Below are 56,051 nucleotides of genomic sequence, written 5' to 3'. Positions count from 1 at the left end.
GATCCGCGTGCGCTTCTGCGGACCGGCCACGACGCGGTCGATCGCCTCGTCCAGGATGCCGTTGTCGATCAGCTTCTTGTCCGAGCGGGCGGTCAGCAGAGCGGCCTCGTTGAGGACGTTCGACAGGTCCGCACCGGTGAAGCCGGGGGTGCGCTTGGCGACGGCCGACAGGTCGACGTCGGGCGCGATCGGCTTGCCCTTCTGGTGGACCTTCAGGATGTCCAGACGGCCCTGGAGGTCGGGGCGCTCCACCGCGATCTGGCGGTCGAAGCGGCCCGGGCGCAGCAGCGCCGGGTCCAGGATGTCGGGGCGGTTGGTCGCGGCGATCAGGATCACGCCGCCCTTGACGTCGAAGCCGTCCATCTCGACCAGCAGCTGGTTGAGGGTCTGCTCGCGCTCGTCGTGGCCGCCGCCGAGACCCGCACCGCGGTGCCGGCCGACGGCGTCGATCTCGTCGACGAAGACGATCGCCGGGGCGTTCGCCTTGGCCTGCTCGAAGAGGTCGCGGACGCGGCTGGCGCCGACACCGACGAACATCTCGACGAAGTCGGAGCCCGAGATGGAGTAGAACGGCACCCCGGCCTCGCCGGCGACGGCGCGCGCCAGCAGGGTCTTGCCGGTGCCGGGCGGGCCGTAGAGCAGCACGCCCTTGGGGATCTTGGCGCCGACGGCCTGGAACTTCGCCGGCTCCTGGAGGAACTCCTTGATCTCGTGGAGCTCCTCGACGGCCTCGTCGGCACCCGCGACGTCCGCGAAGGTCGTCTTCGGGGTGTCCTTGGTGAGCAGCTTGGCCTTGGACTTGCCGAACTGCATGACCCGGGAGCCGCCGCCCTGCATCTGGTTCATCAGGAACAGGAAGACCAGGACGATGATGACGATCGGGAGCATCGACAGCAGCAGGCTGACGAAGGTGCTCTGCTTCTCCGGGCTGACGGTGTAGCCCTCGGAGAGCGTGCTCGAGTCGTTGTCGTTGATCTGGGCCTGCAGCTTGTCGGCGATCGAGACACCCTGGTCGCCGATGTACGAGGCCTGGAACTTGCTGCCGGACGGCGGCTTGCCCGTCCCGGCGTTGGACAGCGTGGCGCCGTCCTTCAGCTGGATCTTGATCGTGTTCGAGTCACCGGTGGTGATCTGCGCGGACTTGACCTGCTTGGCGTCGATCGCTGCGACGACCTGACCGGTGTCCACCGTCTTGTAGCCGTTCGAGTCCGAAACGACCTGCATCAATACGATGACGGCGAGGACGGCCAGCACGATCCACATGATCGGCGCACGGAAGTATCGCTTGACGTCCATCCATGCGGGGCGTTGCCGCCCCGTCCCTCCTGCCACTCAACGGCGCCGGGGGGCTGTGGGCCGCGGCGCATCCGGTCGGTGCTCATGTGAAGAGCGGTTTTATTGGACCGTACCGCAGTCGCGCCCGCCGGTGGCGGGAGCGCAGCGACACAGCTTCGTTCTTTGTCCGCCCGGTCCAACGGGCGGGAACCACCTGCTGTTCCCACCCGTAGCCCGAACGGGGTTCTCAGCCCCCGTAGACGTGCGGGGCGAGGGTCCCGATGAAGGGCAGGTTACGCAGCTTCTCCGCGTAGTCCAGGCCGTAGCCGACCACGAACTCGTTCGGGATGTCGAAACCGACGTACTTCACGTCGATCTCGACCTTGGCCGCGTCCGGCTTGCGCAGCAGCGTGCAGACCTCGAGCGAGGCCGGGCCGCGCGAGCCCAGGTTGCCCAGCAGCCAGGACAGCGTCAGACCGGAGTCGATGATGTCCTCGACGATCAGGACGTCCCGGCCGGCGATGTCGGTGTCCAGGTCCTTCAGGATGCGCACCACGCCGGAGGACTTGGTGCCCATGCCGTAGGACGACACCGCCATCCAGTCCATGGTGACCTGCGAGTGCAGGGCGCGGGCGAGGTCGGCCATGACCATCACGGCCCCCTTGAGGACGCCGACGATCAGCAGGTCCTTGCCTGCGTAGTCCCGGTCGATGCGCTCGGCCAGCTCCAGGAGCTTGGCGTCGATCTCGTCCTTGCTGATGAGCACCTTCGCGAGGTCAGCGCCCATGTCGTTCTGGTCCACCGGGGATACGTCCTCAAACGTTCGGGGTCTGTGTGGCCGGCGGCCGGCCACCCCGGGGCATGCCAGCCCGTCAGTCGCCCTGCCGCCGAAAGACCAGCGTGCCACACCTGCGGGTGGCCTCGACGCCCCCGGGTAGGTGCAACGGCCCCTGGCCGCGCCATCCGGTGACCAGCAGGTCGATCGTCTCGAGGTGCCGCGCGAACAGGTCGCCGGCCGGGCAGCCCGCCCGGAGCGCGGCCCGGCGCAGCACCCGGCGGCGGACGGCGGGCGGCAGTTCGGCGAGTTTCACGGCGTCCAGGGTGCCTTCGCCGGTCCGGAGGTCGCGTTCGGCCAGGGAGGCCCACTGGTCGAGGGCGTCCGCGTCGTCGCGGAACAGCCGCGCCGTCCGGGCCAGCGCCTCGACCACGCCGCCGCCCAGGTGCTTCTCCAGCACCGGCAGCACCTCGTGGCGGACCCGGGAGCGGGTGTAGGCGGGGTCACAGTTGTGCGGGTCGTCCCAGACCGGGATCGCCTGGGCGGAGCAGGCCTGCCGGGTCGCCGCCCGGTCGAGCTCCAGCAGCGGGCGGCGGTAGCGGCCCTTCTGCGCGGGCATGCCGGCCAGCGAGCGCGCGCCGGAGCCGCGGGCCAGGCCCAGCAGCACCGTCTCGGCCTGGTCGTCGCGGGTGTGGCCGAGCAGGACGGCGATCGCGCCGAGCCGCTCGGCGGCCTCATCCAGGGCCGCGTAGCGGGCGTCCCGGGCGGCCGCCTCCGGGCCGCCGGCCCGGCCGACGTCGACCGGGATCGCCTCGACCGGGTCGAGGCCGAGCGATCGCAGCCGTTCGGCGACCTGGGCGGCCCGGTCGGCGGAGCCGGCCTGCAGACCGTGGTCGACGGTGACGGCGCCGACCCGCAGGCCGATCTTGGGGGCCTCGAAGGCGGCGGCGATGGCCAGCGCCATCGAGTCCGCGCCGCCGCTGACGGCGACCAGCACCAGCGGCGAGCCGGGGGCGGCCGGGGTCCGGGGCAGTCCGGAGGGGTGGCGGGCGGCGTTGCCGATCAGGGTGGTGCCGACGGCGGCGCCCACCAGCGGCGCGCCGGCGGGGCGCCCGCGGGGCTCGCGCACGGGCGCGGTGAAGGTGGTGCCGGCCTCGGCGGCGAGGTCGGTGAGCGTGCGGCGGACGGCCAGGCGTATCGCGGCGACGGCGGGGTGTGGTCCCACGGCGGACGGCTCCTCGGCGGAGGGGACAGGACGACGGTTCGCGCGGCCGGGCCGCGCCCCCGTGTGAGCACCCTGTTACCGGGCGCTCACAGATGGTGGCAGAAAGTGGCGGCCCGCTACGCCACCCGCGCCACCGGTACGACCACCGTCCCACGTTCGGGTGAATGGAGAAACGTATCTTCTCCCTCCCGTTGCCCGATTGGACCACTCGTACGAGCGGGTTTGACCGCCCCGCGCCCACCCTGCGCCACCCCGCGCCCGGCTAGCGGCGGGGTCCGTCGCCGCCGCGGCCGGCCGCCGTCAGCGCGCGACCCGGGCGACCCAGGCGGCCGGGTCGTGGATCTCCTCCTTGGTCGGGAGCGTGTTCGGGGACGTCCAGACCCGGTTGAAGCCCTCCATGCCGACCTGCTCCACCACCCCGCGCACGAACACCGCGCCGTCCTGGTACTGCCGCAGCTTGGCGTCCATCCCGAGCAGCCGGCGCAGCACCAGGTCCAGCCGGTTCGCCCCGCGGTCGCGGCGCTGCTGGAACTTCTCCCGGATCTCCGCCACCGTCGGCACCACCGCCGGGCCGACCCCGTCCATCACCACGTCGGCGTGGCCCTCCAGCAGCGACATCACCGCCGTCAGCCGGCCCAGGATCTCGCGCTGCGCGGGCGACTGGACGATCTCCATCAACCCGGCGGACGGCGCGCCCTCCCGGCCCCCGGCCCCCTGCGGGCCGCCGCCGCCCAGCGAGCCCGCCGCGTCCCGCAGCCGGTCCAGCAGCGCACCCGGGTCGACGTCCGTCTCGGCCAGGAAGGACTGCACCTCGGACTGGATGTGGTCGCGCAGCCACGGCACCGCGGTGAACTGGGTCCGGTGCGTCTCCTCGTGCAGGCACACCCAGAGCCGGAAGTCGGACGGGTCGACGTCCAGCTCCCGCTCCACGTGGACGATGTTCGGCGCCACCAGCAGCAGCCGGCCCGGCCCGGGGCCCTCCGGCCCCAGCCGCGGCTTGTCGAACAGCGCGGCGGGGCTGTCCGGCGCCTCCAGGGACGGCTCCGCCGGGGCGAAGGTCTCGTACTGGCCGAGCACCTTGGTGGAGAGGAACGCCAGCAGCGCGCCCACCTCGATCCCGGTGGCCTTCTCGCCCACCGTGCCGAACACGCCCGCCGTCGGACTGCTCGCCCGGCGCGCCTGGAGCTTGTCCACCAGCGGCTGGACCACCGTCCGGAAGCCCGCGACGTTCGCCCGCACCCAGCCCGGGCGGTCCACCACCAGCACCGGTGTCGCGGCGGCCGCCGCGAGGCTGCTCGACCGCATCCCGGTGAAGGCCCGGACGTGCTCCTCGGCCTCCAGCGCGTGCCGGCGCAGCTCGGCGACCACCGCCGCGGCCTCGGCCCGGCTCACCTCCGGCCCAGGCCGCACCAACCTGGTCGCGGTTGCGACCGCGAGATTCCAGTCGACCATGCCAGCACCGCCACTCGCGCTCGTCATGCCCTCACCGTACGTGCTCGCACCCGTCAACGGCAGCCACCCGCCGAACCCGGACCCGGCCCGGGGCCGGTCAGTGGCAGCCGCAGGCGGAGAGTCGGGCGGCGATGCGGTCCATGGCGGCACGGGCGGTGTCGACGGGGGCGGTGGTGCGGGTCATCACGGCGAAGGCCAGCAGGCGGCCGTCGGCGTCCACCACCGTGCCGGCCAGGGTGTTGACGCCGCTGAGGGTGCCGGTCTTGGCTCGGATCAGACCGGCCGCGTCGGCGGAGCCCGAGCCGGAGCCGTAGCGCTTGCCGAGGGTGCCCGTGAAGCCCGCGATCGGCAGGCCGGTGAGGACCGGGCGCAGGGCCGGGTGCTGCTCGGAGGCCGCCAGCGCGAGCAGCCGGACCAGGACGGCCGGCGGGACGGTGTTGCCGGGGTGCAGGCCGCTGCCGTCGTTGAGCGCGACGCCCGTCATCGGCACGCCGAGCCTGGCGAGCTCCTGGGTGACGGCGGTGGCGGCGCCCTCGAAACCGGCGGGCTGGTGCGCGGCGACGGCGACCTGACGGGCCATCGCCTCGGCGAGCTGGTTGTCGGAGGTGGTGAGCAGCCGCTCGACCAGCCGGGCGACGGTCGGCGAGTCCACCCGGCCGAGGACGGCCGCACCGGGGGCGGCCGGGGCGGCGGCGGCCCTGGCCTTGCCCTCCACGGCCACGCCCTGGGCCCTGAGCAGCGCGGCGAAGGCCTCGGCCGCCTGCCCGGCGGGGTCGGCGACCCGGGCCGGCGCCTCCTCACGGCTCCTGGGGTCGACCTTGCCCTCGTCGAGCATCAACGGGACGACCAGGGCGATGTTCTGTCCGTCGTGGTTCTTGTGCTGCGGGCTGCCCGTGTACATCGACAGGTCGTAGTCCAGGTGCACGCTCGTGGTGCCGGCGGCCTTCAGGGCGGCGGCGGTCTGCCGGGCGAGGGCGTCGAGCGAGGCCGGCGCGGTGTCGGCGTCGGCGGCCTGGCCGCCGATCTGCACCTGGTCGGCGGGCAGCGCGGTGAGCGTCGGGTCCCCGCCGCCGACCAGGGTGACGGTGCCGGCGTCGGCGCCCCTGACCACCCTGGTGCTCAGCCGGGTGTCACCGGGGATCAGCGACAGCGCCGCGATCGAGGTGGCCAGCTTGGTGGTGGAGGCGGGAGTGGCGGGGACGTTCTCGCCGGAGCCGTAGAGGAGCCGGCCGTCGGCGGCGTCGGCCACCGCGAAGGTGACGGTGCCGAGGTTCCGGTCGGCGAGGGTGCCGGCGAGGGCCTGCTGGAGGCCCTGGGAGGTGGGGACGGCGGCGTCCGCACCGGCCTCCACGGAGGCCAGGACGGCGCCCTGGGCGGGAGCCGGGCGCGCGGCCGGGGCGGTGGCGCCGCCCGGGCTCGCGGTGGCGCTCGTGGCGCCGGGGGTGCCGGGCGTGCCCGGGGCTCCGGGGGCGCCGGTGGTGCCCGCGGGACCCCGCGCCCCCTGAGTGGCCGTCGTGGCGGGCGGATCGGCCGGACGGGTGGTCGGACCGTCACCCGGCCTGGACGTGGCGGGCCCCTTGGCGTGGTCGCCCTTGCGGCCGCCGTCCCGGTCGTCGTCCTCCCCCCGGTCGGAGCTGTGGCCGCTCGCCGACGGCGAGGGCTGCGCGTGCGCCCCACCCGAGGTCAGCACCGTTGCGACGACCAACAGCGCCGCCCCGAACAGCCCCGCGGCCCTCCCCCTGCGGCGGTGCACCGCCCCGCCCCCTGCTCCCACCGACCGGCCCCTTTCCTGAGCACTCACTCCCGTAGGAGACACTTGGATTCTGTCAGTCCCTACCTTGGAGGAACCGTTGGAGTTCGACGTCCTTATCGAAATCCCGAAGGGCTCTCGTAACAAGTACGAGGTCGACCACGAGACCGGCCGTCTGCGGCTCGACCGGATGCTCTTCACCTCGACCCGCTACCCGGCCGACTACGGCTACGTCGAGGGCACGCTCGGCGAGGACGGCGACCCGCTGGACGCCCTGGTCATCCTGGACGAGCCGACCTTCCCGGGTTGCCTCATCAAGTGCCGCGCCATCGGCATGTTCCAGATGACCGACGAGGCCGGCGGCGACGACAAGCTGCTGTGCGTCCCGGCGACCGACCCGCGCTGGGAGCACCTGCGGGACATCCACCACGTGTCGGAGTTCGACCGCCTGGAGATCCAGCACTTCTTCGAGGTCTACAAGGACCTGGAGCCCGGCAAGTCCGTCGAGGGTGCCAACTGGGTCGGCCGCGCCGAGGCCGAGGCCGAGGTCACCGCTTCGATCAAGCGCCTGGCGGAGCAGGGCGGCCACTGAGCCGTCGTTCCGATCTCGTTCGATCAGGGCGTTCGAGGTAGGTCGGGGCAGTCGGAGGCCGGGGTCCGCGGATTCGTCCGCAGGGCCCCGGCCTTCGCCGTGTCCGGGTGCGCCCGGTCTTGCCGACACCCTGTCGGCATGATGGCGGATTAGGTTAGGCTAACCAAAATAGTCGGGGCCTGATCCGATCCCTGGAGGCCGCATGCCCACGCCCGAGCCCGTCCCGTTCTCGACCGTGCTCCGCACCGCCAGCAGCGAGGAGCACGAGGCCGCGGAGCAGTCCTCGTTCATGAGCCGACTGCTCGGCGGGCAGCTCGGCGTCGAGGCCTACGCCGACCTCACCGGACAGCTCTGGTACGTCTACCGGGCCCTGGAGAGCCGCGCCGGACAGCTCGCCGAACACCCGCTGACCGGCCCCTTCATCGACCGGGCCCTGCTGCGCACCGCCGCCGTCGAACGCGACCTGGAGCACCTGCGCGGCCCCCGCTGGCGGGACGGGCTGGAGCCGCTGCCCGCCACCGCGGCGTACGCGGCGCGGGTCGCGGAACTGGCCGAGGACTGGCCCGCCGGCTACCTCGCCCACCACTACACCCGCTACCTGGGGGACCTGTCCGGCGGTCAGATCATCCGCGGCATCGCCGAGCGGACCTGGGGCTTCGAGCGCAAGGGCGACGGCGTGCGGTTCTACGTCTTCGAGGAGGTCGACAACCCGGCCGCCTTCAAGCGCGACTACCGGGCCCGGCTGGACGCGGCCGGCGCGGCGATGGACGAGGTCGAGCGCCGCCGGGTGGTCGAGGAGTGCAAGCGCGCCTTCGTGCTCAACGGCGCGGTCTTCCGGGACCTGGACACCCGCTACCCGCTGAGCGCCTGACCGCGCCACCGGCGCGACCGGCGCCACCGACGCCACCGACGGAACGGCCCCGGCGAGCAGCTGCTCGCCGGGGCCGTCGCGCGTCCCGGGGGTGCGTCAGGACCGCGCGCCGCGGCGGCCGCGCACCAGGGCGGTGGCACTGCCGCCGACCAGCAGCAGACCGGCCGCGGTGGCCAGCAGCGGGACGACCGGGGTGTCCGCGCCGGTGGCGGCCAGCGCGGCGCCCGAGCCGCCGGAGGTCAGCGAGGCGCCGCCGGCCGGCCCCTGGGCCCCGGCCACCGGGACGGCACCCGCGCCCCCGCCGGAGCCCGCCACCGCCGGGCGGGCGCCCGGCAGCTGGGCGTCCCGGTCGAAGGACAGCGTGACGGACACCGGGTCCAGCGCCGTCCCCGCCGGGTAGTTGGTGAACGCCGGCACGCCCTCGGCGGTCAGCACGGCCGGGACGGCGGTGAGCGTCACCACGCCGTTCACCGGCTTCAGGGCCGCCGCGGGGACGTCCAGCCTGGCGATCCGCGCGCCGCTCAGCGCGGTGGACCGGCCGTCGGGGGACTTGCCGTTCACGTCGGCGGTCAGGAACGCACCGCCCTGGTCGATCGTCAGGCCGAGCTTGGAGAGCGTCGTGTCGAGCGCCCAGCCGTCCTTGCCGGGGTGGCCGAGGAAGCGCACCGAACCGGTGAAGGCGGCGGACAGCGTGTGGTCGGCGGTGTTGTAGCCGCCGGTCGCGCCGCCGAAGCGGTAGTCGGCCGCGCCGCCGCCGAACTCGACCTTCCCGGCGGCCGTCGGGGAGGCGAGGTAGGTGCGGAAGCTCTCCTTCACCGTCCAGTCGAGGGTGCCGGTCAGCACCGGCAGCCGGCCGGGGGCGGCGCTCGGGGCGGGCGTGCCGGTCGCCGAGGGGGTGCCGGTCGCCGAGGGCGAGGCCGTCGCGGACGAGCTCGCGGACGGGGACGCGCTCGGCGATCCCGTCGCGGAGGGCGAGCCGGTGGCCGACGGCGTGCCCGACGGGGTCCCCGACGGCGTGGCGGTGCCGGAGGGCGTGACCGTGGCGGACGGCGTGCCGGTGGGCGTCGGCGCGGCGGACGGCGTCGGCGTCGGCGTCGGCGCGCCCTGCTTCAGCAGCAGTGACAGCGGGTCCATGTCCGTCCCGGCCGGGTAGAAGCCCGCGAAGGCCTGGGCGCCCTGGTCGGTCAGTTTGGCCGCGGTCGGCACGCCGGTGGTGGTGTCCCGGCCCACGGTGAAGGTCACCAGCGGCACGTCGTCCCGGCGGGTGACCTCGGTGGCGCCCATCGACTCCTTGGAGGCGGTGTCGGCGGTGAGCGTGCCGGTCGTCCCGGCGGTGGTGACCTTCAGGTCGCTCAAGGCCACGTCCAGGGCGCCGTGGTGGGCGGTGAAGCGGACCCCGCCGGTGAAGGAGGAGCGCAGCGCGTGGGTGGCGAGGTCGTACGAGGCGCCCGCCAGGCCGAAGTGGAAGGTGCCGTCGGCGTTGGTGGTGGCACCGCCGGTCAGCTCGACGGCACCGCCCTGGGAGGCCGGGCCGCCGATGTAGCTGCGGAAGCTCGCCTTCACGCCCCAGTCCAGCGCGCCGGTGTCGTACGTGACGCCGGCAGGGCCGCCCGCGCCGAAGGCCAGTGCGGGGGCGCCGAGGGCGGTCAGGCCGAGGCCGGCGGTGGCGGCCGCGAGGGCGGCCAGCCTGGTGCGGTTGCGGGACATGGCGGGTACTCCGATCGGGAGGAACGGGGGGAGGCGGAGGGAGCGGGGGGACGCTCCCCGGGGGGATCAGGCCGCGTCGTCGGAGCCGGGCGCGGAACCCGGCGCGGCACCCGGGGCCGGGGCCTGGTCCGGCGCGGCACCCGGCGCGGCCGCCGCGCGTCGGCGCCGGACGAGCAGGCCGCCGGTGGCGGCCAGCGCGGCCACCAGCAGGGCGCCGCCGGCCACGGCCGCCACCGGGACGCCGTCCGAGGAGCCCCCGGCGGACGCCGCCACGGGTGCCGCGGCGGGGCCGGCGGAGCTCCCGGCGGGTCCGGGTGCGGTGGGCGGGGCGCTGCCCAGGTCGGGCAGCGGGGGCAGGGCGGCGGCCGGGTCGAGCGCGACGGCGAAGCTCAGCGGGTCCATCGCGGTGCCGGCCGGGTAGAGGCCGCCGAACGCCTTGGCGCCGTCCTCGGTGAGTTCGAGCGGCACTTCGACGGCCCTGAGCAGGCCGCCCTCGGTCCGGAGGCCGGCCGGGTCGAAGGTCGCCAGCTCGACGCCGGTGAGCTGCCGGGTGGTGCCGTCCGGGGTCCGCCCGGAGACGTCCGCTACCAGTCGGCCCCGGCCGCCCGTCACGGTGACGCCCGGTGCGGCGAGGGTGAGGTCCAGGCCGAAGCCGTCGCCGGCGCGCAGGCCGGTGAAGCGGACGGTACCGGTGAAGGCGGCGGTGAGCTCGCCCTTCGCGGGGTCGTAGCCGCCCTTGGCCGGGCGCCAGCGGAAGAAGGCCCCGCCGTCGGCCGCGCCCGCGCCGAGCTCCCAACGGCCCTGGGCCACGGCGCCGGTGACGTAGTCGCGGAAGGTGCGGCGCACCCCCCAGTCGAGGGCGCCGTCGGTGAACTCGGTCCGGGCCGGCGGCGCGGTGGGCGGGGCCGGGGTCGGCACGGCGGAGCCCGGAGCCGCGGAGTCCGGAGCCGGCTCGGCACCCGCCCCGGCCGACGTCGCCGACGACGTCGCCGACGACGTCGCCGACGACGTCGCCGACGGGGCCGCCGCCGGGGTCGAGGGCGGCGCGGAACCCGGCTGTGCGGCCCGGAGGTTGACCGAGAGGTTGAGCGGGTCGAGGGCCGTCCCGGCCGGGTAGAAGCCACCGAAGGCCTTCGCCCCGGCGTCCGTCAGGGTGGCCGGTACGTTGCCGAGGGTCAGGGTGCCGGCCGCGCCGCGCAGGTCGACGCCGGCCAGCGAGAGGTCGGCCAGCCGGGCCTGGCTCGCGGCGGACACCTGCCCGGTCTCCCGGGACTTGCTGCTGACGTCGGCGTAGAGCCCGGCGGCACCGCCCTGGACGGCCCGGACGGTGAGCCGCCCGATGCTGAGGTCCAGCGCGTTGACGCCGCCCTCCTGGTGCCCGGTGAACCGGACGCCGCCGGAGAAGGCGGCGGTCAGCGCACCGCTCGCCGGGTCGTACGAGCCGGTCGCGGAGTGGAACCGGAAGCCGCTGCCGCCGACCGTGGCGGCGCCCCCGGTGAGCGCCCAACTCCCCTTGGCGACGGGGCCGGTGACGTACGCCAGGAAGGACTGCCTGATCCCCCAGTCCAACCGCCCGCCGGCGACGCCGCCCTCCGCCGCCACCGCCCGCCCGGGCGACGGGCCCACCGCCAGCAGGGCGGCGAGGGCGGCCACCAGGGTGGCGGCCAGACGGCGGAGCCGGCTGGACAGGGGCACGGCGGATCACTCCTCGGCGGGGTGCGGGGCACGACGGGGAAAGGGCGCGGCAGAACGCCGACCCCCTTGCGAAACTCAGGTAAGGCTAACCTAATATATGAGTCAAGAGTCCCGCCGCCACCCCGCCCCGCCAGGCCGGGAACGGCGACAACTCCCTTCGAAGGGAAGCGCGTTGAGCAGCAGTACGATCCGATCCCGGGTGACCCGCGGGCCCGCCCTCTTCCTGCTCACCCTCGGCCTGCTGCTCCCCCTCACCGCCTGCGGCCCGGCCGGGGCACCCGGCGGAGCCACCCCGGCCGGCGCCGCCCGCACCGCCGACGCCGTCGAGCCGCTGCCCGGCGAACCCACCCCGCAGCTGCCCGCCACCACCGCCTCCGCCGACGGCCGACAGGTCACCGTCAGCAGCGCCGAACGGATCATCCCGCTCGACGGAAGCCTCGCCGAGCTGGTGTTCAGCCTCGGCCTCGGCCCCAAGGTGGTGGCCCGCGACGTCTCCACCACCTTCCGGCAGGCCGCCGCCCTGCCGGTGATCACCCAGGCCCACGAGGTCTCCGCCGAAGGCGTGCTCTCCCTGCACCCCAGCGTCGTGCTCGCCGACCGCTCCACCGGCCCGGCCGAGGCCATCGCGCAGATCCGCGCAGCCGGCGTCCCGCTGCTCGTGCTGGACGACGCCAAGCAGCTCGCCGACGTCGGCCCGCGCATCGACACCGTCGCCGCCGCCCTCGGAGTCCCCGACGCCGGACGGCAGTTGAAGGAGCGCACCGACCGGGCGACGGCCGAGGCCCGGGCCGCCGTCCCGGCCGCCGGCCGGCACCCCAAGGTCGCCTTCCTCTACCTGCGCGGCAGCGCCTCCGTCTACCTGCTCGGCGGGCCCGCCTCCGGCGCCGGCTCGCTGATCGAGGCGGTCGGCGGCACGGACGCCGGCACCGCGGCCGGCCTCACCGGCGACTTCACCCCGCTCACCAGCGAGGCCCTGGTCAAGGCCGCGCCCGACGCGATCCTGGTGATGAGCAAGGGCCTGGAGTCGGTCGGCGGCGTCGACGGCCTGCTCAAGCTCCCCGGCGTCGCCCAGACCCCGGCCGGACTCGACCGCCGGATCGTCTCGATCGAGGACGGCCAACTGCTCAGCTACGGCCCGCGCACCCCCCGGGTGCTGCGCGAGATCACCGCCCAGCTCTACCCGGGCGACGCCAAGTGACCACCGACGTACGGGAGACGGGCCTCCCGACACCCCGCACGCGCAACCGCGCGCCGCTGCTCGTGACCGCGCTCGCCGCCGCCCTGGTGCTCTGCGCCCTGCTCGCGGCCGGCGTCGGCGCCTACCGCATCCCGCTCGGCGACATCCTCGCCTCCGGCGCCCACCGGCTCGGGCTCGGCGGCCACGCGCTGGACCGGGTGCCCGAGTCGGTGCTGTGGAACGTCCGGCTGCCCCGGGTGGTGCTCGCCCTGCTGGTCGGCGCCTCGCTCGGCTGCGCCGGAGCGCTGATGCAGGGCGTGTTCGGCAACCCGCTCGCCGAACCCGCGGTGATCGGCGTCTCCTCGGGCGGCGCGGTCGGCGCGGTCGCCTGCATCGTGCTCGGCCTCGACGCCTTCGGGGCGTGGACGGCCAGTGCGGCGGCCTTCGCCGCCGGCCTGGTGACGGTCTTCGGGGTGTACCTGCTCGCCCGGTCCGGCGGGCGCACCGAGGTCGTCACGCTGATCCTCACCGGGGTCGCCGTCAACGCCTTCTGCGGCGCGCTGATCGGGCTCCTGCTGTTCACCGCCGACTCCGCCGCGATCAGCCAGGTCACCTTCTGGCAGCTCGGCTCGCTCTCCCAGGCCACCTGGGGCAAGGTCCTCGCCGTCCTGCCCTTCGCCGCGGCCGGGCTCGCCGTCGCGCCGCTGTACGCCCGCCGGCTGGACCTGCTGGCCCTCGGCGAGCGCCCGGCCCGCCACCTCGGGGTGGACGTCGAGCGGATGCGGCTGGTGCTGATCACCGTGGTCGCGCTGCTCACCGCCGCGGCCGTCGCGGTCAGCGGCATCATCGGCTTCGTCGGGCTGGTCGTCCCGCACCTGCTGCGGATGCTGGCCGGGCCGGGACACCGCTTCCTGCTGCCCGCCTCGGCCCTCGGCGGCGCCCTGGTGCTGGTGGCCGCCGACCTGGCCGCCCGGACCCTCGCCGCACCGGCCGAACTGCCGCTCGGCGTGCTCACCGCGCTGATCGGCAGCCCGTTCTTCTTCTGGCTGCTGCGCCGGACCAGGACCAGGCAGGGAGGCTGGGCGTGAGACTGCGCACCCACCGGAGGACGCCCGCACGACCGCCGCTCGGCACGGCACTGCTGACCGCCGAGGCCGTCCGGCTGCAGGCCGGCGGCCGCGACCTGCTGGCCGGCGCCGCGGTCCGGGTCGCGGCGGGCGAGGTGGTCGCCCTGCTCGGGCCGAACGGCGCCGGCAAGTCCACCCTGCTGTCCGTGCTGGCCGGGGACGTCCGGCCGGACGGCGGCGAGGTCCGGCTGCTCGACCGCCCGCTCGCCGACTACGGCGCCGCCGAACTCGCCCTGCACCGGGCGCTGCTGCCGCAGTCCGCCGAGCTGTCCTTCCCGTTCCCGGCCGGCGAGGTGGTCCGGATGGGCCGCGCCCCGTGGGCCGGCACGACGGCCGCCGCCGAGGACGGGGCGGTGGTCGCCGAGGCGATGGCGGCCACCGAGTCGACCGCCTTCGCCGGGCGCCCGTTCACCGCCCTCTCCGGCGGCGAGCGGGCCCGGGTGGCACTGGCCCGGGTGCTGGCCCAGCGCGCGCCGCTGCTCCTCCTGGACGAGCCGACCGCCGCCCTCGACCTGCGCCACCAGGAGCTGGTGCTGCGGATCGCCCGGGAGCGCGCCGCCGCCGGGGACGGCGTGGTCGTGGTGCTCCACGACCTGTCCCTGGCGGCGGCCCACGCGGACCGGGTGGTGCTGCTGGCGAACGGGGCGACGGTCGCGGACGGACCGGTCGCCGAGGTGCTGCGCGCACCGCTGCTCAGCGAGGTGTACGGCCATCCGGTCGAGGTGCTGGCGCACCCGCGCACCGGCGTGCCGCTGGTGCTCCCCGAGCGCTGACCGCGGTCAGTCCTCCAGCCGGAAGCCGAGCTTCAGACCGACCTGGAAGTGCTTCACCCGGCCGTCCTCCAGGTGCCCCCGGACCTGCGTCACCTCGAACCAGTCGAGGTTGCGCAGCGTCCGGGACGCCCGCTCCACCCCGTTGCGGATCGCGGCGTCGACGCTCTCGGTCGAGGACCCGACGATCTCGGTCACCCGGTACACGTGGTCAGTCATGACGGACTCCCTCAGCTGTGCGACGGCCCCCGGTCCACCGTGCACCGCACCCGGTCCGCCCGCACGCCGACGGCCGCCACCGGCGTCCGGCGGGCGTCCGGGCGGGCGTCCTGCACCACCGGCCGACCGGGGCGGCGACGGGCGTGCCCCGGCGTCGCCCCGCAGACGCGGGTTTGAAGACAGACCCTAGAACGCCGCCCGCACCTCGCCGACCGGAACGCCGCCGCCCAGCAGCGGGGCCGCGCCGATCCGCTCGACGGCCTCGTCCGCGCCGGTCACCCCGAGACGGCGCAGCGCGGCCGCCAGCACCGGGCCGCGGGCCCGCTCGCCACCGTCGTCGATCTTGAAGGCGAGTGCCCGTCCGTCCGGCAGCGCCACCACCTGGACGGCCTCGGCGCCCATCTTGGAGAGCGCCCCGGGGACGGCCCGCATCAGCCAGGTGTCGGCCCGGCGGGTGCCGGCCACGTACTCGGGGTGGGCGCGCATCGCGTCGGCCACCCGGCGCTGTGCGGTGCCCTCGGCGGCCAGCAGCAGTCCGCGGTAGGCGCGGGCCAGGCCGGTCAGCGTGACGGCCAGCAGCGGGGCGCCGCAGCCGTCCACGCCGGCGTGCGCGGCGGTCTCGCCGGTGCCCTCCTCCAGGGCCTCGCGGGCCAGCCGCTGGATCGGGTGCCCGGGGTCGAGGTAGCCCTCGGTGTCCCAGCCGTTGGCGACGCAGGCGGCCAGCCAGCCGGCGTGCTTGCCGGAGCAGTCCATCAGGATCGGGGCGCGCAGGCCGCCGGATCCGAGAAGCAGTTCCGCCTCGGTCTCGTCCAGCGGCAGGTCGGCCGGGGTGCGCAGGGCGGACTCGTCCAGGCCCGCGGAGCCGAGGATGCTCCGGACCCCGTCCAGGTGAAACGATTCTGCAGAGTGGCTGGAGGCCGCCAGCGCCAGCAGCGCCCCCTCCAGCTCCAGCCCGGCCCGCAGCGTGGCCACGGCCTGGAACGGCTTGGCCGTCGACCGGGGGAAGACCGGCGCACCGGGGTCGCCGAGCGCGAACTCGACCGAGCCGTCGGCGGCGAGCAGCACCAGCGAGCCGTGGTGCCGGCCCTCGGTGAAGCCCGAGCGTATGACCTCGGCGAGCACGGGAGGGGTGGCGGACTGGGACATGGCGGAGGCCTTCCGGGGGCGGGGGTGGACCGGGTCGGGCCGGGCCCACCCGCCCCTGGCGCCTCACCCGGTCAGAGCGGCCCTCCTGCGAGCAGGTCGTCGACCCGTGCTTCCCCATCACGGTACCTGCGGGTGATCTCGGCATTGCAACCGTCGGCCGTCCGCAGCAGGCGGTTGCGGCGCCCGGACACCTCGCGCTCGTGCGCGCGCAGCCGCTCCAGCGCGGCCAGCAGGTCCTCGGCCGGGTGCGCGGCCAGGTCGGCCAGCTGGACGTCCCCCATCAGCGCGTCCGCCTCCAGCTGCGACTCGTGGGTGCGCGGCGGCCGGAGCGTGACGTGCCGGGCCGAGCGCCGCACGGTGGAGGGCGCGTCGGTCAGGATGGCCGGGAGGCGGTCCAGCAGGTCGCCGGGGAGGCCTCCGGCGCCCTCGGGACCCGCCGCGCGGACCGCACCGGGCCGGCGGTCGAGCTCGGCGCGCAGGATGTCCATCCGGCCGTGCAGCAGCCGCCGCAGGTAGGAGAGGTCGGCCTCCTGCTCCATCGTCTCCCGGCGCAGCACCCTCAGCTGGTCCAGGCCCAGCCGTTCCAGCTGCGGCTCCGGCACCACCCCCGGCACCCCTGGGCCCGCGCCGTCCCCGACCACCTCGACCACCTCGACCACCCGCCCGGACCGGTCCCACGCAGCGCTGCTCGCGTCCATCCACCATCACCTGCCGTCGTCCGATCCCGCCCGCTCGCGGCACCCCGTCCCTGCCGCCCGCCCGGCCCGTCCCTCGACGGGCTCGCGCGTCCCGTCCGTTGGCACGCCCGGCCACCCCCCGGGGGTTCCGGGTCCCGGCCGGAACCACCCGCCGGGGCGACACCGCCAGAACGCCTGACCCATCGGCTCGGCCACCCGGCCGAACCCGGCCCGGTGCGGCGGACCATGTGGCGCGCCGGGCCCTCCGTACGGTCCCCCAGCGTGCCACCCCGCCCGGCACGGGCGCACCGCCCGTGCACCCGAACGGCCCCCTGGCGAACGGGGGTGGCTGATACGACCGGGACTTTCCGCAGGAAGCGCGGCGCCCGACCCCGCGCAGGCGTGCACCACCCAGCGCGCGCCACCCTCATGCACGCCCCTTCGCGGCGCCCGGCCCGGCGCCCTTCGCGGCGGCCCGGGAGCGACCGGGAGCGCCCGGGGGCGGTCCGGACGGCTCCGGGCGCTCCGGCACAATGGCGGCATGCGAGCAGTGGTGCAGCGAGTGACCGAGGCCCGGGTGACGGTGGCCGGAGAGACCGTCGGCGCGATCGAGGGGCCCGGACTCTGCGTCCTGGTCGGCGCGACCCACGACGACACCCCGGCCAAGGCCGCCCAGCTGGCCCGCAAGCTGTGGACGCTGCGGCTGCTCCCCGCGAACGAGGAGGGCGTCGAACAGAGCTGCTCCGACCTCGGCGCCCCGCTGCTGGTGATCAGCCAGTTCACCCTCTACGGTGACGCCCGCAAGGGCCGCCGGCCCACCTGGAACGCCGCCGCCCCCGGCCCCGTCGCCGAGCCGCTGGTGGACGAGGTGGTCGCCCGGCTGCGCGAGCTCGGCGCCAAGGTCGAGACCGGCCGGTTCGGCGCCGACATGCAGGTGGCGCTGGTGAACGACGGCCCGTTCACCGTCCTCGTCGAGGTCTGACCCGCCGCCCGGCAGCCGGCGGCCCAAAGCGGCTACTGCGGCTACTGCGGGACGATCACGTCCTGCGTCGCCGGCACCGTCCCGGCCAGCAGCACCGCGTCCACCGGCACGTTCCGCTTGACGACCGCCAGCGCGATCGGCCCCAGCTCGTGGTGCCGCGCCGAGGAGGTGACGACGCCCAGCGCGCGCCCGTCCGGCTCGGTGGCCAGCCGCACCTCCGCCCCGTGCGGGGGCAGCGTCTCCTCGGTGCCGTCCAGGTGCAGGAAGACCAGCCGGCGCGGCGGGCGCCCCAGGTTGTGCACCCGGGCGACCGTCTCCTGCCCGCGGTAGCAGCCCTTCTGCAGGTGGACGGCGGTGCGCAGCCAGTCCACCTCGTGCGGGATGGTCCGGTGGTCGGTCTCGAAGCCCAGCCGCGGGCGGTGGCCCTCGATCCGCAGCGCCTCGTACGCCCAGACCCCCGCCGCCGGGCCGTACCCCGCGGTCAGCTTCTCCAGCTCGGCGCGCGGCACGAACAGGTCACGGCCGTAGGGGAGTTCGCGCACCGCGGCGGCGCCCTCGGCGGAGGCCACGGAGCCCTCCGGCAGGTGCACCACGGCGTACTCGGCGGTCGCGTCGGCGACCTCCACCCGGTAGAAGAACCGCATGCTCTCCAGGTAGCCCCGCAGCGCCGCCCCGGTCCCCGGCTCGACGTGCACCCAGGTGGTGGCGCCGTCGTCGACCAGGTAGAGCGCGTGCTCGACGTGCCCGTTCGGGGAGAGCACCAACGCCTCGGTGGCCTGCTGCGGGGCCAGCTCGCTGACGTGCTGGGTGAGCAGCAGGTGCAGCCAGGAGAGCCGGTCGTCGCCGGTGACGGTGAGCACGTCCCGGTGCGAGAGGTCCACGAAGCCGGTGCCCTGCGCGAGGTTGCGCTGCTCGCGGAAGATGTCGCCGTAGTGGGCGGCGACGCCCTCGTCGGGTCCCTCGGCGGGAACGGCTCCGGGCAGGCTCAGCAGCGGGCTCTTCATACCGGCCAGCTTAGGGCCTGCCCATGCGGTCCCGGCCGGGCCCTCGGTCCCGGTCCCGCCCGTCCGCCGGTCCTAGGACCGGCCCGGGGAGCCGCCCTCGGCGAGCTTGGCGGTGCAGTCGGCGCAGCGGCCGAAGATGGCGAAGTGCTTGAGGTCGGTGTCGAAGCCGTGCTGCTCGCGCAGGCTCCGGATCAGCGGCTCGGCGATCTCGGTGCCGGTCTCGGTGACCCGGTCGCAGTCCCGGCAGACCAGGTGCAGGTGGTGGTGGCGGCCGGCCAGGTGGTAGGTCGGTGCGCCGTGCCCGAGGTGGGCGTGCGAGACCAGGCCGAGCTCCTCCAGCAGCTCCAGCGTCCGGTAGACGGTGGAGATGTTGATGCCGCTGGCGGTCCGCCGGACGTGGCCGAGGATGTCGTCGGGGGTGGCGTGGTCGAGGACGTCGACGGCCTCGAGCACGAGCTGCCGCTGCGGCGTCAGCCGGTAGCCGCGTTCGCGCAGGTCGGCCTTCCAGTCGCCGGAGAGCTGCCAGTCGGTGGTGCCGGTGTCCGCCACGGTGCTGTCCCTGCCAAGTCGGGGGTCCTGAGGCAAGTGTAGGGACCGGCCGCGGGGCCGGTCCCTACTCCTGCGAAGCCGTTCCCGGGCGGACCAGAGGTCCGCCCGGCCGCGCCGCGCCTACTTGAAGAAGGCGATGCCGTCGTCCGGCAGGTCGTTGATGTCCTTGATCAGCTGGGCCGGGCTGAGCACCTTCTTCAGCTGGGCGGACATGTACGGGCGCAGCGGCACGTTCGGGGCGGCCTTCTCGCCGACCCAGAGCAGCTCCTCGTTGACGAAGCCGTACAGCCGCTTGCCGCCCGAGTACTCCGGCGAGCCCTCGATGCGGGCCACCGCGTCGGTGGAGACGTCGATCTGCGGCTTGCCGTCGGCCAGCTCGCCGTACCAGATCTCGACGGTGCCGTCGTCCCGGACGGAGGAGATCTCGATCCCGCGGGCACCGCTGGTGCCGTCGGGGTTGCTGGTGATGCGCCAGAACGCGTGCTCGTTCTCCAGCGGGCGGACCTTCTCGCCCTCGTTGTTCAGCACCCAGGTGCGGGAGCGGAACTCGAGGAAGGCCCGGCCGTCGTGCCGGATCACGATCTCCTGGCCGAAGTTGCACTTCTCCGTGCCCGGGAAGTCATAGACGCCCGCGCCCTCCCAGGTGCCGAGGAGGAAGGCGAGCGGGACGACGTCCTTGTGGAGGTCAGAGGGGATCTCGATCATGTTCCTGGTCGCTGTCGTCGGTGTGGGACTGCCTCAACCGTACGGCAGGGGTCAGCGCTGGCCCTGGTAGAGCTTCATCACCGAGAAGATGGCGAACCAGGTGATCAGCACGGCCATGAGGGCCAGCAGACCGTCGAAGAACATTTCCAGACCGGACACGGGGGGCTCCCAGGCGGCGACAGTGTGGTGGATTTTGCTGCCGCTCACTCTATCCGCCGGTCATCGGCGGGTCGCGGTGAGCCCCACCACGTCGCCGTTTCGCGCCCCCGCGCTCCGGCGCCGCCCAAGGTTTGTCCAAGGGATCCCGGGATGACGGCGAGCGGGGGCCGCCGGACCTCTAAGGTGGCGCCATGTCGAAGAAACTCGTCATCAAGGTCACCGCCGGGGCGGATGCGCCGGAGCGGTGCTCGCAGGCGTTCACGGTGGCGGCGGTGGCCGTCGCCAGCGGGATCGAGGTCTCGCTCTGGCTGACCGGGGAGTCCTCCTGGTTCGCCCTCCCGGGGCGGGCGAAGGAGTTCGAGCTGCCGCACGCGGCGCCGCTGCCGGACCTGCTGGACTCGATCCTGGCGGCCGGTTCGGTGACGCTGTGCACCCAGTGCGCGGTGCGGCGCGGGATCGAGCAGAAGGACACCCTCGACGGCGTCCGGATCGCGGGCGCGCAGGTCTTCGTCAGCGAGATCATGGCCGACGGCGTCCAGGCGCTCGTCTACTGACGGCGTCCGCCGCCCGCCGGACGGGCGCTAGCCGCGTTCCTCGTGGTCGGGGCGGTCCCGGTCGTGGCCGGGGTCGTCCCACTTCGGGTCGTCCCAGCGCGGGTCGTTCCACCAGTCGTCGTCCGGGTCGCGCTTGTTGGCGAACACCGCGGCGGCCGGCGGGATGACCATAGCGACCACGCACATGCCGATCGCGGCCCCCACCGAGAAGAACCGCACCACGCCCCAGGCCAGCACGAAGAGGCCCAGGCACACGCCCATCATGGCGAAGTAGAACCGCCGCCGCCGTCTCGCCTGCACGTCTCCACGGTACGACCGGGGGGCCCGCCGCGGCAGGCCCCCCGCTGTGTCGTCCGTCCGCGTCAGACCGCGATCGCGACCTCGACGGCGGTGCCCTGGGAGGCCACCACCTGGCGGTCCACGGTCTGGCCCGGCACCAGCGCGCGCAGGGTCCACTTGCCCGGGCGGGCGAAGAACCGGAACTGTCCGGTCGCCGAGGTGGGCACCTCGGCCGTGAATTCGCCGCCCTCGTCCAGCAGCCGGACGTAGCCGTTGACCGGCTCACCGTCGCGGGTCACCGAACCCTGGATGATCGTCTCGTTCGCCACGTCAACTCCTGCCAGGTCCGGGCCGCCGGCCTTCGCACCGCACATGTCTGTGTTCCCTTCTGACTTACGGTCGAGCCGGAGGCTCAGTTGCTGCCGAGCTCGATCGGCACGCCGACCAGGCTGCCGTACTCGGTCCACGAACCGTCGTAGTTCTTGACGTTCTCCTGGCCGAGCAGCTCGTGCAGCACGAACCAGGTGAGCGCGGAGCGCTCACCGATGCGGCAGTAGGCGATGGTGTCCTTCGCCAGGTCGATGCCCTCGGCCTCGTACAAGGCCTTGAGCTCGTCGTCGCTCTTGAAGGTGCCGTCGTCGTTGGCGTTCTTGGCCCACGGGATGTTGCGGGCGCTCGGCACGTGGCCGGGGCGCTGCGACTGCTCCTGCGGGAGGTGGGCCGGGGCGAGCAGCTTGCCGGAGAACTCGTCGGGCGAGCGGACGTCGACCAGGTTCAGGGTGCCGATGGCGGCGATCACGTCGTCACGGAAGGCGCGGATCGAGGAGTCGACGGCCTGGGCCCGGTACTCGGTGGCCGGGCGGGCCGGCACCTCGGAGACCAGGTCGCGGGAGTCCAGCTCCCACTTCTTGCGGCCGCCGTCCAGCAGGCGGACGTCGCCGTGGCCGTACAGCTTGAAGTACCAGTAGGCGTAGGAGGCGAACCAGTTGTTGTTGCCGCCGTAGAGCACGACGGTGTCGTCGTTGGCGATGCCCTTGGCGCTGAGCAGCGCCTCGAAGCCGGCCTGGTCGATGAAGTCGCGGCGGACCGGGTCCTGGAGGTCCTGCTTCCAGTCGATCCGGACGGCGTTGCGGATGTGGTTCTTGTCGTACGCGGAGGTGTCCTCGTCGACCTCGACGATGACGACCTTCGGGTCGTCCAGGCGGGCCTGGACCCAGTCGGCGTCGACCAGGACGTCGCTGCGGCTCATGGTGGTGTTCTCCATCCGAGGGCGGTTTGCGGAAGGTGCTGCTCAGGAGTGCTGCGGGGTGCCGGGACGACTACGGTCCGAATTCCTGTCCGAATGATGGGACGGGGAGGGCAGTCCGGGGCGACCGGGCGGGGAGGGGCACGGCGTGGCGGCGACGGCCGGCCGGAGCGGCCGGGCTGGGTCACCGGAAGAATCGGCGGCGGGCATCAATTGCCCTGCCAAGACGCCGAGTTAGCGCATTCGACACAGACAGGCGGCCACGCGGCACAGGTCGACCGCCCGCCGCTTCGTGAGATCCGTCTGTCGCTTCATGTCGACGATGCTAGGGACACCGGAGGCCCGCTGTCATTAGCGTACCGAATAGTGAGACCAAATGGCCTGAATGCTGAGATTTGACCTCCGCGCGGCCTACAGCGCACCGCCCGGGGCCGGGCCGGGCCCGCCACGACGGCACACAACGGGCGGAAACGACACCGCTCCGCGACCCGCGCTGGACGGCGCGTCTCGCGGAGCGGAACGGTACGGAAGGGAACGGTACGGCAGGGAACGGAACGAGGCGCAACGGTCCGGCGGCCCACGATCCGGTGCGAGGCCGGGCCGGGCCGAGCCGGGCGGTCAGCCCAGCAGCTGCACGTCCTTGCCCTCGAAGCTCAGCCGGAGCCCTTCCGGCAGCGGCGTCGCGCCGTCCTGGCCCGCCAGCTTCAGCCCGGCCGGGAGCGAGTCCAGGGTGAAGCTCATCGGCTCCAGCTTCTGGTTGGTGACCCCGGCGAACATCCCGGCCAGCGGACTGAGCTGGAACCCGTCCGCGGTGACGGTGTTCCCCGTGTTGTGCACCGAGCCCTCCCCGACCTCGACGGGCCCCAGCGAGGCCTTGATCTTGCCGGGCCCGGCGTACGCCAGGGTCAGCCGGGAGCCGCCGCCGATCGGCAGCTTCGCCCCGTGCATCAGCTGGGAGGCCGGCGGCAGCAGCTGCGCGAGGTCCGCGTAGGTGATCAGTCCGCTGCCGGTGCCGCTGTCCACGGTGGCGCTCTTCATGCTGTCGCCCACCTTCACGCCGGACAGCTTGGCCGTGAACGCGTGCAGCGCCACCCGGCGGCCGCCGTCCCCGACGGTCAGGCCGTCGGAGGAGATCCGGACGTCGTCCAGCTTCATCGACAGCGCCTGGGTGAGGAACGGGACGCCCTCGATCGAGACGTCCGGCCGCTGGCTCATCCGGCCGCTGCTCACCAGCTGGTCGGCGGCCTCGTCCTCGGCCACCCCGACCGCGATCCGGTCGGCGGCGACCAGCAGGCCCGAGACCACCACCAGGCCGATCGTCGCCTTCAGCCATCCGCGCATCGCTCTCCCCCGTCGTCGCCGGTCGCCGTGGTCGTTCGGTCGTCGTCCGCCGTCCTCCGGCGGCACCGTCCGGCGCCGCCTTCCCTGGCCGTCGTCCGGCGGCCCGTGCGGCCGTCCCTGCCGGGGCGGTCCCGCACGACCGTACGACGTCCCGCCCCGGAGCATGGTTCCGGGGCGGGACGGGAGGGCCCACGGGCGGGCGGGCCCAGGAGCCTGACGCCCGCGCGGGCGGGTGTCAGCCGGCCAGCAGGTCGGTGGCCATCCAGATCAGCGGCGAGGCCACCGCCAGCGGCAGCGCCACCCCCGCCGTCATGTGCACGAACCGGGACGGGAAGTCGTACGCCGCGACCCGGCGGCCGACCAGCGCACCCAGCCCGGCCAGCACCCCCAGCGCCGGCGGCGCGCCCACCAGCAGCCCCAGCAGCACGGCCGCCACCAGGCCCAGCACCGGGCCCAGCTGCTTCGGACCGGGCAGCGGCGCCGCGGCGAGCACGGTGGCCAGTGCGACCGCGCCCACCCCGGCCGGCACCCAGTCGGCCAGCAGCAGCGTGGTGCACAGGGCCGTCACCACGGTGGCCGAGCCGAGCACCGTCAGCGCGTAGAACCGCTCCTTCGGGTCCGAGGGGCGGAACGTCTGCAGCACCAGGACCAGCAGGAAGAACCCGCCGAGCGTCCCGACCACCGCCGCGACGCCGTTGTCGGCGTCCGCCAGCAGCACGGCCGCGTCCGCGGTGAACCCGGCCAGCGCGGCCAGCGCGATGCCCTGGCGGGCCGGCCACATGCCGTTCAGCCTGAACCAGCCGGCCGCCGTCAGCACCTGGAGCAGCACGACCACCAGGGCCAGCCCCACCTGGCCGAGCGCGGCCCCGCCCGCCAGCAGCCCGGCCGCGCCGGCGGTGATCAGCGCGGGCTGCAGGCCCGGGTCGATGATCGGCGAACCGGTCCGGCCCGCCGGGCCGGCGGCCGCCGGCGGCTGCACGGGCGGCGCGGGCTGCGCCGGCACGGCCGCGTACGGCGGCACGGCGGGGGCGCCGGCCGGCCCGCCGGGGGCGGCCGGGCGCTTGAGCGTCATGGTCGGCTGGTCGAGGCGCGGCGCCTGCGCCTGCGCCTGCTGCGGCTGCTGCTGCGGCTGCTGCTGCGGCTGCGGCTGCGGCTGCGCGAGGGGCCGGGCGGGCGTCCGGGCGACCGGCGGCGCGCCGGCACCGCCCACCGGGGGCAGCAGCGTGGTCGCCGCCGCGTCGTCCATCGCCGGCACGGGCGGCAGCAGGGTGGTCGCCGCCGCGTCGTCCATCGGCGGGACCGGCGGCAGCAGGGTGGTCGCCGCCGCGTCGTCCATCGCGGGCACCGGCGGCAGCAGCGTCGTCGCCGCGTCGTCGACGGGCGGCACCTGGGCCTGCCCGTACCCCGGATGGCCGTAGGACGGCTGCGGCTGCGGGTAAGGCTGGGAGTGCGGGTACGCGTCGGGCTGCGGCTGCCGGTGCCGTCCCGCCGGGTACGGCTGCTGGGCCTGCGGGGCCTGCTGGAACGGCTGCTGCCCCGGCTGGGCCTGCGGGTACGGCCCCTGCGGGTACGGCTGCTGCCCGTACGGCTCCTGCCGCCCCTGCGGGTGGGGCTGCTGCTGGTGCGGCTGCTGCCCGTACGCCGCCCGGGGCTGCTGCCCCTGGGGGTACGGCTGCGGGTACGGCTGCTGCCCGTACTGCGGGTCGTGCTGCGGGTCGGCGGGCTGCGGCTGCCGGGGCTGCTGCGGCCACTCGCCGGGCGCGGCGTGGTTGGCGTCGTTCATGTCCGTCACGGCGCTCAGCCTCCCGCGAACGGCGGCAGCACCTCGACCGTGCCGCCCTCGGTGAGGGCCACGGTCGTGTGGTCCCGGCCGCCGACCTGCGCGCCGTCGACCAGGTACGAGCAGTGCCCGAGCAGCTGGACGAGCTTCGGCCGGTCCGCGTGCCGCTCCCTGACGGCCGCCAGGGCCTCCGCCAGGGTCGCCGCGTCGTACGGCTCCTCGGCCAGTCCGGCCTCGGACTTCGCGGCCGCCCAGTAACGGATCGTCCCGCGCACCCGGGCGCCGCTCGCGGGCTCGGTGGTCGCACCCATCGGGGCCACCCCTTCTCGTCGTCCTCGCCCGGCCCCGGTGCCCCGGTCCGGCCCACCACCGGAACCGCCGCCCGATCACCCGAAAGGTGGACCCGCGCGGCACCGCCGATGTGCGTCCCATGATGGCGTGTCCGCCGCCGCGACCGGCAATCGCCCTGGCCCCGCGGCCGCGGAGGACCGCTCGAAGCTGTGTCCAGGCTCACCCGGCGCGCGCCCGAAATCGCCCAACCGCCGGATTCGAGCCCTCCCGGTGCGGGAGGCCTTCGGCTATCCTCGACGTCCAAGAGGGATCCGGGCAGAGTCGCCCCCGGGTCCTTTTGTGCTTTCAGGACGCCAGTACGGACGTTCGTGCGATTCGTCGGTCCACCCCCGGCGCATCGCGGGACCGCCCCCGCCTCACCCGGCACAACGACGTGCCCGGGCCGGCCGGGGCGTCGCCACCCGGCACCCGGGCCGCCGCCCGGAGCCGGACCAGACCGGAGGGTTCGCGGGATGAGCAGGGCAGAAACGGTGCGCCAGGGGTTGCGGGACCCCCGGCCCGCGCGCCACGTCCTGCGCTCCGGCCGATCCCCCGGTGCGTCCCCGGCGCCCGACCTCCCCCTCACTTCAGCACGTGCGCCATCCGGCTGTGGCGGCAGCCGCAACGCGACCGCGACGACCCGGAAAGGGGACTACCGGGTATGAGTTCTCTCCTCCTCCTCACCAACGCACTGCAGCCCTCCGCGGAGGTGCTGCCGGCCCTCGGCCTGCTGCTGCACAACGTCCGGGTGGCGCCCGCCGAGGGGTCCGCCCTCGTGGACACCCCCAGCGCGGACGTCATCCTGGTCGACGGCAGGCGCGACCTGCCGCAGATCCGCAGCCTCTGCCAGCTGCTGCGTTCGACCGGCATCGGCTGCCCGCTGATCCTGGTGCTCACCGAGGGCGGCCTGGCCGCCGTCACCGCCGAGTGGGGCGTCGACGACGTCCTGCTGGACACCGCCGGACCGGCCGAGGTCGAGGCCCGGCTGCGACTGGCCCTCGGCCGGCTCCAGGTCACCACCGACGACAGCCCGATGGAGATCCGCAACGGCGACCTCTCGGTCGACGAGGCCACCTACTCCGCCAAGCTCAAGGGCCGGGCGCTCGACCTCACCTTCAAGGAGTTCGAGCTGCTCAAGTACCTCGCCCAGCACCCGGGCCGGGTCTTCACCCGGGCGCAGCTGCTGCAGGAGGTCTGGGGCTACGACTACTTCGGCGGCACCCGGACGGTGGACGTGCACGTCCGGCGGCTGCGCGCCAAGCTCGGCGTCGAGCACGAGCAGCTGATCGGCACCGTGCGCAACGTCGGCTACCGCTTCGTCGTCCCGGAGAAGCCCGAGAAGGGAGAGCGCCCGGAGCTCGCCCAGCGCCCCGCGGCGCAGCTGGAGTCCTGACCGGCCGGCCGGGCGGGCCGCCCCCGCCCGGCTTGTCCGGTTCGCCCCCCGGGCACCCGCCGTCCACCCGCAGGCAGCCCCAGGTCCCACTGCCGACGCGGACGCCACCCGCGTAGACTCCCCCCGTGGCCAAAGTGACGCGCGACGATGTAGCCCGGCTGGCTGGTACCTCGACCGCGGTCGTCAGCTACGTCATCAACAACGGGCCGCGCCCGGTCGCGCCCGCGACCCGGGAGAAGGTCCTCGCGGCGATCGAGCAGCTCGGCTACCGGCCGAACAGCGTCGCCCAGGCGATGGCCTCCCGCCGGACCAACCTCATCGGCATGGTCGTCCCGGACGCCCGCCAGCCCTTCTTCGCCGAGATGGCGCACGCCGTGGAACGGGCCGCCTCCGAACGCGGCAAGCTCGTCCTGATCGGCAACTCCGACTACGTGGACGACCGCGAGGTGCACTACGTCCGCGCCTTCCTCGGGATGCGCGTCTCCGGCCTGATCCTGGTCAGCCAGGGCCCCTCGCAGCGCGCCGCCGAGGAGTTCGCCGCGATGGAGGGCGCCAAGGTGGTGCTGCTGCACCGCCGGCCCGAGGCCATCGACGACGTCGCCGTGGTCACCGACGACGTGGGCGGCGCCGAGGCCGTCGTCCGCCACCTGCTGGAGGAGCACGGGCACCCGTACGTGGCCTGCTTCGGCGGCCCGGTGGAGTCCCCCGCCCCCGGCGACCCGGTCATCGACCACGTCGAGGGCTGGCAGCGCGCCATGGACGCGCACGGCCTGCCCACCGAACCCCACCTGATCGACGCGCCGTTCCACCGCTACGGCGCCTACGAGGTCGCGCTCGGCGTGCTGCGCTCCCCGGACCGGCCGCGGGCGATCTTCTGCTCCACCGACGACCAGGCGATCGGCGTGCTGCGGGCCGCCCGCGAGGTCGGCCTCAAGGTCCCCGAGGACCTCGCGGTGGCCGGCTTCGACGACGTGCCCGAGGCCGCGCTCGCCGACCCGCCGCTCACCACCGTCGCCTCCGACCGGGACGCGATGGCCCGGGCCGCCGTCGACCTGGTGCTCGACGACTCGCTGATGGTGCCCGGCTCGGACACCGAGCGGGTCCGCAAGTTCCCGTCCCGCCTGGTGATCCGCCGGTCCTGCGGCTGCAACGGCGCCGCACCGGCCGCGGCCGCCGAAGCGGAGTAGCGGGCTCCGCTCCACCGGCCGCCGGACACCACCTGACCAGGCTTTATGAGAACCCAACGGGCTTCTCGGGCCCTTCTGATCCGGTTCTCATCCGATCCTCATGCACCGGGCGGAGCTTGGTCGGCATGAGCGAACAGCAGCGGCACCACAGCGAGCAGTACGGCCCGTACGAGCCCCGCGTGGTCGAGGGCACCGTCCTCGGCAGCAGCACCGACGCGACCGCCTACGGTTACCGCGAGGACCACTCCACGAGCGGCTTCGACACCCCCACGCCGCCCCCGCCGATGCCCCCCGAGCCGCCCACCGCGGGCCGGCCGGGCGAGCCCGGCGACCACGGCGGGCACGGCCGCCGGGCGCGCCGCGGCCTGCTCCGCGGTCGGGTCGTCCTGGTCACCGCCGTCGCCGCGGTCGCGGCCGTCCTCGGCGGTGTCACCGGCGGGGTCGTCGCCGCCGACCAGCACACCTCCGGCGCCCGCACCGGCACCGTCGTCAGCCCCGTCGCGGCCCGCTCCGACGGCAGCGCCGACGTCCCGGCCATCGCCGCCGCCGTCTCGCCCAGCGTCGTCCAGATCACCGTCAAGGGCGCCGGCGGCACCGCCACCGGCACCGGCGTCGTCCTCGACGGCAGCGGCCGGATCCTCACCAACTACCACGTCATCGACACCGCCGCCGACGGCGGACCGATCACCGTGACCTTCAAGGACGGCTCCACCGCCCAGGCCACCGTCACCGGCACCGACAAGTCCCTCGACGTCGCCGTGATCACCGCCACCGGCGCCAAGAACCTGACCCCCGCCACCCTCGGCGACTCCTCCGCCGTGGCCGTCGGCGACCCGGTCGTCGCCATCGGCAACCCCGACGGCCTCACCGGCACCGTCACCTCCGGCATCATCAGCGCCGAGAACCGCGACGTCACCGTCCAGCTCGACGAGGGCAGCACCAGCAGCAACGGCGGCTTCGGCTTCCCCTCCCTGCCCGGCCTGCGCGGCAGCCTCCCGCAGCAGAACAGCGGCAGCACCACCACCTACAAGGCCTTCCAGACCGACGCCGCCCTCAACCCCGGCAACTCCGGCGGCCCGCTGATCAACGCCAACGGCCAGGTCATCGCCATCAACTCGGCCATGTACGCCCCCAGCGGCACCAGTTCGACCGCAGGCGGCGGCACCGCCGGCAGCGTCGGCCTCGGCTTCTCCATCCCCATCAACGACATCAAGCAGGTCCTGCCGAAGCTCGAAGCCGGCCAGAACCTGTAGGACCCTGTACGACGGACCACCGCTCCAGCAGGCCCTCCACCCGACGAGAAAGGGCAGCCGCCCATGACCCCGTCCGCCGACGACCGCACCCCCGCCGAGGCCGGCCACCCCTCCGCCCGGCTCCTCGTGGTCGACGACGAACCCGCCCTCCGGGACGCCCTGGAGAGCAGCCTCGCCTTCGAGGGCTACGAGGTCGCCACCGCCACCGACGGCTACGAGGCGCTGGAGTCCGTCGAACGGGACAAGCCCGACCTGGTCCTGCTGGACATCATGATGCCGCGCATGGACGGCCTCACCGCCGTCCGCCGGATGCGCTCCCGCGGCGACACCGTCCCGGTCCTGATGCTCACCGCCCGCGACGCCGTCGGGGACCGCGTCACCGGCCTGGACGTCGGCGCCGACGACTACCTCGCCAAGCCCTTCGAGCTCGACGAACTGCTCGCCCGCGTCCGCGCCCTGCTCCGCCGCAACGCCCTCGCCACCGAGGCCGCCGCCCGCGCCGCCGCCGAGGACGAGAGCGAGGTGCTGGCCTTCGCCGACCTGCGGATGAACACCGCCACCCGCGAGGTCACCCGGGCCGGCCGGCCGGTCGAACTCACCCGCACCGAGTTCATGCTGCTGGAGATGTTCCTCTCCCACCCCCGCCAGGTCCTCACCCGCGAACAGATCCTCAAGGCGGTCTGGGGCTTCGACTTCGAGCCCTCCTCCAACTCCCTGGACGTCTACGTGATGTACCTGCGCCGCAAGACCGAGCAGGGCGGCATGCCGCGCCTCATCCAGACCGTACGAGGCGTCGGCTACGCCCTGCGCCCGGCCGCCGGCGCCACGGCGTGAGCACCGTTCCTCCCCCTCCGCTGGTCCCGCCGCGCTCCTCCCGGCACCGGCGCCTCGCCCTCTGGCTGCGCTCCCGCTCACTGCGCAGCCGCCTCATCTTCCTCAGCGCCGCGGCGGTGGCCGTCGCCATCGCGCTGTCGGCGCTGGCGTGCTGGTTCATCGTGGAGAAGCAGCTCTACGGGCTGGTCCGCAGCGACCTCCAGAACATCCGGATCCAACTGCCCCCGATCAGCAGCAACGACTGCGCCTCCACCCCGCAGACGGCCCTGCGGAACGTCCAGAGCAACGGCCGGCAGCCCCCGGTCGGCGCCCCCGTCCCGCGGGACACCCAGTACGTCCTGCTGAGCCCGACCAGCACGCCGCTGGTGTGCCTGCCGATGAGCGCGAGCAGGGCGATCATGGTCGAGTCGAGCGACAGCAACGCCCTGCACCTGAAGCCCGGACAGTCGATCATCCGCGACGGCCACTACACCAACGGCACCCCGGCCATGGTCCGGATCAGCGCCGCCGGTTCCGAGGTCAGCGGGTACCCGACCGCGCTGGTCATGGTCGCCACCTCCACCCAGCCCGTCGAGGACTCGCTCCAGAAGCTCGCCTTCATCCTCGGCGGGGTGGCGCTCGGCGGCATCGCGCTCGCCGCCATCGCCGGCCGGCTGGTCGCCCGCTCCGCCCTCAAGCCGGTCGACCAGCTCACCGACGCCGTCGAGCACATCGCCCGCACCGAGGAGGTCGGCACCACCATCCCGGTGCACGGGGACGACGAGATCGCCCGCCTGTCGACCTCCTTCAACTCCATGAGCACCGCCCTCGCCAACTCCCGCGAGCGGCAGACCCGGCTGATCGCGGACGCCGGCCACGAGCTCCGGACGCCGCTGACCTCGCTGCGCACCAACGTGGACCTGCTGATCCGCAGCAACGACACCGGCCGCCCGCTGCCCCCGGCGACCAAGACCAAGCTGCTGGGCAACATGAAGGCGCAGATGCAGGAGCTCACCGTGCTGATCGGCGACCTGCTGCAGCTGTCCCGCCCGGACTCCCCCAAACCGGTCCACAACCCGACGGTGGTCGCCCTGCACGAGATCGCGGGCCGGGCCGTCGAACGGGCGAAGCTGCGCGGGCCGGGGCTGGTCTTCGAGACGGCCACCGACCCCTGGTTCGTGCACGGCGACGCCGCCGCCCTGGAACGGGCGGTGATCAACCTGCTGGACAACGCCGTCAAGTACAGCCCGCCGGGCGGCACCATCGAGGTCCGGCTCCGGCAGGGCGTGCTGACCGTCCGGGACCACGGTCCGGGCATCCCCCCGGACGAACTGCAGTACGTGTTCGACCGGTTCTGGCGCTCGCCGTCCTCCCGGCAGCTGCCCGGTTCCGGCCTGGGGCTGTCGATCGTGGCGCAGAGCGTGCGGGAGGCCGGCGGCGAGGTGTCGCTCGGCGCGGCCGGGGACGGCGGTCCCGGCGCCCTGGCGACCGTCCGGCTGCCGGGCGGGCCGGCCCCCGAGTAGGCGGGAAAGCAGGACGGGCGGGGCGCCCCGACAGCGCCCCGCCCGTCCTGTGCCGGCTCACGGTCAGTCGATGTCGCTACCCGGGCCGATGACCTTGATCCGGTCCTGCGCCGGGGCCTTCAGCGGCGAGGCCGCCGAGCTGTGGGCACCCAGGTAGGCGGTGAAGACGTCCAGGTCGGAGGCGCCGACGAGCTTGTCGGTGCCGGCCGCGAAGGCCGGGAAGCCGTCGCCGCCGCCGGCCAGGAACTCGTTGGCCGCGACGCGGTACTTGGCGGCCGGGTCGATCGGGGCGCCGTTCAGCCGGATCGTGTCGACGAGGACCCGGTCGGCACCGGTCTTGCGCATGTCCAGGGTGTACTTCAGGCCCGCGGACCCCTGCAGGATCTTCGGCGCGGCCAGGTTGGCACCGCTGACCTGCTGCTGGAGCAGCTGCACGAGCTGGGCCCCGGTCAGCGTCTTGACCTGCATCATGTTGGTGAACGGCTGGACGGTGAACGCCTCGCCGTAGGTCACCACCCCGTCGCCCTCGGCGCCGGTGGCCTTGTAGACCAGGTCGGAGCGGATGCCGCCGGGGTTCATGAAGGCGAGCTGCGCCCCGCCCTTGTCGGCGGCGGCGAGGCCCTCCTGCTGCGCGTCGGCGATCAGGTCACCGAGCGGCTTCTCCAGGTCGCTGTTGCCGCGGCCGTTGATGTCCGAGCCGATGTAACCGATCGGACGGTTGGCGATCGGGGCGGCGAGCTTGGAGTAGTGGTCGATCAGCGCCGTCATGTCGGGCGCCTTCTCGACGGTGCGGCGCACCACGTGGTTCTCGGCCTTGACCGAGGGGCGCACGATCTCGCCGGTGGTCTTGTCGAGCTTGAGGTCGATCTCGGTGTACAGGCGGCCGAAGGAGGCGGCGCTGGTGACCGAGCGCGGCACGCCGTTGGGGTCGGGGATGGTGCAGGCGTACGCGTTGTGCGTGTGGCCGGTGACGATGGCGCCGATCGACGGGTCGAGCTTCTTGGATATGTCGACGATCGGGCCGGAGATGCCCTGGCCGGCCGGGCCGCAGTCGTAGTTGTAGACGCTGCTCGCCGGGTAGCCGCCCTCGTGGATCAGCGCGACGATCGAGTTGACGCCCTTCGCCTTGAGCTCGGCGGCGTACTTGTTGATCGTGGTGACCTCGTTGGCGAACTTCAGGCCCTTGACGCCCTCGGCGGTCACGATGTTCGGCGTGCCCTCCAGGGTGACGCCGATGAAGCCGACCTTCACGCCCTGGGACTTGGTCACCCAGTACGGGGCCAGCAGCGGCTTGCCGGTCTTCTCGTCGGTGACGTTGGCCGACAGGTAGTTGAAGTTGGCGCCCTTGAAGGTGCGGCCCGGCTCGTAGCAGCCGTCGGTCGGGTGGCAGCCGCCCTCCTGCATCCGCAGGAGCTCCGCCGCGCCCTCGTCGAACTCGTGGTTGCCCACCGAGGTGACGTCCAGGCCGAGCTTGTCCATCGCCTCGATGGTCGGCTCGTCGTGGAAGAGCGCCGAGGTCAGCGGGCTGGCGCCGACGATGTCGCCGGCCGCGACGGTGATCGAGTCGTCGGCCGGGATCCGGGCCTGGCGCAGCGCCGTGGCCAGGTACTCGATGCCGCCGGCCGGGGTCGCGACCTCCTTGCCGGTGGCCGGGTCGATCTCCTTGATCGTGCCGGACGAGCCGGCCGGGGGCTCCAGGTTGCCGTGGAAGTCGTTGATCGCCAGCAGCTGGAGGTTGACGGTCTTGTGACGCTTGGCGTCGGCGGCCTGAGCGGCCGTCGGCACGGCCACCGTGCCGAACAGACCAGCGGCGGCGACGACGGCGAGCGCCGCACGGCGGGATCTGACGGTGAGCATGAGAGGGTCCCCTGCACCTTGGAGGAGGAGCGCCGGTTGTGGACTGGACCGGGCGTTCGGGCGATGTGTTGCGCCTGTGAAGCCTAGGGTCAACGCGCGTAGCTGTCAGGACGTTGAACGTAACGAGAGGATTACCTCCTGACGAACCGTCGCCGTCCGGGCGACGCCGGCGCCCGGGAACCGGCCTCCGCGCCCGCCCCCGCGGGCCGCCCGGGCCGGCCGCCGGCCACCCCCGCGAAGCGGCTCAGACCCCCGGCTCGGCCGCCAACTGCCGCTCCGCGCGGTCCCGTTCGGCCACCGCGTCCTCGGTCATCGCGCGGTCGGTGTAGACCAGCGGCCGCTCGGCCTCGGTGATGATGTGCTTGACCACCTGCACGTTGCCGTTGACGTCCCAGACCGCGATGCCCGGCGAAAGTGTGGGGATGATCTCCACCGCCCAGCGCGGCAGACCGAGCACCCGGCCGGTCGCCCGCGCCTCCTCGGCCTTCTGCATATAGATCGTCCGGGTGGAGGCCATCTTCAGGATCGCCGACGCCTCCTTGGCCGCCGCGCCGTCCACCACGTCCGAGAGGTGGTGCACCACCGCGACGAAGGAGAGGCCGAGCCGGCGCCCGAACTTCAGCAGCCGCTGGAACAGCTGGGCCACGAACGGGCTGTTGATGATGTGCCAGGCCTCCTCGACCAGGAAGATGCGCTTCTTCCGGTCCGGCCGGATCCAGGTGTGCTCCAGCCACACGCCGACGATCGCCATCAGGATCGGCATCGCGATGGAGTTGCGGTCGATGTGCGAGAGGTCGAAGACGATCAGCGGCGCGTCCAGGTCGATGCCCTCGGTGGTCGGGCCGTCGAACATGCCGCGCAGGTCGCCGTCGACCAGCCGGTCGAGCACCAGCGCCACGTCCAGGCCCCAGGACTGCACCTCGTCCACCGCCACGCCGAGCGATTCCACCGAGGACAGTTCGGGGCTGCGCAGGGTGTCGATGATGTCGTCGAGCACCGGCTGGCGGTCCGTCACCGAGGCCACCACGTGGGCGTGCGCGGCCTTCAGGGCGAACCCGGCCCGCTCCTCCAGACCCCGCCCCATCGCCACCTCGACGATGGTGCGCAGCAGCGACAGCTGGCCGGTCTGGGTGATCGCCGGGTCCAGCGGGTTGAGCTTCACGCCGCCGTCCCGGGCGGCCATCGGGTCCAGCCGGATCGACTTTATGCCCAGCGCGTTGGCGATCAGGTTCCACTCGCCGACGCCGTCCTCGCCCTGCGCGTCCAGCACCACGACCTGCCGGTCGCGGAACCGCAGCTGCCGCAGCACGTACGTCTTCTCCAGCGCCGACTTGCCGTTCCCGGACTCGCCGAGCACCAGCCAGTGCGGGGCCGGCAGCTGCTGACCGTACAGCTGGAAGGGGTCGTAGACGTAGCCCTTGCCGCTGTACACCTCGCGCCCGATGATCACCCCCGAGTCGCCCAGACCCGGTGCGGCGGTGGGCAGGTAGACCGCCTGCGCCTGCCCGGTGGAGGTGCGCACCGGCAGCCGGGTGGTCTCCACCTTGCCGAACATCAGGCTGGTGAACGCCTCGGTGAGGTTGCCGAGCGCCATGGGCGGCCTCCTGGTCTGGTCGGCGGGCGGTGGTGGTGGTCGGACGCCGCCGGGGCGGGTCGGTGGGGCGGCTGGACGGGTTGGCCGGTGTGGCGGTGGGCCGGTGTGGCGGTGGGCGATCGGACTGCGGGCGGTGCGGCGGCGGGGTCGCCGAACGGTCAGCGGCGGATGCCGGTGGCGAACGGCAGGGTGTTGACGAACGCCCGGTGGTGCTCCCGGTCGCACCACTCCAGCTTGAGGTAGCTCTTCCCGGCCGAGGCCCGGATCGTCCGCTTGTCCCGGGCCAGCGCGTCCGGATTGCGCGAGGACACCGTGATGTAGCCGACCAGGTTCACGCCGGCCGCGCCGGAGGCCAGGTCGTCACCGCGCTGGTCCACCCGCCCGGTGTGCGCCAGGTCGCGCGGGTCGACCGTGCGGTTCATCTTGGCCGCGCGGCTCGCCTCCGCCTCGTCGTTGGTCTTCTCGGTCAGCATCCGCTCGATCGCGACGTCCGTCGGTTCCAGGTCCATCGTCACCGCGACCGTCCGGATCACGTCCGGGGTGTGCACCAGCAGCGGCGCCAGGAAGTTGACCCCCACCGGGGTCAGCGGCCACTCCTTGACCCACGCCGTGGCGTGGCACCACGGCTCCCGGGTCGCCGACTCACGGGTCTTCGCCTGCAGGAACTGCGGGTGGGTCGCGTCCAGCTCGGCCGGCCAGGCGTTGCGCCGGGACATCGCCTGGATGTGGTCGATCGGGTGGTCCGGGTCGTACATCGAGTGCAGCAGCGAGGACAGCCGGGCCTGGCCCAGCGGCTGGCGCACCCGGATGTCCGCCTCCGCCAGCCGGGCGCAGATGTCGGTCAGCTCGCGCGCCATCACGGCCGCCAGCCCCTCGTCGTCCCGGGCCCGCCGGCCGGTGGCCGTCCGGCCCATCGCGTGCGCCTCCGCGGCCAGGTCGCGGGTGTAGTGCATGCAGGCCACCAGGTACGCCCGGTGCTGCTCCGAGGAGGTCGACACCATCGACTGCAACTGGTCGTACGAGTCCTGCAGCCAGCGCGGCGCGTCGTGGTCACCGCGCCGCTCCACGTCCTTGGCGTGCGCGTCCGGATCCGCCGGCAGCGTCCGGGCCAGGATCTGCAGCCGGGTCACGAAGCCGTCCCCGTTGGCGACGTGCTTCAGCAGCGTCCCGAACCGGTCGACCAGCGCCTCCTGGTCCTCCGAGTCGCGCAGCCCGACGCCCGGGCCCTCGATCTCGATCGCGGCCGTCACCGTCCGCCGCTCCAGGTGCATCAGCACCCCGACCTCGTCCGGCCCGAACGGCGCGGTCAGCCAGCGCAGCCGCCCCACCCCCGGCGGCGGACCGACCTCCACCTCCCGGCCGTCCATCCGGGTGCCGGCGTCCATCACGTCCGAGCGCCACAGCGCCCGCCCGCTGCGGACCGTCCGGCGGTAGGTGCGGTTGATCTCCACCCACTTGTAGAACGTCCGCTTGCGGTACGGCACGTACACCGCCGCGATCGCCAGCGCGGGCAGACCCACCAGACCGCCGATCCGCAGCGGCAGGACCGGCATCAGCAGGCCCCAGAGCATGCCGAGGAAGGCCCCGAAGATGATCAGCACGATCTCGCCGGACTCCCGGTTCCGGCCGATCGGTGCGTTCGGGCGGGCCTTGCCGATCAGGTAGGTGCGGCGCTGGTGCACGTACGGCTGGGCGTACTGGGCCCCGTACTGGCCGAGCGGTTCGCTGCTCACTTAACCGTCACCCTCCCTTCGCTGGATTGCTGTCGCGGATCGGAACCGGGGCCTGCGGAGGCCCCGCCTGCGGCGGCGGGGCGGGCGTCCGGCCGGCGTGCGCCGCGATGCCCGGCGCCACCGAGCCGCCGCCCGCTCCCCCACCGCCCCCGCCGACCGCCTGCGGACCGCGGTCGCCGTGGGTGGTGATGCCCTGCTTCATCAGGTTCGCGGTGCCGTTGATCATCGCCGAACCCGCCGACACCGCGCTCGCCCGGGCGTGCCGCATGTTCATGATCTCGTCGCCGAAGCCGGGCACGAAGCGGTACACCGCGGCGCTCGCGAAGATCGACAGGAAGAGGATCGCCAGCCCCGACAGCACCCGCGCGAAGTCGTCGGTGGCCCCGGCCCCGGTCGCCACCGCACCCGCCAGGCCCAGGATGACCACGATGATCGGCTTCGCCAGGTCCACCGCCACCATCACCCCCGCCCACCGGCGCACGTGCTTCCAGAGCTGCTTGTCCACCAGGCCCGCGTACACCGCCGTACCCAGCAACGCGCCCACGTACAGCATCGCCGCCCGGATCAACAGCTCGATCCAGAGCACCGCCGCCGCCAGCACCGCCACCAGCGACACGATCACCAGGATCAGCGGACCGCCGCCCACGTCCCCCTTCTCCAGGGTGTCCGCGAACCCGCCCAGGTACGTCCCGGTGTCCGACTTCGTCCCCACCGCGATCGCCTTGGTCAGCCCGTCCGTCACGCTCACCACGGTGTAGAGGATCAACGGCGTGAACGCCGACGCCACCACGGTCAGCCACAGGAAGCCGATCGCCTCCGAGAACGCCGTCGCCAACGGCGCCCCCCGCACCGCCCGCTTCGTCACCGCCAGCAGCCACAGCACCAGGGTGACCACCGTCGACACGGCGAACACCACCGCGTACTGCTGCAGGAACGACGCGTTGGTGAAGTCCACCTGCGTCGTCCCGTCGATCGCACCCGACAGCTTCCGCACCACCCACGCCGCCGCCTGGGCACACCCCTTGGCCAACGACCCCAGCGGATCCGTCACATTGCCGACGGTCCCGCTCCCGGGGAGCGAGCCGATTCCCGGCTTGTCCACACAGAGAATGCCGTTGCCGGAGATCGGCAGGTCCGGGCAGTTGGCACTCGGACTTCCCGTTGGCGTGGCGGACGGTGTCGCCGTTGGTGAAGGCTCCGCGAACACGCGCTGGGCCGCCAGGAGCGCCGCCACCTGCAAGGTGGCCAGTGCGCCCGCCAGCACCCCCGCGCGGCGTGCGGTGGTGCGGTGCGAGGTCTGGTCAACGGGCATAGCGGAACCCCCCGAACTGCTGGACGGCGCCGGTGATCTCCTCGGCGGTTGCGGCCTGCTGGTCTCCGGGCATCGGCGCCGGACCCTGCTTGCTGGTGAAGTCGGTGAGCTTCCAGTCGCTGCCCGTCCAGTGGAGCGACAGCGTGAGCGTGAACCAGTTCGTCGTCACCGGCTGGACGGAGTGTTCGCCCGCGAGGCCGGTGAGGCCGGTGCACCAGACCTCGACCTTGGCGTCGCCGTCGTTGTAGCCGGTGGACTTCGTGCCGACCGGGACGGTGCGGCTGACGAAGGTGAGGCCCTTGGGGGCGCGTCCCTGGGCGTCGAGTCCGTAGCGGGCGGCGGTGTCGCCGCCGAACCCCTGGTCCAGGCGGGTCTGCAGGGCCGGGGCCGCGCCGGGGTCGGCGATGGTGGCGATGATGGTGTGCCGGCTGTCGGTGCGGAACATGTCCGCGGAGCCCACGGCGACCGCGTAGTTGGCGGCGGCGGACTGCGCGCCCGCGTCGGTGTGCGGGTAGCCGGAGCCGATGCCGTTGGTGGTGGTGCCGACGGGCTGGTCACCGCTGGGGGCGGGGCCGGCGCCGGCGGGCGCGGTGGGGGCGGCGCGGTCGGCGGAGGGGCCCGTGGTGCGGGGGTCGGGCTTGTCGCGGTTGGCGATGGAGATGGCCACGACGAGGAGGGTGACCACGGCGAGGACGGTCATCAGGGTGCGGATCGGGCGCGCCTGACGCTGGCTCGGCTGGGAGGAGGGCTGTTCGCCGACCGGCAGCCGCGTACGGGTGTGCGGCTGGTCGTCGGACAACGGCACGGCGGCCCTCCTGGTGCGGGGAGCCGGGTGGCTCCGGGGCCCCTCCGCCCGTGGGCGGGCGCGGACGGAGGGCGGGAACGGGGGTGGACGGCTCGCGGGCTGCCCGGGGCGGTCGGGGGACGGGGCCTGGCCTCGGACGGCCCCGTCGGGCCTTGTGGGGCCCGGGCGGGCCCGGTGGGGCCTGGGGTTCGACCTGGGTTCGACCTGTGGGTTCGACCTGGCTACTGCGTGCTACTGCTGTCCGATCGTCAGATCGCCATGCCGTAGACAATGGTGAACAGAGTGCCGAGTGATCCAATGATGAACACGCCGGTCAGGCCCGCCACGATCAGCCCCTTGCCCTGTTCGGCGCCGAAGCTGTCGCGCATCGCGGTCGCACCGATCCGCTGCTTGGCGGCTCCCCAGACGGCGATGCCGAGGCAGATCAGGATGGCGACGGCCATGATGACCTCGACCATCACGCGGGCCTCCGACCCGAGGGTCGCGAACGGGCCCCAGTCCGGGGCGATCCCGCCGATGATGGTGTCGATATTCGGCTTCTTTGGAGGGTCCTCGGCCAGGTGGCCGATCGCGTAGGTGTGCACGCTGCTCAGGTTCATTTCCATCTCACCGCCCGATCAGGCAAATTCAAGGGCCCTGACCCCGCCCGCGCGAAGGGTCGGTACCCATTCTTGGCCAGATCTGATGTCGACTTGGCTACTTCTCGCGGATTGGTCGTGAGGCATCGGACACGTACGCGAGGATGTCCACCGTACGAAGGATAGCGCTCACTCTTTGTATCTCTGATGATTGCGGTGAGCAACGCCTTCCGGAACACTTCGACTGACGATTCGTCGGGATGGTGCTGATGGTACTCCGGAAGGCCGGTACGGCCGCCGCCGCTGCGGGAGTTGTCGCCGTCGGTTTCGTCGGCCTGGTGACGATGGGGACGTATGCGGCGAGCGGTACGCCGCAGGCGTCGGCCAATCGCGCGGCGCTCTCCCCGGGAACGGTCCCGGCGGCCTACCAGGCGTCGATCCAGCAGTGGGGCGCGCTCTGTCCGGAGATCTCCCCGCCGATGCTCGCGGCGCAGCTGTACCAGGAAAGCGGATTCGATCCGAAGGCCCAATCGGGCGTCGGGGCGCAGGGAATGGCGCAGTTCATGCCGGCGACCTGGGCGTCGTACGGGACGGACGCCAACGGGGACGGGAAGAAGGACGTCTGGGACCCGTTCGACGCGATCGCCTCGGCGGCGACCTTCGACTGCGCGCTGGCGAGGGACGTCGCGAAGGTGCCGGGCGACCGGCAGGCGAACATGCTGGCCGCCTACAACGCCGGCCCGTACGCGGTGACCAGGTACAACGGGGTGCCGCCGTACAAGGAGACCCAGGGCTACGTGCGGAACATCCAGGCGATGGCCCGCAGCTTCACGGCGCCCACGGCGCCGGTGGAGGTGTCCGCGCAGTCGGCGGGGGCGATCTACTTCGCGCAGAGCAAGCTCGGCACGCCGTACCTGTGGGGCGGTGAGGGCCTGCCCTCGCAGAACGGGCGGTTCGACTGCTCCGGGCTGACCCAGGCGGCGTACGCCAGCGTGGGCATCACGCTGCCGCGGGTGGCGAACGACCAGTGGTACGCCGGCCCGCACCCGTCGCGCGATCAGCTGCGGCCGGGGGACCTGGTGTTCTGGGCGACGGACCTGAACGATCCGCGGAGCATCCACCACGTCGGGATCTACGTCGGGGGCGGGTACATGATCAACGCGCCCCACACCGGCGCGGTGATCCGCTACGACAAGATCGACACCCGGGAGTACATCGGGGCGACCCGGGTCACCTCGGACGGCGCGCAGGCGCTGCCGACCCGGAACGCGGACGGTTCGGTGAGCGCCCCGAGCCGTCCGGGCGCGCAGGACCCGACCACGCCGCCGGCCGCCCCGGCCGCCGCCCCGGGCGGCGGCACCGCTCCGGCCACTCCCGCCCCGGCCGGCCCCGCCACGGCCCCGGCCGCCCGGCCCGCGGCGGCCGCGCCGCCCGCCCCGACGGGCCCGGGTGCCACCGGCGCCACCGGGACGGCCCGGCCGGCGGCGAGGGGTTGAGCGCTCCCGGCGGGGGACGTGTGAGTGCCCTGTGGACGCTGAGTCAAGTTTCCATAACCGCGCGTTTCCGTGGAACGCTGTGCACCGGCGATGACGTTGGTTCCGGTGGCCCACCGTCAGCTTCCCGCCCCGGGAGGGCCCCGGGCGGAACGACCAGGTGCAGCGGACCAGAAGGAGGTGCGGCGTGTCGACGCCGCTTGCCGACACGACCAACCCCGACCTCGGCCTGCTCTACGCCGTCAACGGCCTGGCCAAGCGCTCACCGCAGTGGCTGGACCACCTGGTCTCGTGGATCGGCGAGTACGGCATCCTGATCGGCCTGGCGATGCTCGGCCTGGTGGCCTGGCTGCAGGCCAGACGCCGCCCGGACGCGCCGGTGGCGGTGGCCGGGCTGCTCTGGGTGCCGCTCTCGGTCGCCATCGCCGAGCTGGCGAACCTGCCGATCGCCGCGATCGTCGACCGGCCGCGCCCGTTCGTGGACCACCCCGGGCTGCTGGTGCTGGTGGACGGCAAGGCCGGCACGCACTCCTTCGTGAGCGACCACTCGACCATGACGATGGGCGTGGCGGTGGCGCTGTTCCTGGTGAACCGCCGACTCGGCTGGATCGCCGGGGGCCTGGCCCTGCTGCAGGGCTTCTGCCGGATGTTCATGGGCGTCCACTACCCGACCGACGTGATCGGCGGCTTCGCACTGGCCGCCGCGGTGGTGCTGCTGCTGGCGCCGATCGCGATGGCCGTGCTGGTACCGCTCTGCCACGCGCTGAGCCGCACGGCCGTCGCCCCGCTGATCCGGGCGGCGGAGCGCGGCGGCGCCGCCGCACCGCGCGGGCGGCGGCGCGGGCGCGAGCGGGGGGCGGTGCGCAGCGAGGAGCAGCCGCCGGAGTCCGACCTGGCGGCCTGAGCCGGCGGTCCGTTCCGGCGCCGCTGGTGCCGGGTGCCGGTGGCCGGCCCGAGGGGGGCCGCGGAACCCGTCGTCAGCCCGGCGGGGCGCCGGTCGCGGCGAGGTGCCCGTCCGCCTCGCGGCGGGCCAGGTCGCGCGAGCGGCGGGCCGGGGAGTACCAGCCGCAGCTGCAGGTGGCGAAGGCGAAGGAGCCGCGTTCGCTGACGGCGACGCGGTGTTCGGGCATCCGGGTGCCGGGGGCGGCCGGCAGCTCACTGTGCACGGGATTCACCGTAACGCGCCGGACGCCCGGCGCGCGACGCCGTCCAGGAGCCGCTCGGACGGGAGGGACCGGTGGGTCCCGCGTAACCCTTTGCGGCCCAACTCGTTTGCCCGACAAGAGCTCTGCCCACCCGGTGGTGTCCGGCAGGGCAGTCGGGCCCGAGGGGGTTGCGCGAGGATGAAGATGACCGACCAGCAGCGCGCCGGGCGGCCGGGTCGCCGCCGTCAGGTACCGCACCTGCACTCGGCGGCCGGGGCCGCCCTGCTCGCCGTCGCCCTGGCCGGCCTGACCGCCGGGTGCTCGGCGGGCGGTTCCGCCGCCGACTCCGCGGACCAGCGGTCGGCCGCCCCCGACCAGCTCGCCGCGGACCCGCTGACGGCGGTGCGCAACGCGGCGGACATCACCGGCCGCACCGGCTCCGCGCACACCGCGACCGAGCTGGTCACCGAGTCGTCCGAGAAGAAGGCGGTCTTCTCGGGGACGGGCGGCTACGACTACGTGAAGCGGATCGGGCGGCTGGAGGTCCAGGTGCCCCCGGGCGCGGCGACCACCGGGAAGATCGTCGAGGTGGTCCTGCCCGGCACGGTCTACCTGCAGAACAGCGGCGCGAAGGTGCCCGAGGGCAAGTGGGTCAAGCTGGACGTGCGCCAGCTGCCGGACGGCAACCTGGTCAGCAGCGGGGCGACCGACCCGGCCTCCGCCGCGGGCGCGCTGCGCGGGGCGCAGAAGGCCGACGCGGTGGGCACCGAGACGGTCGACGGGGTGGCGCTGCACCACTACCGCGGCACCCTCGACCTCGCCAAGGCGGCGGACGCGACCGGTGGCCGGGGCGGGGACGGCCTGCGGATGGGGGGCCAGACCTTCACGGTGAAGGAGGTCCCGTACGACGTCTGGCTGGACGACCAGGGCCGGCTGCACAAGGTGGTCGAGGTGTTCACCTTCGCCGGGGTGGCCGGTTCGAAGGAGGCCAAGGACCAGGTGAAGGTGACCTCGACCACCTCGCTGACGGACTTCGGCAAGCCGGTGGAGGCGGCCGAGCCGCCGTCCTCGGACATCTACGCGATGAAGCCCTCGGAGAGCCCGAAGTAGGCCGTCCGGCCACTGCTCCGGCGCCGGGGCGAGACGGGGCGCCGCCGGTGCGGGTGGCCGTCCGGGGAGCGGCGGTCACCCGTTTCGGCGGCGCCGAGATGGCCCGTCCGTGCCATGTGGACGGGCCCCGAAGTGCCTAGGCTGGACGTCGGGTGGCTGCCGCCCGGGCTGGCGAGGCACTGAAGGGGTGGTGCAGGTGGTGTCGTCCACGGGCGGCCGCAGCGGCGGCCACGACGACGCGGCCCTCGACGAGATCGAGCTGGCCGGCGAGCTGATGATCGCCGCGACGGCCAGCGCCGGCGACCGGCTGCCGACCGAGCGGATCGACGAGGTGCTGCTCGACCGGGCCGAGCCCGGGCCGGCCGACGAGCCGACGGAGTCCGGCACACGGTGACGGCCGTCGGCGCCCGGTAGCCGTCACCGGGTCGACAGGGGGCGGCGGGGGCGCCGGGTCGGCGCCGACCGCGGGGGCTCAGCTGCGCAGCAGGCGGGCGATCGCGGCCGTGGCCTCCGCCACCTTGGCGTCGAGCTCGGCCCCGCCCTCCTCGGCGGCGGAGGCGACGCAGTGCCGCAGGTGCTCCTCCAGCAGGGAGAGCGCGAAGGACTGCAGGGCCTTGGTGCTGGCCGAGACCTGGGTGAGCACGTCGATGCAGTAGACGTCCTCGTCGACCATCCGCTGGAGGCCGCGGATCTGGCCCTCGATCCGGCGCAGCCGCTTCAGGTGGGCGTCCTTCTGCGCGCTGTAGCCGTGCGGGCCGTGGTGGGCGGCCGCGGCGGGTGCCGGGTCGGTCCCGGGCGCGCCGCCGGGCTCGGGCGCGTGGTCCGGCGCGGTGCGCGCTTGCGTCGTGGTCATCGGCCCGCCTTCGTCTGGGTGCCTGGTGGCTGCGTCGGCCACCAGTGTCCAACACCGGGGGCGTCCGTGGTGTTCCGACGGCCGACGCGGCATGTGCCGTCCGTCCGGGGGCGGCTCCGGGCGCTCCCGGAGGGGCCGGGGGCGGGGTTGAGCCGTCTGAGCGTCGCCCCGGTCCTCCGTCCGCACGACGGGGACGATCCGGGCGGGGTTCCGTCAGACTGGGCCTCAGGTCCGCACCCGGGCGGGCGGTCCGGGGCGGCCGGTGCCACGCCGAACGGAAGGGGAGGTTCCGCCTCCGGGGGCACCACCCCGTTTGCGTGAATGCGCTCGGTTGCACCTAGCATCGTTCAGTCCCTACCCCGCACATCGGAGATTTCCGTGCGTTTTAGCCTGACCCCGAAGGAGACGAGCTTCTACGACATGTTCGCCGCGGCCGCGGAGAACCTCGTCGTCGGATCGAAGCTCCTGCTGGAACTGCTGGGATCAGACGTGTCGGCCCGCGCGGAGATCGTCGAGCGCATGCGCGCCGCCGAGCACGCCGGGGACGACACCACCCATGCGGTCTTCCACCAGCTGAACTCGTCCTTCATCACGCCCTTCGACCGCGAGGACATCTACAGCCTCGCCTCGTCGCTGGACGACATCATGGACTTCATGGAGGAGGCCGTCGACCTGGTCGTCCTCTACGACATCCAGACCCTGCCGAAGGGGATCGAGCAGCAGATCGAGGTGCTGGCGCGGGCCGCGGAGCTGACCGCCGAGGCGATGCCGAACCTGCGCACCATGTCGAACCTGACCGAGTACTGGATCGAGGTCAACCGGCTCGAGAACCAGGCCGACCAGATCCACCGCAAGCTGCTCGCCCACCTGTTCTCCGGCCAGTACGACGCCATCGAGGTGCTCAAGCTCAAGCAGGTCGTGGACGTCCTTGAGGAGGCGGCGGACGCTTTCGAGCACGTCGCCAACACGGTGGAGACCATCGCCGTCAAGGAGTCCTGACCCTCGTGGACACGGCTGCACTCATCGCCGTCATCGGCGTTGCGTTCTTCTTCACCTACACCAACGGCTTCCACGACTCGGCGAACGCCATCGCCACCTCGGTCTCGACCCGGGCGCTGACCCCCAGGGCCGCGCTCGCGATGGCCGCCGTGATGAACCTCGCCGGCGCCTTCCTCGGCAGCGGCGTGGCGCACACCGTCTCCAGCGGGATCATCGAGACGCCGAGCGGCAACCAGGGCATGGCGATCCTGTTCGCCGCCCTGATCGGCGCGATCGCCTGGAACCTAGTCACCTGGTACTTCGGCCTGCCGTCCTCCTCCTCGCACGCCCTGTTCGGCGGCCTGGTGGGCGCGGCGCTGGCCGGCGGCACCGAGGTGATCTGGAGCGGAGTGATCGACAAGATCGTCATTCCGATGATCGTCTCGCCGGTGGTCGGCCTGATCGGCGGCTTCCTGGTGATGCTGGCGATCCTGTGGATCTTCCGCCGGGCCAACCCGCACCGCGCCAAGCGCAACTTCCGGGTCGCGCAGACCGCCTCGGCCGCCGCGATGGCGCTGGCGCACGGTCTGCAGGACGCCCAGAAGACCATGGGCATCGTGGTGATGGCGCTCACCATCTCCGGCCGCCAGACCACCGGTGACATCCCGGTCTGGGTGAAGATCTCCTGCGCGACGATGCTCTCGCTGGGGACCTACGCGGGTGGCTGGCGGATCATGCGGACGCTGGGCCGCAAGATCATCGAGCTGGACCCGCCGCAGGGCTTCGCCGCCGAGGCCACCGCCTCGACGGTCATGTACATCACCTCGTTCGTCTTCAAGGCGCCGATCTCCACCACCCACGTGATCACCTCGGCGATCATGGGCGCCGGGGCCACCAAGCGGATCCGCGCGGTGCGCTGGGGCGTCGCCAAGAACATCGTGCTCGGCTGGTTCATCACCATGCCGGCGGCGGGCGCCGTCGCGGCGCTGATCTACTGGTTCGTCCACCTCTTCTGGGGCTGAGCGCCCCGGACGTGACAGGGCCCGCCCCCACATCTCGGGGGCGGGCCCTTCTTCATGCTCCACGGCGGCACCGCCATGCAGCACCGCGGAGCAGTCTCGGTCCCGTCGTGCGCGCCGGGCGGCGCGGGACGGGCGGTCCGGTCTAGCCGAAGCGGCCGGAGATGTAGTCCTCGGTCGCCTGGACCGAGGGGTTGGAGAAGATCCGCTGGGTGTCGTCCAGCTCGATCAGCTTGCCCGGCTGGCCGACGCCGGCCAGGTTGAAGAAGGCGGTGCGGTCGCTGACGCGGGCCGCCTGCTGCATGTTGTGGGTCACGATGACGATGGTGAACTGCGACTTCAGCTCGCCGATCAGGTCCTCGATGGCGAGGGTCGAGATCGGGTCGAGCGCGGAGCAGGGCTCGTCCATCAGCAGGACCTGCGGCTCGACCGCGATGGCGCGGGCGATGCAGAGACGCTGCTGCTGACCGCCGGAGAGGCCGGCCCCGGGCTTGTTCAGCCGGGTGTGGACCTCGTTCCAGAGGTTGGCGCCCTTCAGCGAGCGCTCCACCACGTCGTCCAGGACGGACTTCTTGCGCACGCCGGCGAGCTTGAGGCCGGCGATCACGTTGTCGTAGATCGACATGGTCGGGAACGGGTTCGGGCGCTGGAAGACCATGCCGACCGAGCGGCGGACGGCCACCGGGTCGACGCTGGCGCCGTACAGGTTCTCGTCGTCCAGCAGCACCTTGCCCTCGACCCGGGCGCCGGGGATCACCTCGTGCATCCGGTTGAGGGTGCGCAGGAAGGTGGACTTGCCGCAGCCGGAGGGGCCGATGAAGGCCGTCACCGAGCGGGGCTCGATGCTCATCGAGATGTCCTCGATGGCCTTGGTGGTGCCGTAGTAGGCGGACAGTCCGCTGACGTCGATGCGCTTGGCCATGATCGTTACTTCTCTCGCCCGCGGCCTGGGGGCCGCTAATGAATGCTGTGTCGTACGTCAGTCGGTCGTCAGTGTCCGCCCTTGGGCGAGCGCCAGCGTGCGATGCCCCGGGCGATGAGGTTGAGCCCCATCACGAAGGCGATCAGCACTAGCGCGGCACCCCAGGCACGGGCGTAGCCGTAGTCGTTGTTGACCAGCGAGTACTGCTGCCAGATGTACATCGGCAGGGACTGCTGCGGCCCGTCGAACGGGTTGCTGTTGATGTAGTCGGCGCCGAAGACCAGCATCATCACCGGGGCGGTCTCGCCCGTGATGCGGGCGACCGCGAGCATCACACCGGTGGTGATGCCGCCGATCGCGGTGGGGAGGACGATCCGCAGGATGGTCTTCCACTTCGGCACGCCGAGCGCGTACGAGGCCTCGCGCAGCTCGTTCGGGACGAGCTTGAGCATCTCCTCGGTGGACCGGACCACGACCGGCATCATCAGGATCGCCAGCGCGAGGCTGCCCGAGAAGCCGGAGTAGTTGAAGCCCAGGGCGAGGTTCCACAGCGACAGGATGAACAGACCGGCGACGATCGACGGGACACCCGTCATGACGTCGACGAAGAAGGTGACCGCCTTGGCGAGCTTGCCGCGGCCGTACTCGACCAGGTAGACGGCGGTCAGCAGACCGACCGGAGCGGCGATGGCGGTGGCCAGCGCGACCTGCTGCAGGGTGCCGATCAGCGCGTGGTAGATGCCGCCGCCGGGGCCGGACTGGATGACGCCCTTCATCGAGTGGCTCAGGAAGTTCCCGTTGACCACCGCGATGCCCTGCTGGACGGTGTACACCGTCAGCGCGACCAGCGGGACGACGGCCAGGATGAAGGCGACCCAGACCACCGAGGTGGCGAGCCGGTCCTTGGCCTGGCGGCGGCCCTCGACGCGGGCCGAGAGGCCGTAGCCGATCGCCACGAAGAGCAGGGCGGAGATCAGGCCCCACTGCAGGTGGCTCTCCAGCCCGCCGACGGCGCCGATCCCGCAGCCGAGCGCGAGCGAGCCGGCGGCGACGGCGGCCGGGGCCCACTTGGGCAGCCGGTTGGCGGTCAGCGGCCGGCCGGTCGGCCGGGCGTCCGCGGGGACAGAGGCGAGCTCCGAGATCATGCGTTGGCCCCCGAGTACTCCTTGCGGCGGGCGACGATCAGCCGCGCGGCACCGTTCACCAGCAGGGTGATGACGAACAGGACGAGGCCGGAGGCCATCAGGGCGTTGCGGCCGGTGTCACCGGCCTCGGCGAACTTCAGCGCGATGTTCTGCGCGAAGGTGCCGCCCCCCGGGTCGAGGACGTGCAGCGAGAGGACGTTGCTCGCGGAGAGCACCACGGCGACCGCGATGGTCTCGCCGAGGGCGCGGCCGAGGCCGAGCATCGAGGCCGAGATGATGCCGGGGCGGCCGAACGGCAGCACCGAGGTGCGGATCATCTCCCAGCGGGTCGCGCCCAGCGCGAGAGCCGCCTCCTCGTGCATCCGCGGCACCTGGCGGAACACCTCGCGGGAGACCGCGGTGATGATCGGCAGGATCATGATCGCCAGCAGGATGCCGACCGTGAACAGGTTGCGCGGGGTGGTGCCGGTCTTGGTCTGGTCGAAGACGTACGTCCAGCCCAGGTACTCGTTCAGCCAGCTGGTCAGGCCGTCCATGTGCGGCACCAGGAAGAGCGCGCCCCAGAGGCCGTACACGATGCTGGGCACGGCGGCCAGCAGGTCCACCAGGTAGGCGAAGGGCTGGGCGATCCGGCGCGGCGCGTAGTGCGAGATGAACAGCGCGATCCCGATCGCCACCGGGACGGCGATCACCATCGCGATGATGGCGCTGACGATCGTGCCGAAGACCAGGACGGCGATGCCGAAGACCGGCTTCGGGGCGTCCGGCGCCCATTCGAAGGTGGTGAGGAAGTTGCCCTGGTCCTTGCTGAGCGCCAGGCCCGTCCGCCAGGTCAGGAAGCCGGCGATGGCGGCCATGATGACCAGCAGGAAGATGCCCGAACCCCGGGCGAGGTTCATGAAGACCTTGTCGCCGAAGCGGCTGTCGCGCTTCCGGCGTTCCCTGCCTCGCGGGGCGGCAGGGGAGGATGAAGTCATTGTCTACTCCGGTCTGGTGGTGCCGCCCCGGAAGGGGGACGGCACCATGGCGGCGGTGCCCCGGACGTGGTGCTGGGTCAGTGCGTTCCGGTGGGGCGGCCGCGGCCCCCCTCGCTCACGGGGCCGCCCCACCGGTCGTGCCGTACGGTCAGGCCAGGGTCGGGACGACCGCGTTGACCTTGTCCGTCAGCTCCTTCGGCAGCGGGACGTAGCCCTTCTCGCCGATCGCCTTCTGGCCCGCGTCGCTGATGGTGTAGCTCAGGAAGGCCTTCAGGGTGTCCAGGGTGTCGGCCTTGTTGCCCTTGTCGCAGACGATCTCGTAGGTGACCAGGACCAGCGGGTAGGAGCCCTCGTCCTTGGTCGCGTAGTCGAGCGTCAGCGCCAGGTCGCTGCCGGTGCCGGCGACCTTGGCCTTGGCGAAGGTGTTGGCGGCGTTCTCGGCGGTGGCCGCGACCGGCTTGGAGGCGCCGGTGTTGATGGCGGCGCTCTTCAGGTTGTTGGTCTGGGCGAAGGAGAGCTCGACGTAGCTGATCGAGTTCTTGACCTGCTTCACCTGGGCCGCGACGCCGGCGCTGCCGTTGGCCGACTGGCCGCCCTTGGCCGCCCAGGTCTTGCTGGACGGGTAGGTCCAGGCGCCGCCCGAGGCCTTGGAGAAGTACTTGGTCAGGTTGTCGGTGGTGCCGGAGTCGTCCGAGCGGTGGAACGACTGGATGTCGGCGTCCGGCAGCTTGGCGCCCGGGTTGAGGGCGGCGATCGCCGGGTCGTTCCACTTGGTGATCTGCGAGTCGAAGATCTTGGCGGCGGTGGGGCCGTCCAGGACCAGGTTGTCGACGTTGTCCACGTTGTAGACGAGCGAGATCAGACCGCCGACCATCGGGAGGTCGATGCCCTGGCCGCCGGTGCAGACCGCCTTGGTCGCGTCGACCTCGGCCGGCTTCAGGGCCGAGTCGGAGCCCGCGAACTGGACCTTGCCCTGGGTGAACTGCTGGACGCCCGCGCCGGAGCCCACGCCGCCGTAGTTGACCGTGGTGCCGGAGCAGGCCGCACCGAAGGTGGTCTTCCACACGTCGATCGCGTTGCCCTGGGCGGTCGAGCCGGCGGCGATCAGCGCACCGGGCTTGCCACAGTTGATCGCCGCGGCGGCCGAGGCCGAACCGCTGGAGCCGTTGGACGCCGTGGTGTTGTTGTTATCGTCCGAGCCGCAGGCGGCGAGCGACAGCGAGCTGACGAGCGCCATGGCACCGATGGCGAGGGCCTTGGAGCGGCCGTTCCGCTGGAGCTTCACTGGGGTGTCCCTTTCTGTGGCATTGCCCGTCGCGCGGGCCGTGCGAGGACGGCGGAGCGCGGGTTTTGCTGTGGTCCGGGGCCCGTGCGGCCCTCCGGTAGACCCGAAGTTAGGCCGGGTAAGTGACACGACAGCCGGTCGCAAGTGAACGGGGAGTGAACCTCGAACGGATGACAGGAAACTACGTCAGGTAGTAACGGTTGCGTCACGGCAAGGGCGCGACGAGATCACTTCCGCCGGTCCTCCGCCGACGGCACCCCGCCCGCCCGCACCGGCCGCGCCCCCAGGACCAGCAGCAGGGCGTCGACCAGCAGCCGGTCGCGCCCGTGCGTCAGCCGCGCGCGGGCCTTGCCCGCCGGCAGCCACTCCAGCCGGTCCACCTCGCGGTTCGGCCGGAAGGCCCCGCCCGACGGCACCGCCGCCCAGTACCGGACCTCCTTCGGCCGGCCCTGCACCAGGTAGTGCTGGGACGGCAGCTCCGGTCCCAGCACGCACGAGTAGCCGGTCTCCTCCCGCACCTCGCGCAGCGCCGCCGCGACCATCCCCTCCCCCGGGTCGAGCTTGCCCTTCGGCAGGCTCCAGTCGTCGTACTTGGGCCGGTGGATCACCGCGATCCGCGGCCGCCCCAGCCGGCCGTTCTTCTTCGGCCGTCCGGGCAGCCACAGCACCGCGCCGGCCGCCAGGATCACCGGGGCGTGCGCCGCCCTCGTCGTGGGGCTGTCCTCTGCCCGCCCGGTGCTCAGGCGATCACGCAATTCAGGCCGTCCGTGGTGCGGGGGAATGCCCCCAGCCCTCGGCAGGGGGGAGGTCCGGCCAGCCGTCCGGGCCGGGCGACAGGTCGGGCCACCGGCGGCAGAAGGCGTACCGCGCCGCCTCCACCTCCAGTCGCTGATCAGCATGCACCACGCCCAGCACGTACGCGGTCGCCGGGGTGATCCGCGGCGTCCGCGCCGCCGTGGCCGCGGTCACCGCCGCGTCCGCCGCCTCCTGGTGCCGGCCCAGCACCGCGTCCAGCTCGTCCAGCTCCGCCGCACCCCGGCCGCACACCTCCGACGCGTACCGGGCCCGCTTCACCAGGATCCGCGTCCGCGCCCACGGGGCGTCGTCGGCCGCCAGCGCCGCGTCCGCGTCCGCCGGGCCCCGCGCCGCGGGCACCGCGCCCAGCCGGCGCATGCCGTCCCCGCCGTACGGCGTGGCGGCCCGCTGCAGCGGGAGCTGCTGGGCGCTGGCCGACAGGGCCGCGAACGCGGCGGCCGCCTGCGGCAGCAGCACCGCCGCCGCCCGCCCGCCCGCCGCCTCCAGTAGCGGGGCCTCGCCGACCAGCAGGGTCATCCGGTCCGCCAGCGCGTGCAGCCGGGCCGAACGGAGCTCCTGGAGCACCGAGGAGTGCGCCCGGGTGCGGGCCAGGGTCAGCTGCCGGTCCAGCAGCGCCCGCGCCTTGGGCGCCCCGGCGTGCCCGGCCAGCATGCCCGTCCCCTCCGGGTCGCTGCCGCTCAGCGAGTCCAGCGCGCCCAGCAGGCGGGCCGAGCGGCGGACGTAGCCGGGCTCCAGCGCCAGCAGGTTGAGCAGCCAGCGCAGCTCGGTGCGCGACTCCTGGGCCCAGCCCTGCTCGAACAGCGTGCCGAAGGTGTGCAGCAGCCCGCCGACCCGCCGCACCGACCGCAGCAGGTCCGCGGTGCCGGCCGCCGGGACGACCGCGGCCGTCCCCGGTCTGGCGCCGACCTCGCCCACCGCCAGCGGCAGGGCGCGCAGGAACGCGCCCGCCTGGGCGGTGAGATGGCTGGAGAGGATGTCCCCGGCGGTCGCGGTGGAGGCCGCCTGGGCCGTCATCGGCGCATCGGTCATGGCGTGGTAGATCCCCGTTCCCCCGGGTTCGTCCCCCGGGGCTGGTGGCCGACCGCTGGAGCTCCGGCCCGCGGGCATCGGGGCCGGTGGCTCCAGCGGCTCGCATCAGTGGTCGCGTCAGCGCGAGGTGGCGGCCCGGCGGCGTTGGCGCGAGTCGATGAGCAGGTCCTGGACGTGCCGCAGCGACCGGCCCTCGGCGTCCTGCGAGTGGCGGGTCCACGCGCCGTCCGGCCCCAGGTGCCAGGACTCGGTCTCGTCCGACACCCCGAGGTCGATCAGCCCGGACAGTTCGGCGCGGTGCGCGGGATCGGTGATCCGCAGCAGCGCCTCGATCCGGCGGTCCAGGTTGCGGTGCATCATGTCGGCGCTGCCGATCCAGACCTCCGGGTCGCCGTTGTTGCCGAACACGAAGATCCGGGAGTGCTCCAGGAAGCGCCCCAGGATGCTGCGCACCCGGATGTTCTCGCTCAGCCCGGGCACCCCCGGCCGGATCGCACAGATCCCGCGCACCCAGACGTCCACCGGCACCCCGGCCTGCGAGGCCCGGTACAGCGCGTCGATCACGGCCTCGTCGACGATCGAGTTGACCTTGAGCTTCACGTGGGCCGGGCGGCCGGCCCGGTGGTGGGCGATCTCGTTGTGGATCCGCGACACCAGGCCGTCGCGCAGACCGCGCGGGGCGGTCAGCAGACGGCGGTAGGACTCCCGGCGCGAGTACCCGGAGAGCCGGTTGAACAGGTCCGAGAGGTCCGCCCCGACCTGCGGGTCCGAGGTCAGCAGCCCCAGGTCCTCGTAGAGCCGGGCGGTCTTCGGGTGGTAGTTGCCGGTGCCCACGTGCGAGTAGCGGCGCAGGGTGTCGCCCTCCTGGCGGACGACCAGCGACAGCTTGCAGTGCGTCTTCAGCCCGACCAGGCCGTACACCACGTGGCAGCCGGCCTCCTCGAGCTTGCGGGCCCACTTGATGTTGGCCTGCTCGTCGAAGCGCGCCTTGATCTCGACCAGCACCAGCACCTGCTTGCCGGACTCCGCCGCGTCGATCAGCGCGTCCACGATCGGCGAGTCGCCCGAGGTGCGGTACAGCGTCTGCTTGATCGCGAGCACGTCCGGGTCGGCGGCGGCCTGCTCCAGGAAGGCCTGGACCGAAGTGGAGAAGCTGTCGTACGGGTGGTGCAGCAGCACGTCCCGCTCGCGCATCGCGGCGAAGATGTCCGGCTGCGAGGCCGATTCGACGTCGGTCAGCCCGCGCGCGGTGCCCGCCACGAACTTCGGGTACTTCAGCTCCGGGCGGTCCAGCTCGGCGATGCCAAACAGACCGGTCAGGTCCAGCGGCCCGGGCAGCGGGAAGACCTCCGCCTCGGTGATGTTCAGCTCCCGCACCAGCAGGTCCAGGATGTAGGGGTCGATGGACTCCTCGACCTCCAGCCGCACCGGCGGGCCGAAGCGCCGCCGCATCAGCTCCTTCTCCAGGGCCTTGAGGATGTTCTCGGTGTCGTCCTCCTCCACCTCGAGGTCCTCGTTGCGGGTGACCCGGAACGCGTGGTGGGCCAGCACCTCCATGCCGGGGAAGAGCTCCTCCAGATGCGCTCCCATCACGTCCTCGAGCGGGACGTAGCGCTGCGGCGAGGCCTCCAGGAAGCGGGCCAGCGACTGCGGCACCTTCACCCTGGCGAAGTGCTTGTGCCCGGACACCGGGTTTCGCACCACGACGGCCAGGTTGAGCGAGAGTCCCGATATGTACGGGAAGGGGTGCGCCGGGTCGACCGCCAGCGGGGTCAGCACGGGGAAGATCTTCTGCCGGAACAGCGTGTGCAGCCGGGCCTGCTCCTTCTCCGCCAGCTCCGGCCAGCGGACCACCTCGATGCCCTCGGCGGCGAGGTCCGGCAGCACCTCCTGCTGGAAGGCCGCGGCGTGCCTGGCCATCAGCTCCCGCGAGCGGGTCCAGATCAGGTCCAGCACCTCGCGCGGCTGCAGGCCCGAGGCGCTACGCTGGGCGACGCCGGTGGCGATGCGGCGCTTCAGCCCGGCCACCCGGACCATGAAGAACTCGTCCAGGTTGCTCGCGAAGATGGCGAGGAACTTGGCCCGCTCCAGCAACGGGATCCCCGGGTCCTCGGCGAGCTCCAGGACGCGCTCGTTGAAGGCGAGCCAGCTGCGCTCGCGATCGAGGAAGCGGCCCTGGGGCAGGGCGTCGAAGTCCTGCTCGTCCTCGGCCGGCAGCTCGGGCGGTATCCCCAGCGCACTGGACATCCGGGCCGGCGGGGACAGCGCGGCAGAGACGGGGCGAGGAATGCTCATGGGCTCCAGCTCCTCCAGCAGCAGGACGGCGTCCGGACGCGAATGGCTCTGCGGGCCGTCGTCCTCACCCGTGGCCAGCGCCCACCCGCCGGGCGCGGTCCGTACAGGGCCGGCCGACGCGTGGCGGTCGACTCTGCACGAGCGAGACACTACGGACTTCATCCTGTGATCTTCGCGGCAGCAATTGAATCCACGGTAAACACCGCATGGCCAGGAGGAAAGCTGAGTCGGTCGGGGCAAGGGCCGGTGTCGTCCGACCCCTTGCCCCGGGCCGCCCGGTCGGGCTAGTGGGCCCGCCGGGACCGGCCCCCGGTCCGCTTCCCGCCGGGACCGCCGGGCCGTCCCGGTCGTCCTGGCTGTCCTGGCTGTCCTGGGTGTCCCAGCCGATTCGGCCTCGTCGGCCTAGTCGGACGCACCGACCTGGCCGGACGGGCCGGCCTGGTGGTGCACGCGGTACATGAGGTCCACCTCGTGGATGGTGAACCCCAGTCGTTCATATACCCGCACGGCGGCCGGATTGTCAGCGTCGACGTAGAGCAGCACGGTCTCCAGCCCGCGCTCGCCCCCGCCTGAGCCGGTCAGGTGACGGAGGCCGGCCGCGGTGAGCGCACGGCCCAGCCCGCTGCCCTGCTCGGCCGGGTCCACCCCGACCACGTACACCTCGCCCAGGGCGGGCTCGGTGGCGGTGGCGGGGTGCACCTTCGTCCAGTGGAAGCCGACCACCCGGCCGTTCCGGGTGGCTAGGAAGAAGCCCGCCGGGTCGAACCACGGCTCCGCCAGCCGCTCGGCGAGGTCCTGCTCCGTCCAGGCACCCTGCTCCGGGTGGTGGGCGAAGGCCAGCGCGTTCAGCCGCAGCCACTCCGCGTCGTCCTCCCCCGGACGGAAGGTGCGGAGCTCGACGCCCCCGGGGACGGCGACGGCCTCGGTCTGCGGCCCGGTGCGGCGCATCTGCCTCAGCTCGCGGACCAGCTCGGCGCCGTACGCCCCGGCCAGGTGCCGGGCCGCCGGATGACCGCCGTGCACCCAGAAGTCCACCGCGTCGCGCCCCGCCCGGTGGGCCTCCGCCAGCACCGCGTCCACCAGCGGACGGGCCAGGCCCCGGCCACGGGCCGCCGGGTCGACCACCAGCTCGGCGGCCGGGCGCTCCTGGATCTCCAGCTGGCCGTAGCCGACGACGGCCCCCGCGCCACCGGTCTCCGCCGCCGCGGGCCCGCCGGCGCCCTCGCTCTCGACGAAGTGGGTGACCGACCCGCGCGGCGTGTCCGAGGAACGGAGCCGGAGCCGGCCCTGCTCGGACACCGCGGCCCGACCGTCCACCACCTGGGCGTCCGCCAGGACCCGCAGGGCACCCTCGCGCTGCTCGGGCCGGAGCACACTGTTCGCCATGACCGTCGTCTGATCGTCCATGCCCTGACGATACGTCACCGGAAATGCAAAGAACCCCCGATCCGGAACGGATCAGGGGTTCTTCGTGAATGATTGTTCGGCGGCGTCCTACTCTCCCACAGGGTCCCCCCTGCAGTACCATCGGCGCTGTGAGGCTTAGCTT

Annotated in this window: 54 protein-coding genes (1 of these 54 running past the window's edge); 18 read left to right on the top strand and 36 right to left on the bottom strand. The window is 73.4% G+C overall.

What is annotated here, in order from left to right:
- From ftsH to dacB, 5 genes are all read right to left on the bottom strand, one after another.
- Positions 1–1,296, bottom strand: partial view of an ATP-dependent zinc metalloprotease FtsH gene (gene ftsH, locus ACFYUY_RS37005; protein WP_360215056.1) — the 5' portion only. It extends 759 nt beyond the left edge of the window; the window shows 1,296 of its 2,055 coding nt (coding positions 1–1,296); it begins with the start codon at positions 1,294–1,296; its stop codon lies beyond the left edge, outside the window.
- 226 nt (positions 1,297–1,522) lie between these two features.
- On the bottom strand, positions 1,523–2,077 hold the full coding sequence (gene hpt, locus ACFYUY_RS37000; protein ID WP_030059589.1) for a hypoxanthine phosphoribosyltransferase: 555 nt from the start codon (positions 2,075–2,077) through the stop codon (positions 1,523–1,525).
- A 70-nt stretch (positions 2,078–2,147) separates the two neighbouring features.
- A complete protein-coding gene (tilS, locus tag ACFYUY_RS36995) occupies positions 2,148–3,275 on the bottom strand; it encodes a tRNA lysidine(34) synthetase TilS (RefSeq protein WP_360215053.1) in 1,128 nt (375 codons plus the stop codon).
- 300 nt (positions 3,276–3,575) lie between these two features.
- A complete protein-coding gene (locus ACFYUY_RS36990; protein WP_387907468.1) occupies positions 3,576–4,754 on the bottom strand; it encodes a zinc-dependent metalloprotease in 1,179 nt (392 codons plus the stop codon).
- 70 nt (positions 4,755–4,824) lie between these two features.
- Positions 4,825–6,480, bottom strand: a complete 1,656-nt coding sequence (gene dacB, locus ACFYUY_RS36985) for a D-alanyl-D-alanine carboxypeptidase/D-alanyl-D-alanine-endopeptidase (protein ID WP_387907466.1) — start codon at positions 6,478–6,480, stop codon at positions 4,825–4,827.
- A gap of 97 nt (positions 6,481–6,577) precedes the next feature.
- On the opposite strand from dacB, the gene ACFYUY_RS36980 reads away from it, so the two are divergent.
- The gene (locus ACFYUY_RS36980; RefSeq protein WP_030244505.1) at positions 6,578–7,069 is read left to right on the top strand and encodes an inorganic diphosphatase; all 492 of its coding nucleotides are present in this window, start codon (positions 6,578–6,580) and stop codon (positions 7,067–7,069) included.
- 202 nt (positions 7,070–7,271) lie between these two features.
- Complete coding sequence (locus ACFYUY_RS36975; RefSeq protein WP_387907463.1) at positions 7,272–7,940, top strand: heme oxygenase (biliverdin-producing); 669 nt, start codon at positions 7,272–7,274, stop codon at positions 7,938–7,940.
- Positions 7,941–8,036: 96 nt separating this feature from the next.
- Here the strand turns inward: ACFYUY_RS36975 and ACFYUY_RS36970 are convergent, their stop codons facing one another.
- Positions 8,037–9,647, bottom strand: coding sequence for an HtaA domain-containing protein (locus tag ACFYUY_RS36970; RefSeq protein WP_387907461.1), 1,611 nt, complete (start codon positions 9,645–9,647; stop codon positions 8,037–8,039).
- A 66-nt stretch (positions 9,648–9,713) separates the two neighbouring features.
- Positions 9,714–11,342, bottom strand: coding sequence for an HtaA domain-containing protein (locus tag ACFYUY_RS36965; RefSeq protein WP_387907458.1), 1,629 nt, complete (start codon positions 11,340–11,342; stop codon positions 9,714–9,716).
- A gap of 97 nt (positions 11,343–11,439) precedes the next feature.
- Between ACFYUY_RS36965 and ACFYUY_RS36960 the strand changes: the two genes are divergently transcribed.
- The 3 genes from ACFYUY_RS36960 to ACFYUY_RS36950 are packed head-to-tail and all read left to right on the top strand — an operon-like array spanning position 11,440 to position 14,419.
- The gene (locus tag ACFYUY_RS36960) at positions 11,440–12,540 is read left to right on the top strand and encodes a hemin ABC transporter substrate-binding protein (protein WP_387907456.1); all 1,101 of its coding nucleotides are present in this window, start codon (positions 11,440–11,442) and stop codon (positions 12,538–12,540) included.
- 56 nt (positions 12,541–12,596) lie between these two features.
- Positions 12,597–13,607 carry a FecCD family ABC transporter permease gene (locus ACFYUY_RS36955; protein WP_387907492.1) on the top strand — a complete coding sequence of 337 codons (1,011 nt, stop codon included), beginning with the start codon at positions 12,597–12,599 and terminating at the stop codon, positions 13,605–13,607.
- On the top strand, positions 13,604–14,419 hold the full coding sequence (locus ACFYUY_RS36950; RefSeq protein WP_387907454.1) for a heme ABC transporter ATP-binding protein: 816 nt from the start codon (positions 13,604–13,606) through the stop codon (positions 14,417–14,419). The genes ACFYUY_RS36955 and ACFYUY_RS36950 overlap by 4 nt, the downstream gene beginning before the upstream one ends.
- A gap of 6 nt (positions 14,420–14,425) precedes the next feature.
- Here the strand turns inward: ACFYUY_RS36950 and ACFYUY_RS36945 are convergent, their stop codons facing one another.
- From ACFYUY_RS36945 to ACFYUY_RS36935, 3 genes are all read right to left on the bottom strand, one after another.
- Positions 14,426–14,635, bottom strand: a complete 210-nt coding sequence (locus tag ACFYUY_RS36945; protein WP_360215035.1) for a dodecin — start codon at positions 14,633–14,635, stop codon at positions 14,426–14,428.
- 186 nt (positions 14,636–14,821) lie between these two features.
- Complete coding sequence (locus tag ACFYUY_RS36940) at positions 14,822–15,781, bottom strand: asparaginase (RefSeq protein WP_387907451.1); 960 nt, start codon at positions 15,779–15,781, stop codon at positions 14,822–14,824.
- Between the two features lie 71 nt (positions 15,782–15,852).
- Positions 15,853–16,479, bottom strand: coding sequence for an ABC transporter substrate-binding protein (locus ACFYUY_RS36935; RefSeq protein WP_360215029.1), 627 nt, complete (start codon positions 16,477–16,479; stop codon positions 15,853–15,855).
- 520 nt (positions 16,480–16,999) lie between these two features.
- On the opposite strand from ACFYUY_RS36935, the gene dtd reads away from it, so the two are divergent.
- On the top strand, positions 17,000–17,440 hold the full coding sequence (gene dtd / locus ACFYUY_RS36930) for a D-aminoacyl-tRNA deacylase (RefSeq protein WP_360215026.1): 441 nt from the start codon (positions 17,000–17,002) through the stop codon (positions 17,438–17,440).
- Positions 17,441–17,481: 41 nt separating this feature from the next.
- Here the strand turns inward: dtd and ACFYUY_RS36925 are convergent, their stop codons facing one another.
- The 3 genes from ACFYUY_RS36925 to ACFYUY_RS36915 all read right to left on the bottom strand — a co-directional run bounded on the left by ACFYUY_RS36925 (position 17,482) and on the right by ACFYUY_RS36915 (position 19,698).
- Positions 17,482–18,444: a YgfZ/GcvT domain-containing protein gene (locus ACFYUY_RS36925; RefSeq protein ID WP_387907445.1), complete on the bottom strand. Its 963-nt coding sequence runs from the start codon at positions 18,442–18,444 to the stop codon at positions 17,482–17,484.
- A 72-nt stretch (positions 18,445–18,516) separates the two neighbouring features.
- Positions 18,517–18,993: a Fur family transcriptional regulator gene (locus ACFYUY_RS36920; RefSeq protein WP_360215020.1), complete on the bottom strand. Its 477-nt coding sequence runs from the start codon at positions 18,991–18,993 to the stop codon at positions 18,517–18,519.
- Positions 18,994–19,113: 120 nt separating this feature from the next.
- Positions 19,114–19,698, bottom strand: coding sequence for an FABP family protein (locus ACFYUY_RS36915; RefSeq protein ID WP_360215017.1), 585 nt, complete (start codon positions 19,696–19,698; stop codon positions 19,114–19,116).
- Positions 19,699–20,048: 350 nt separating this feature from the next.
- Between ACFYUY_RS36915 and ACFYUY_RS36910 the strand changes: the two genes are divergently transcribed.
- Positions 20,049–20,411, top strand: coding sequence for a DsrE family protein (locus ACFYUY_RS36910; protein WP_360215014.1), 363 nt, complete (start codon positions 20,049–20,051; stop codon positions 20,409–20,411).
- A gap of 27 nt (positions 20,412–20,438) precedes the next feature.
- Here ACFYUY_RS36910 and ACFYUY_RS36905 read toward each other — a convergent pair whose 3' ends face one another.
- From ACFYUY_RS36905 to ACFYUY_RS36875, 7 genes are all read right to left on the bottom strand, one after another.
- Positions 20,439–20,675, bottom strand: coding sequence for a hypothetical protein (locus ACFYUY_RS36905; RefSeq protein WP_360215112.1), 237 nt, complete (start codon positions 20,673–20,675; stop codon positions 20,439–20,441).
- A gap of 98 nt (positions 20,676–20,773) precedes the next feature.
- Entirely contained in the window at positions 20,774–21,064 is a 291-nt protein-coding gene (locus ACFYUY_RS36900; protein ID WP_030059605.1) for a DUF1416 domain-containing protein, read from the bottom strand.
- A gap of 38 nt (positions 21,065–21,102) precedes the next feature.
- Positions 21,103–21,939 (bottom strand): sulfurtransferase, encoded by an 837-nt coding sequence (locus ACFYUY_RS36895; RefSeq protein WP_360215011.1) that lies wholly within the window; start codon positions 21,937–21,939, stop codon positions 21,103–21,105.
- A 231-nt stretch (positions 21,940–22,170) separates the two neighbouring features.
- On the bottom strand, positions 22,171–22,251 hold the full coding sequence (locus tag ACFYUY_RS36890; RefSeq protein WP_350517234.1) for an Ms5788A family Cys-rich leader peptide: 81 nt from the start codon (positions 22,249–22,251) through the stop codon (positions 22,171–22,173).
- Positions 22,252–22,554: 303 nt separating this feature from the next.
- A complete protein-coding gene (locus tag ACFYUY_RS36885; RefSeq protein ID WP_360215008.1) occupies positions 22,555–23,277 on the bottom strand; it encodes a DUF2993 domain-containing protein in 723 nt (240 codons plus the stop codon).
- 235 nt (positions 23,278–23,512) lie between these two features.
- Entirely contained in the window at positions 23,513–25,069 is a 1,557-nt protein-coding gene (locus tag ACFYUY_RS36880) for a hypothetical protein (RefSeq protein WP_387907440.1), read from the bottom strand.
- Between the two features lie 5 nt (positions 25,070–25,074).
- A complete protein-coding gene (locus ACFYUY_RS36875) occupies positions 25,075–25,368 on the bottom strand; it encodes a MoaD/ThiS family protein (protein WP_360215002.1) in 294 nt (97 codons plus the stop codon).
- A 680-nt stretch (positions 25,369–26,048) separates the two neighbouring features.
- Between ACFYUY_RS36875 and ACFYUY_RS36870 the strand changes: the two genes are divergently transcribed.
- The 5 genes from ACFYUY_RS36870 (at position 26,049) to ACFYUY_RS36850 (ending at position 31,556) form a co-directional block, all read left to right on the top strand.
- Positions 26,049–26,780 carry a response regulator transcription factor gene (locus ACFYUY_RS36870; RefSeq protein ID WP_360214999.1) on the top strand — a complete coding sequence of 244 codons (732 nt, stop codon included), beginning with the start codon at positions 26,049–26,051 and terminating at the stop codon, positions 26,778–26,780.
- 125 nt (positions 26,781–26,905) lie between these two features.
- Positions 26,906–27,967: a LacI family DNA-binding transcriptional regulator gene (locus tag ACFYUY_RS36865; RefSeq protein ID WP_360214996.1), complete on the top strand. Its 1,062-nt coding sequence runs from the start codon at positions 26,906–26,908 to the stop codon at positions 27,965–27,967.
- 125 nt (positions 27,968–28,092) lie between these two features.
- The gene (locus tag ACFYUY_RS36860; RefSeq protein WP_387907436.1) at positions 28,093–29,220 is read left to right on the top strand and encodes a S1C family serine protease; all 1,128 of its coding nucleotides are present in this window, start codon (positions 28,093–28,095) and stop codon (positions 29,218–29,220) included.
- A gap of 63 nt (positions 29,221–29,283) precedes the next feature.
- A complete protein-coding gene (locus ACFYUY_RS36855) occupies positions 29,284–30,054 on the top strand; it encodes a response regulator transcription factor (protein WP_360214990.1) in 771 nt (256 codons plus the stop codon).
- Positions 30,051–31,556 carry a HAMP domain-containing sensor histidine kinase gene (locus tag ACFYUY_RS36850; RefSeq protein WP_360214987.1) on the top strand — a complete coding sequence of 502 codons (1,506 nt, stop codon included), beginning with the start codon at positions 30,051–30,053 and terminating at the stop codon, positions 31,554–31,556. Before ACFYUY_RS36855 ends, ACFYUY_RS36850 begins: the two co-directional genes overlap by 4 nt.
- Before the next feature lie 63 nt (positions 31,557–31,619).
- Here the strand turns inward: ACFYUY_RS36850 and ACFYUY_RS36845 are convergent, their stop codons facing one another.
- From ACFYUY_RS36845 to ACFYUY_RS36820, 6 genes are all read right to left on the bottom strand, one after another.
- Positions 31,620–33,413, bottom strand: coding sequence for a bifunctional metallophosphatase/5'-nucleotidase (locus ACFYUY_RS36845; RefSeq protein WP_360214984.1), 1,794 nt, complete (start codon positions 33,411–33,413; stop codon positions 31,620–31,622).
- A 244-nt stretch (positions 33,414–33,657) separates the two neighbouring features.
- Positions 33,658–35,007, bottom strand: coding sequence for an ATP-binding protein (locus ACFYUY_RS36840; RefSeq protein WP_387907432.1), 1,350 nt, complete (start codon positions 35,005–35,007; stop codon positions 33,658–33,660).
- A gap of 158 nt (positions 35,008–35,165) precedes the next feature.
- Positions 35,166–36,740: an SCO6880 family protein gene (locus ACFYUY_RS36835; protein ID WP_360214978.1), complete on the bottom strand. Its 1,575-nt coding sequence runs from the start codon at positions 36,738–36,740 to the stop codon at positions 35,166–35,168.
- Positions 36,741–36,747: 7 nt separating this feature from the next.
- Positions 36,748–38,052 carry a hypothetical protein gene (locus tag ACFYUY_RS36830; protein ID WP_387907430.1) on the bottom strand — a complete coding sequence of 435 codons (1,305 nt, stop codon included), beginning with the start codon at positions 38,050–38,052 and terminating at the stop codon, positions 36,748–36,750.
- On the bottom strand, positions 38,042–38,857 hold the full coding sequence (locus ACFYUY_RS36825) for a hypothetical protein (RefSeq protein ID WP_387907428.1): 816 nt from the start codon (positions 38,855–38,857) through the stop codon (positions 38,042–38,044). Before ACFYUY_RS36825 ends, ACFYUY_RS36830 begins: the two co-directional genes overlap by 11 nt.
- A 248-nt stretch (positions 38,858–39,105) precedes the next feature.
- On the bottom strand, positions 39,106–39,456 hold the full coding sequence (locus ACFYUY_RS36820) for a hypothetical protein (protein ID WP_360214969.1): 351 nt from the start codon (positions 39,454–39,456) through the stop codon (positions 39,106–39,108).
- Positions 39,457–39,704: 248 nt separating this feature from the next.
- Here ACFYUY_RS36820 and ACFYUY_RS36815 point away from each other — a divergent pair, with 248 nt between their 5' ends.
- Positions 39,705–40,931 (top strand): NlpC/P60 family protein, encoded by a 1,227-nt coding sequence (locus ACFYUY_RS36815; protein WP_387907425.1) that lies wholly within the window; start codon positions 39,705–39,707, stop codon positions 40,929–40,931.
- A gap of 184 nt (positions 40,932–41,115) precedes the next feature.
- Positions 41,116–41,832, top strand: coding sequence for a phosphatase PAP2 family protein (locus ACFYUY_RS36810; protein ID WP_360214963.1), 717 nt, complete (start codon positions 41,116–41,118; stop codon positions 41,830–41,832).
- Between the two features lie 73 nt (positions 41,833–41,905).
- Here the strand turns inward: ACFYUY_RS36810 and ACFYUY_RS36805 are convergent, their stop codons facing one another.
- A complete protein-coding gene (locus tag ACFYUY_RS36805; protein ID WP_360214960.1) occupies positions 41,906–42,094 on the bottom strand; it encodes a hypothetical protein in 189 nt (62 codons plus the stop codon).
- Between the two features lie 183 nt (positions 42,095–42,277).
- On the opposite strand from ACFYUY_RS36805, the gene ACFYUY_RS36800 reads away from it, so the two are divergent.
- Entirely contained in the window at positions 42,278–43,183 is a 906-nt protein-coding gene (locus tag ACFYUY_RS36800) for a hypothetical protein (protein WP_360214957.1), read from the top strand.
- 196 nt (positions 43,184–43,379) lie between these two features.
- A complete protein-coding gene (locus ACFYUY_RS36795; RefSeq protein WP_387907421.1) occupies positions 43,380–43,577 on the top strand; it encodes a hypothetical protein in 198 nt (65 codons plus the stop codon).
- Positions 43,578–43,655: 78 nt separating this feature from the next.
- Here the strand turns inward: ACFYUY_RS36795 and ACFYUY_RS36790 are convergent, their stop codons facing one another.
- Positions 43,656–44,036, bottom strand: a complete 381-nt coding sequence (locus ACFYUY_RS36790) for a metal-sensitive transcriptional regulator (protein WP_360214954.1) — start codon at positions 44,034–44,036, stop codon at positions 43,656–43,658.
- 378 nt (positions 44,037–44,414) lie between these two features.
- Between ACFYUY_RS36790 and ACFYUY_RS36785 the strand changes: the two genes are divergently transcribed.
- Together ACFYUY_RS36785 and ACFYUY_RS36780 are read left to right on the top strand one after the other, a co-directional pair.
- Entirely contained in the window at positions 44,415–45,035 is a 621-nt protein-coding gene (locus ACFYUY_RS36785; protein WP_329489086.1) for a DUF47 family protein, read from the top strand.
- A gap of 5 nt (positions 45,036–45,040) precedes the next feature.
- Positions 45,041–46,036 carry an inorganic phosphate transporter gene (locus tag ACFYUY_RS36780; RefSeq protein ID WP_360214951.1) on the top strand — a complete coding sequence of 332 codons (996 nt, stop codon included), beginning with the start codon at positions 45,041–45,043 and terminating at the stop codon, positions 46,034–46,036.
- A 142-nt stretch (positions 46,037–46,178) separates the two neighbouring features.
- Here ACFYUY_RS36780 and pstB read toward each other — a convergent pair whose 3' ends face one another.
- The 8 genes from pstB to mshD all read right to left on the bottom strand — a co-directional run bounded on the left by pstB (position 46,179) and on the right by mshD (position 55,909).
- Entirely contained in the window at positions 46,179–46,955 is a 777-nt protein-coding gene (pstB, locus tag ACFYUY_RS36775) for a phosphate ABC transporter ATP-binding protein PstB (RefSeq protein WP_360214948.1), read from the bottom strand.
- A 68-nt stretch (positions 46,956–47,023) separates the two neighbouring features.
- Complete coding sequence (pstA, locus tag ACFYUY_RS36770; RefSeq protein WP_360214945.1) at positions 47,024–48,100, bottom strand: phosphate ABC transporter permease PstA; 1,077 nt, start codon at positions 48,098–48,100, stop codon at positions 47,024–47,026.
- Positions 48,097–49,077 (bottom strand): phosphate ABC transporter permease subunit PstC, encoded by a 981-nt coding sequence (gene pstC / locus ACFYUY_RS36765; RefSeq protein WP_360214942.1) that lies wholly within the window; start codon positions 49,075–49,077, stop codon positions 48,097–48,099. The genes pstA and pstC overlap by 4 nt, the downstream gene beginning before the upstream one ends.
- 148 nt (positions 49,078–49,225) lie before the next feature.
- Complete coding sequence (gene pstS / locus ACFYUY_RS36760) at positions 49,226–50,362, bottom strand: phosphate ABC transporter substrate-binding protein PstS (RefSeq protein ID WP_387907416.1); 1,137 nt, start codon at positions 50,360–50,362, stop codon at positions 49,226–49,228.
- Positions 50,363–50,589: 227 nt separating this feature from the next.
- Positions 50,590–51,051, bottom strand: coding sequence for an NUDIX hydrolase (locus ACFYUY_RS36755; RefSeq protein WP_387907489.1), 462 nt, complete (start codon positions 51,049–51,051; stop codon positions 50,590–50,592).
- Between the two features lie 67 nt (positions 51,052–51,118).
- The gene (locus ACFYUY_RS36750) at positions 51,119–52,207 is read right to left on the bottom strand and encodes a CHAD domain-containing protein (protein ID WP_360214936.1); all 1,089 of its coding nucleotides are present in this window, start codon (positions 52,205–52,207) and stop codon (positions 51,119–51,121) included.
- A 117-nt stretch (positions 52,208–52,324) separates the two neighbouring features.
- A complete protein-coding gene (locus tag ACFYUY_RS36745) occupies positions 52,325–54,502 on the bottom strand; it encodes an RNA degradosome polyphosphate kinase (RefSeq protein WP_387907414.1) in 2,178 nt (725 codons plus the stop codon).
- Between the two features lie 402 nt (positions 54,503–54,904).
- Positions 54,905–55,909: a mycothiol synthase gene (gene mshD / locus ACFYUY_RS36740; protein ID WP_387907411.1), complete on the bottom strand. Its 1,005-nt coding sequence runs from the start codon at positions 55,907–55,909 to the stop codon at positions 54,905–54,907.
- Positions 55,910–56,051 lie beyond the last annotated feature (142 nt).

The organism is Kitasatospora sp. NPDC004745, assembly GCF_042873275.1.
In the GTDB taxonomy this organism is placed as follows: domain Bacteria; phylum Actinomycetota; class Actinomycetes; order Streptomycetales; family Streptomycetaceae; genus Kitasatospora.
Note: the sequence above shows the minus strand (reverse complement) of the source record. Positions and strands in the feature narration are given on the sequence as shown.

Bases quoted from the DNA above. Each gene is read 5' to 3' on its own strand.
- ACFYUY_RS36990 (WP_387907468.1), bottom strand. From the start codon at position 4,754: ATGACGAGCGCGAGTGGCGGTGCTGGCATGGTCGACTGGAATCTCGCG.
- ACFYUY_RS36975 (WP_387907463.1), top strand. From the start codon at position 7,272: ATGCCCACGCCCGAGCCCGTCCCGTTCTCGACCGTGCTCCGCACCGCC.
- ACFYUY_RS36970 (WP_387907461.1), bottom strand. From the start codon at position 9,647: ATGTCCCGCAACCGCACCAGGCTGGCCGCCCTCGCGGCCGCCACCGCC.
- ACFYUY_RS36960 (WP_387907456.1), top strand. From the start codon at position 11,440: ATGAGTCAAGAGTCCCGCCGCCACCCCGCCCCGCCAGGCCGGGAACGG.
- ACFYUY_RS36945 (WP_360215035.1), bottom strand. From the start codon at position 14,635: ATGACTGACCACGTGTACCGGGTGACCGAGATCGTCGGGTCCTCGACC.
- ACFYUY_RS36940 (WP_387907451.1), bottom strand. From the start codon at position 15,781: ATGTCCCAGTCCGCCACCCCTCCCGTGCTCGCCGAGGTCATACGCTCG.
- ACFYUY_RS36935 (WP_360215029.1), bottom strand. From the start codon at position 16,479: ATGGACGCGAGCAGCGCTGCGTGGGACCGGTCCGGGCGGGTGGTCGAG.
- dtd (WP_360215026.1), top strand. From the start codon at position 17,000: ATGCGAGCAGTGGTGCAGCGAGTGACCGAGGCCCGGGTGACGGTGGCC.
- ACFYUY_RS36925 (WP_387907445.1), bottom strand. From the start codon at position 18,444: ATGAAGAGCCCGCTGCTGAGCCTGCCCGGAGCCGTTCCCGCCGAGGGA.
- ACFYUY_RS36915 (WP_360215017.1), bottom strand. From the start codon at position 19,698: ATGATCGAGATCCCCTCTGACCTCCACAAGGACGTCGTCCCGCTCGCC.
- ACFYUY_RS36910 (WP_360215014.1), top strand. From the start codon at position 20,049: ATGTCGAAGAAACTCGTCATCAAGGTCACCGCCGGGGCGGATGCGCCG.
- ACFYUY_RS36905 (WP_360215112.1), bottom strand. From the start codon at position 20,675: ATGATGGGCGTGTGCCTGGGCCTCTTCGTGCTGGCCTGGGGCGTGGTG.
- ACFYUY_RS36900 (WP_030059605.1), bottom strand. From the start codon at position 21,064: ATGTGCGGTGCGAAGGCCGGCGGCCCGGACCTGGCAGGAGTTGACGTG.
- ACFYUY_RS36895 (WP_360215011.1), bottom strand. From the start codon at position 21,939: ATGAGCCGCAGCGACGTCCTGGTCGACGCCGACTGGGTCCAGGCCCGC.
- ACFYUY_RS36890 (WP_350517234.1), bottom strand. From the start codon at position 22,251: ATGAAGCGACAGACGGATCTCACGAAGCGGCGGGCGGTCGACCTGTGC.
- ACFYUY_RS36885 (WP_360215008.1), bottom strand. From the start codon at position 23,277: ATGCGCGGATGGCTGAAGGCGACGATCGGCCTGGTGGTGGTCTCGGGC.
- ACFYUY_RS36875 (WP_360215002.1), bottom strand. From the start codon at position 25,368: ATGGGTGCGACCACCGAGCCCGCGAGCGGCGCCCGGGTGCGCGGGACG.
- ACFYUY_RS36870 (WP_360214999.1), top strand. From the start codon at position 26,049: ATGAGTTCTCTCCTCCTCCTCACCAACGCACTGCAGCCCTCCGCGGAG.
- ACFYUY_RS36860 (WP_387907436.1), top strand. From the start codon at position 28,093: ATGAGCGAACAGCAGCGGCACCACAGCGAGCAGTACGGCCCGTACGAG.
- ACFYUY_RS36855 (WP_360214990.1), top strand. From the start codon at position 29,284: ATGACCCCGTCCGCCGACGACCGCACCCCCGCCGAGGCCGGCCACCCC.
- ACFYUY_RS36845 (WP_360214984.1), bottom strand. From the start codon at position 33,413: ATGCTCACCGTCAGATCCCGCCGTGCGGCGCTCGCCGTCGTCGCCGCC.
- ACFYUY_RS36840 (WP_387907432.1), bottom strand. From the start codon at position 35,007: ATGGCGCTCGGCAACCTCACCGAGGCGTTCACCAGCCTGATGTTCGGC.
- ACFYUY_RS36830 (WP_387907430.1), bottom strand. From the start codon at position 38,052: ATGCCCGTTGACCAGACCTCGCACCGCACCACCGCACGCCGCGCGGGG.
- ACFYUY_RS36820 (WP_360214969.1), bottom strand. From the start codon at position 39,456: ATGAACCTGAGCAGCGTGCACACCTACGCGATCGGCCACCTGGCCGAG.
- ACFYUY_RS36815 (WP_387907425.1), top strand. From the start codon at position 39,705: ATGGTACTCCGGAAGGCCGGTACGGCCGCCGCCGCTGCGGGAGTTGTC.
- ACFYUY_RS36800 (WP_360214957.1), top strand. From the start codon at position 42,278: ATGACCGACCAGCAGCGCGCCGGGCGGCCGGGTCGCCGCCGTCAGGTA.
- ACFYUY_RS36790 (WP_360214954.1), bottom strand. From the start codon at position 44,036: ATGACCACGACGCAAGCGCGCACCGCGCCGGACCACGCGCCCGAGCCC.
- pstB (WP_360214948.1), bottom strand. From the start codon at position 46,955: ATGGCCAAGCGCATCGACGTCAGCGGACTGTCCGCCTACTACGGCACC.
- pstA (WP_360214945.1), bottom strand. From the start codon at position 48,100: ATGATCTCGGAGCTCGCCTCTGTCCCCGCGGACGCCCGGCCGACCGGC.
- pstC (WP_360214942.1), bottom strand. From the start codon at position 49,077: ATGACTTCATCCTCCCCTGCCGCCCCGCGAGGCAGGGAACGCCGGAAG.
- ACFYUY_RS36750 (WP_360214936.1), bottom strand. From the start codon at position 52,207: ATGACCGATGCGCCGATGACGGCCCAGGCGGCCTCCACCGCGACCGCC.
- ACFYUY_RS36745 (WP_387907414.1), bottom strand. From the start codon at position 54,502: ATGAGCATTCCTCGCCCCGTCTCTGCCGCGCTGTCCCCGCCGGCCCGG.
- mshD (WP_387907411.1), bottom strand. From the start codon at position 55,909: ATGGACGATCAGACGACGGTCATGGCGAACAGTGTGCTCCGGCCCGAG.